The sequence below is a fragment of the Xanthomarina sp. genome (genome assembly GCF_035306705.1).
In the GTDB taxonomy this organism is placed as follows: Bacteria; Bacteroidota; Bacteroidia; order Flavobacteriales; family Flavobacteriaceae; genus Xanthomarina.
Map to the genome: position 1 here is coordinate 1 of NZ_DATGNO010000096.1, position 56,503 is coordinate 56,503.

64 protein-coding genes (1 of these 64 cut by a window edge) are annotated in these 56,503 nt (G+C 34.7%); 25 read left to right on the top strand and 39 right to left on the bottom strand.

Annotated features, from left to right (window positions below; all coding sequences use genetic code 11):
- The 10 genes from VKY47_RS08340 to trmB form a co-directional block, all read right to left on the bottom strand.
- A partial coding sequence (locus VKY47_RS08340; protein ID WP_324311961.1) for a universal stress protein occupies positions 1–637 on the bottom strand: 637 nt, incomplete at its 3' end.
- A gap of 4 nt (positions 638–641) precedes the next feature.
- Positions 642–2,123 carry a potassium/proton antiporter gene (locus VKY47_RS08345; RefSeq protein ID WP_324311962.1) on the bottom strand — a complete coding sequence of 494 codons (1,482 nt, stop codon included), beginning with the start codon at positions 2,121–2,123 and terminating at the stop codon, positions 642–644.
- Between the two features lie 233 nt (positions 2,124–2,356).
- Complete coding sequence (locus VKY47_RS08350) at positions 2,357–2,479, bottom strand: hypothetical protein (protein ID WP_324311963.1); 123 nt, start codon at positions 2,477–2,479, stop codon at positions 2,357–2,359.
- 215 nt (positions 2,480–2,694) lie between these two features.
- Complete coding sequence (locus tag VKY47_RS08355; RefSeq protein ID WP_324311964.1) at positions 2,695–3,027, bottom strand: 2Fe-2S iron-sulfur cluster-binding protein; 333 nt, start codon at positions 3,025–3,027, stop codon at positions 2,695–2,697.
- 64 nt (positions 3,028–3,091) lie between these two features.
- On the bottom strand, positions 3,092–4,153 hold the full coding sequence (locus VKY47_RS08360) for an NAD(P)/FAD-dependent oxidoreductase (protein WP_324311965.1): 1,062 nt from the start codon (positions 4,151–4,153) through the stop codon (positions 3,092–3,094).
- Positions 4,154–4,234: 81 nt separating this feature from the next.
- Positions 4,235–4,477, bottom strand: a complete 243-nt coding sequence (locus tag VKY47_RS08365) for a NifU family protein (RefSeq protein ID WP_324311966.1) — start codon at positions 4,475–4,477, stop codon at positions 4,235–4,237.
- Positions 4,478–4,558: 81 nt separating this feature from the next.
- Positions 4,559–5,692 (bottom strand): Mrp/NBP35 family ATP-binding protein, encoded by a 1,134-nt coding sequence (locus VKY47_RS08370; protein WP_324311967.1) that lies wholly within the window; start codon positions 5,690–5,692, stop codon positions 4,559–4,561.
- Positions 5,693–5,933: 241 nt separating this feature from the next.
- Positions 5,934–6,263 (bottom strand): MGMT family protein, encoded by a 330-nt coding sequence (locus VKY47_RS08375; RefSeq protein WP_324311968.1) that lies wholly within the window; start codon positions 6,261–6,263, stop codon positions 5,934–5,936.
- A gap of 5 nt (positions 6,264–6,268) precedes the next feature.
- Positions 6,269–6,901 (bottom strand): LysE family transporter, encoded by a 633-nt coding sequence (locus VKY47_RS08380; protein WP_324311969.1) that lies wholly within the window; start codon positions 6,899–6,901, stop codon positions 6,269–6,271.
- A gap of 3 nt (positions 6,902–6,904) precedes the next feature.
- Entirely contained in the window at positions 6,905–7,579 is a 675-nt protein-coding gene (gene trmB, locus VKY47_RS08385) for a tRNA (guanosine(46)-N7)-methyltransferase TrmB (RefSeq protein ID WP_324311970.1), read from the bottom strand.
- Positions 7,580–7,738: 159 nt separating this feature from the next.
- Here trmB and VKY47_RS08390 point away from each other — a divergent pair, with 159 nt between their 5' ends.
- Positions 7,739–8,815 carry a glycosyltransferase gene (locus VKY47_RS08390; protein ID WP_324311971.1) on the top strand — a complete coding sequence of 359 codons (1,077 nt, stop codon included), beginning with the start codon at positions 7,739–7,741 and terminating at the stop codon, positions 8,813–8,815.
- Here the strand turns inward: VKY47_RS08390 and VKY47_RS08395 are convergent.
- Together VKY47_RS08395 and VKY47_RS08400 are read right to left on the bottom strand one after the other, a co-directional pair.
- On the bottom strand, positions 8,789–9,826 hold the full coding sequence (locus VKY47_RS08395) for a sensor histidine kinase (RefSeq protein ID WP_324311973.1): 1,038 nt from the start codon (positions 9,824–9,826) through the stop codon (positions 8,789–8,791). The two genes, VKY47_RS08390 and VKY47_RS08395, sit on opposite strands and share 27 nt — an antisense overlap.
- Positions 9,826–10,509, bottom strand: coding sequence for a response regulator transcription factor (locus tag VKY47_RS08400; RefSeq protein ID WP_324311974.1), 684 nt, complete (start codon positions 10,507–10,509; stop codon positions 9,826–9,828). Before VKY47_RS08400 ends, VKY47_RS08395 begins: the two co-directional genes overlap by 1 nt.
- 185 nt (positions 10,510–10,694) lie before the next feature.
- Between VKY47_RS08400 and VKY47_RS08405 the strand changes: the two genes are divergently transcribed.
- From VKY47_RS08405 to VKY47_RS08420, 4 genes are all read left to right on the top strand, one after another.
- Positions 10,695–11,030 (top strand): T9SS type A sorting domain-containing protein, encoded by a 336-nt coding sequence (locus VKY47_RS08405; RefSeq protein WP_324311975.1) that lies wholly within the window; start codon positions 10,695–10,697, stop codon positions 11,028–11,030.
- 116 nt (positions 11,031–11,146) lie between these two features.
- Positions 11,147–12,862 carry a T9SS type A sorting domain-containing protein gene (locus tag VKY47_RS08410; protein WP_324311976.1) on the top strand — a complete coding sequence of 572 codons (1,716 nt, stop codon included), beginning with the start codon at positions 11,147–11,149 and terminating at the stop codon, positions 12,860–12,862.
- 104 nt (positions 12,863–12,966) lie between these two features.
- Positions 12,967–13,722, top strand: coding sequence for a T9SS type A sorting domain-containing protein (locus tag VKY47_RS08415; protein ID WP_324311978.1), 756 nt, complete (start codon positions 12,967–12,969; stop codon positions 13,720–13,722).
- Between the two features lie 87 nt (positions 13,723–13,809).
- Entirely contained in the window at positions 13,810–14,790 is a 981-nt protein-coding gene (locus tag VKY47_RS08420) for a LuxE/PaaK family acyltransferase (protein WP_324311979.1), read from the top strand.
- A gap of 56 nt (positions 14,791–14,846) precedes the next feature.
- Here VKY47_RS08420 and VKY47_RS08425 read toward each other — a convergent pair whose 3' ends face one another.
- Positions 14,847–15,293 carry a hypothetical protein gene (locus VKY47_RS08425; RefSeq protein ID WP_324311980.1) on the bottom strand — a complete coding sequence of 149 codons (447 nt, stop codon included), beginning with the start codon at positions 15,291–15,293 and terminating at the stop codon, positions 14,847–14,849.
- A 174-nt stretch (positions 15,294–15,467) separates the two neighbouring features.
- Between VKY47_RS08425 and greA the strand changes: the two genes are divergently transcribed.
- Both greA and VKY47_RS08435 read left to right on the top strand, forming a co-directional pair.
- Positions 15,468–15,941 carry a transcription elongation factor GreA gene (gene greA / locus VKY47_RS08430; RefSeq protein ID WP_324311982.1) on the top strand — a complete coding sequence of 158 codons (474 nt, stop codon included), beginning with the start codon at positions 15,468–15,470 and terminating at the stop codon, positions 15,939–15,941.
- A 100-nt stretch (positions 15,942–16,041) separates the two neighbouring features.
- Positions 16,042–16,431, top strand: coding sequence for an HIT family protein (locus tag VKY47_RS08435; protein WP_324311983.1), 390 nt, complete (start codon positions 16,042–16,044; stop codon positions 16,429–16,431).
- Here VKY47_RS08435 and VKY47_RS08440 read toward each other — a convergent pair.
- Positions 16,426–16,779, bottom strand: coding sequence for a hypothetical protein (locus tag VKY47_RS08440; protein WP_324311984.1), 354 nt, complete (start codon positions 16,777–16,779; stop codon positions 16,426–16,428). The genes VKY47_RS08435 and VKY47_RS08440 overlap by 6 nt on opposite strands.
- 3 nt (positions 16,780–16,782) lie before the next feature.
- Positions 16,783–17,949, bottom strand: a complete 1,167-nt coding sequence (locus tag VKY47_RS08445) for a sensor histidine kinase (protein WP_324311985.1) — start codon at positions 17,947–17,949, stop codon at positions 16,783–16,785.
- Positions 17,950–18,144: 195 nt separating this feature from the next.
- On the opposite strand from VKY47_RS08445, the gene VKY47_RS08450 reads away from it, so the two are divergent.
- The 3 genes from VKY47_RS08450 (at position 18,145) to aat (ending at position 20,166) form a co-directional block, all read left to right on the top strand.
- Positions 18,145–19,014: a flavin reductase family protein gene (locus VKY47_RS08450; RefSeq protein ID WP_324311987.1), complete on the top strand. Its 870-nt coding sequence runs from the start codon at positions 18,145–18,147 to the stop codon at positions 19,012–19,014.
- A 55-nt stretch (positions 19,015–19,069) separates the two neighbouring features.
- Positions 19,070–19,447, top strand: a complete 378-nt coding sequence (locus VKY47_RS08455) for a DUF3127 domain-containing protein (RefSeq protein WP_324311989.1) — start codon at positions 19,070–19,072, stop codon at positions 19,445–19,447.
- Between the two features lie 86 nt (positions 19,448–19,533).
- On the top strand, positions 19,534–20,166 hold the full coding sequence (gene aat, locus VKY47_RS08460) for a leucyl/phenylalanyl-tRNA--protein transferase (RefSeq protein WP_324311991.1): 633 nt from the start codon (positions 19,534–19,536) through the stop codon (positions 20,164–20,166).
- A gap of 36 nt (positions 20,167–20,202) precedes the next feature.
- Here the strand turns inward: aat and VKY47_RS08465 are convergent, their stop codons facing one another.
- On the bottom strand, positions 20,203–20,778 hold the full coding sequence (locus tag VKY47_RS08465; protein ID WP_324311993.1) for a DNA-3-methyladenine glycosylase I: 576 nt from the start codon (positions 20,776–20,778) through the stop codon (positions 20,203–20,205).
- A 109-nt stretch (positions 20,779–20,887) separates the two neighbouring features.
- Here VKY47_RS08465 and VKY47_RS08470 point away from each other — a divergent pair, with 109 nt between their 5' ends.
- Positions 20,888–21,490: a thioredoxin family protein gene (locus VKY47_RS08470; protein WP_324311995.1), complete on the top strand. Its 603-nt coding sequence runs from the start codon at positions 20,888–20,890 to the stop codon at positions 21,488–21,490.
- Positions 21,491–21,704: 214 nt separating this feature from the next.
- Here the strand turns inward: VKY47_RS08470 and VKY47_RS08475 are convergent, their stop codons facing one another.
- The 5 genes from VKY47_RS08475 to VKY47_RS08495 form a co-directional block, all read right to left on the bottom strand.
- Complete coding sequence (locus tag VKY47_RS08475) at positions 21,705–22,496, bottom strand: hypothetical protein (protein ID WP_324311997.1); 792 nt, start codon at positions 22,494–22,496, stop codon at positions 21,705–21,707.
- Positions 22,497–22,520: 24 nt separating this feature from the next.
- The gene (truB, locus tag VKY47_RS08480; protein ID WP_324311998.1) at positions 22,521–23,216 is read right to left on the bottom strand and encodes a tRNA pseudouridine(55) synthase TruB; all 696 of its coding nucleotides are present in this window, start codon (positions 23,214–23,216) and stop codon (positions 22,521–22,523) included.
- Positions 23,217–24,029, bottom strand: coding sequence for an undecaprenyl-diphosphate phosphatase (locus tag VKY47_RS08485; RefSeq protein WP_324312000.1), 813 nt, complete (start codon positions 24,027–24,029; stop codon positions 23,217–23,219).
- 75 nt (positions 24,030–24,104) lie between these two features.
- A complete protein-coding gene (locus VKY47_RS08490; protein WP_324312002.1) occupies positions 24,105–24,374 on the bottom strand; it encodes a DUF3098 domain-containing protein in 270 nt (89 codons plus the stop codon).
- 129 nt (positions 24,375–24,503) lie between these two features.
- Positions 24,504–25,382 (bottom strand): cell division protein FtsX, encoded by an 879-nt coding sequence (locus tag VKY47_RS08495; protein WP_324312003.1) that lies wholly within the window; start codon positions 25,380–25,382, stop codon positions 24,504–24,506.
- Between the two features lie 220 nt (positions 25,383–25,602).
- Here VKY47_RS08495 and VKY47_RS08500 point away from each other — a divergent pair, with 220 nt between their 5' ends.
- From VKY47_RS08500 to VKY47_RS08510, 3 genes are all read left to right on the top strand, one after another.
- Positions 25,603–28,623, top strand: a complete 3,021-nt coding sequence (locus VKY47_RS08500; protein ID WP_324312004.1) for a leucine--tRNA ligase — start codon at positions 25,603–25,605, stop codon at positions 28,621–28,623.
- A 241-nt stretch (positions 28,624–28,864) separates the two neighbouring features.
- Positions 28,865–29,563: a zinc metallopeptidase gene (locus VKY47_RS08505; protein WP_324312006.1), complete on the top strand. Its 699-nt coding sequence runs from the start codon at positions 28,865–28,867 to the stop codon at positions 29,561–29,563.
- Between the two features lie 91 nt (positions 29,564–29,654).
- Positions 29,655–30,380: a Bax inhibitor-1/YccA family protein gene (locus VKY47_RS08510; RefSeq protein ID WP_324312007.1), complete on the top strand. Its 726-nt coding sequence runs from the start codon at positions 29,655–29,657 to the stop codon at positions 30,378–30,380.
- A 307-nt stretch (positions 30,381–30,687) separates the two neighbouring features.
- Here VKY47_RS08510 and VKY47_RS08515 read toward each other — a convergent pair whose 3' ends face one another.
- From VKY47_RS08515 to VKY47_RS08525, 3 genes are all read right to left on the bottom strand, one after another.
- A complete protein-coding gene (locus VKY47_RS08515) occupies positions 30,688–31,212 on the bottom strand; it encodes a hypothetical protein (RefSeq protein WP_324312008.1) in 525 nt (174 codons plus the stop codon).
- Positions 31,213–31,382: 170 nt separating this feature from the next.
- The gene (locus VKY47_RS08520; RefSeq protein ID WP_324312009.1) at positions 31,383–31,853 is read right to left on the bottom strand and encodes an Lrp/AsnC family transcriptional regulator; all 471 of its coding nucleotides are present in this window, start codon (positions 31,851–31,853) and stop codon (positions 31,383–31,385) included.
- Position 31,854: 1 nt separating this feature from the next.
- Positions 31,855–33,219 (bottom strand): saccharopine dehydrogenase family protein, encoded by a 1,365-nt coding sequence (locus tag VKY47_RS08525; protein WP_324312010.1) that lies wholly within the window; start codon positions 33,217–33,219, stop codon positions 31,855–31,857.
- 79 nt (positions 33,220–33,298) lie between these two features.
- Between VKY47_RS08525 and VKY47_RS08530 the strand changes: the two genes are divergently transcribed.
- From VKY47_RS08530 to VKY47_RS08545, 4 genes are all read left to right on the top strand, one after another.
- The gene (locus VKY47_RS08530) at positions 33,299–33,694 is read left to right on the top strand and encodes a DUF423 domain-containing protein (RefSeq protein WP_324312011.1); all 396 of its coding nucleotides are present in this window, start codon (positions 33,299–33,301) and stop codon (positions 33,692–33,694) included.
- A gap of 60 nt (positions 33,695–33,754) precedes the next feature.
- A complete protein-coding gene (gene pckA / locus VKY47_RS08535; RefSeq protein ID WP_324312012.1) occupies positions 33,755–35,365 on the top strand; it encodes a phosphoenolpyruvate carboxykinase (ATP) in 1,611 nt (536 codons plus the stop codon).
- A 107-nt stretch (positions 35,366–35,472) separates the two neighbouring features.
- Positions 35,473–36,450, top strand: a complete 978-nt coding sequence (locus tag VKY47_RS08540) for a T9SS type A sorting domain-containing protein (protein WP_324312014.1) — start codon at positions 35,473–35,475, stop codon at positions 36,448–36,450.
- 388 nt (positions 36,451–36,838) lie between these two features.
- Entirely contained in the window at positions 36,839–37,828 is a 990-nt protein-coding gene (locus tag VKY47_RS08545) for a T9SS type A sorting domain-containing protein (protein ID WP_324312016.1), read from the top strand.
- 71 nt (positions 37,829–37,899) lie between these two features.
- Here VKY47_RS08545 and VKY47_RS08550 read toward each other — a convergent pair whose 3' ends face one another.
- Entirely contained in the window at positions 37,900–38,649 is a 750-nt protein-coding gene (locus tag VKY47_RS08550) for a uroporphyrinogen-III synthase (RefSeq protein WP_324312017.1), read from the bottom strand.
- Positions 38,650–38,662: 13 nt separating this feature from the next.
- Entirely contained in the window at positions 38,663–39,316 is a 654-nt protein-coding gene (locus VKY47_RS08555) for a DUF4271 domain-containing protein (RefSeq protein ID WP_324312018.1), read from the bottom strand.
- 107 nt (positions 39,317–39,423) lie between these two features.
- Here VKY47_RS08555 and VKY47_RS08560 point away from each other — a divergent pair, with 107 nt between their 5' ends.
- The 3 genes from VKY47_RS08560 to VKY47_RS08570 are packed head-to-tail and all read left to right on the top strand — an operon-like array spanning position 39,424 to position 41,953.
- On the top strand, positions 39,424–40,149 hold the full coding sequence (locus VKY47_RS08560) for a polyprenol monophosphomannose synthase (protein WP_324312020.1): 726 nt from the start codon (positions 39,424–39,426) through the stop codon (positions 40,147–40,149).
- A 2-nt stretch (positions 40,150–40,151) separates the two neighbouring features.
- Positions 40,152–41,492, top strand: coding sequence for a dihydroorotase (locus tag VKY47_RS08565; RefSeq protein ID WP_324312021.1), 1,341 nt, complete (start codon positions 40,152–40,154; stop codon positions 41,490–41,492).
- An 11-nt stretch (positions 41,493–41,503) separates the two neighbouring features.
- A complete protein-coding gene (locus VKY47_RS08570) occupies positions 41,504–41,953 on the top strand; it encodes a DUF4296 domain-containing protein (RefSeq protein WP_324312022.1) in 450 nt (149 codons plus the stop codon).
- Here VKY47_RS08570 and VKY47_RS08575 read toward each other — a convergent pair.
- Positions 41,950–42,963 (bottom strand): NAD-dependent epimerase/dehydratase family protein, encoded by a 1,014-nt coding sequence (locus VKY47_RS08575; protein WP_324312023.1) that lies wholly within the window; start codon positions 42,961–42,963, stop codon positions 41,950–41,952. The two genes, VKY47_RS08570 and VKY47_RS08575, sit on opposite strands and share 4 nt — an antisense overlap.
- An 88-nt stretch (positions 42,964–43,051) precedes the next feature.
- Here VKY47_RS08575 and tyrS point away from each other — a divergent pair, with 88 nt between their 5' ends.
- Complete coding sequence (gene tyrS, locus VKY47_RS08580) at positions 43,052–44,359, top strand: tyrosine--tRNA ligase (RefSeq protein WP_324312025.1); 1,308 nt, start codon at positions 43,052–43,054, stop codon at positions 44,357–44,359.
- A gap of 102 nt (positions 44,360–44,461) precedes the next feature.
- Here the strand turns inward: tyrS and VKY47_RS08585 are convergent, their stop codons facing one another.
- The 8 genes from VKY47_RS08585 to VKY47_RS08620 all read right to left on the bottom strand — a co-directional run bounded on the left by VKY47_RS08585 (position 44,462) and on the right by VKY47_RS08620 (position 51,838).
- Entirely contained in the window at positions 44,462–46,681 is a 2,220-nt protein-coding gene (locus tag VKY47_RS08585) for a TonB-dependent receptor (RefSeq protein WP_324312027.1), read from the bottom strand.
- 332 nt (positions 46,682–47,013) lie between these two features.
- Positions 47,014–47,421, bottom strand: a complete 408-nt coding sequence (gene arfB, locus VKY47_RS08590; protein WP_324312028.1) for an alternative ribosome rescue aminoacyl-tRNA hydrolase ArfB — start codon at positions 47,419–47,421, stop codon at positions 47,014–47,016.
- A gap of 1 nt (position 47,422) precedes the next feature.
- Entirely contained in the window at positions 47,423–48,973 is a 1,551-nt protein-coding gene (locus VKY47_RS08595) for a DUF4301 family protein (protein WP_324312030.1), read from the bottom strand.
- On the bottom strand, positions 48,974–49,537 hold the full coding sequence (locus VKY47_RS08600; protein ID WP_324312032.1) for an ATP-binding protein: 564 nt from the start codon (positions 49,535–49,537) through the stop codon (positions 48,974–48,976). It lies immediately after the preceding gene.
- Positions 49,498–50,130, bottom strand: a complete 633-nt coding sequence (gene pnuC, locus VKY47_RS08605) for a nicotinamide riboside transporter PnuC (RefSeq protein ID WP_324312033.1) — start codon at positions 50,128–50,130, stop codon at positions 49,498–49,500. The genes VKY47_RS08600 and pnuC overlap by 40 nt, the downstream gene beginning before the upstream one ends.
- Entirely contained in the window at positions 50,114–50,374 is a 261-nt protein-coding gene (locus tag VKY47_RS08610; protein WP_324312034.1) for a hypothetical protein, read from the bottom strand. Before VKY47_RS08610 ends, pnuC begins: the two co-directional genes overlap by 17 nt.
- Positions 50,375–50,429: 55 nt before the next feature.
- A complete protein-coding gene (locus VKY47_RS08615) occupies positions 50,430–51,164 on the bottom strand; it encodes a phosphoglycerol geranylgeranyltransferase (protein WP_324312036.1) in 735 nt (244 codons plus the stop codon).
- A 44-nt stretch (positions 51,165–51,208) separates the two neighbouring features.
- Complete coding sequence (locus tag VKY47_RS08620) at positions 51,209–51,838, bottom strand: 4'-phosphopantetheinyl transferase family protein (protein WP_324312037.1); 630 nt, start codon at positions 51,836–51,838, stop codon at positions 51,209–51,211.
- Positions 51,839–51,973: 135 nt separating this feature from the next.
- Between VKY47_RS08620 and ahcY the strand changes: the two genes are divergently transcribed.
- Together ahcY and VKY47_RS08630 are read left to right on the top strand one after the other, a co-directional pair.
- Positions 51,974–53,290, top strand: a complete 1,317-nt coding sequence (gene ahcY / locus VKY47_RS08625) for an adenosylhomocysteinase (RefSeq protein ID WP_324312039.1) — start codon at positions 51,974–51,976, stop codon at positions 53,288–53,290.
- A gap of 96 nt (positions 53,291–53,386) precedes the next feature.
- Complete coding sequence (locus VKY47_RS08630; RefSeq protein ID WP_324312041.1) at positions 53,387–53,857, top strand: very short patch repair endonuclease; 471 nt, start codon at positions 53,387–53,389, stop codon at positions 53,855–53,857.
- A gap of 69 nt (positions 53,858–53,926) precedes the next feature.
- Here VKY47_RS08630 and rpmA read toward each other — a convergent pair whose 3' ends face one another.
- From rpmA to VKY47_RS08645, 3 genes are all read right to left on the bottom strand, one after another.
- On the bottom strand, positions 53,927–54,187 hold the full coding sequence (gene rpmA / locus VKY47_RS08635; RefSeq protein WP_324312042.1) for a 50S ribosomal protein L27: 261 nt from the start codon (positions 54,185–54,187) through the stop codon (positions 53,927–53,929).
- A 43-nt stretch (positions 54,188–54,230) separates the two neighbouring features.
- Positions 54,231–54,917: a 50S ribosomal protein L21 gene (rplU, locus tag VKY47_RS08640; RefSeq protein ID WP_324312044.1), complete on the bottom strand. Its 687-nt coding sequence runs from the start codon at positions 54,915–54,917 to the stop codon at positions 54,231–54,233.
- A gap of 97 nt (positions 54,918–55,014) precedes the next feature.
- A complete protein-coding gene (locus tag VKY47_RS08645) occupies positions 55,015–55,470 on the bottom strand; it encodes a DUF4199 domain-containing protein (RefSeq protein WP_324312045.1) in 456 nt (151 codons plus the stop codon).
- Positions 55,471–55,725: 255 nt separating this feature from the next.
- Between VKY47_RS08645 and VKY47_RS08650 the strand changes: the two genes are divergently transcribed.
- Positions 55,726–56,286, top strand: coding sequence for a heavy-metal-associated domain-containing protein (locus VKY47_RS08650; RefSeq protein WP_324312046.1), 561 nt, complete (start codon positions 55,726–55,728; stop codon positions 56,284–56,286).
- A gap of 109 nt (positions 56,287–56,395) precedes the next feature.
- Here the strand turns inward: VKY47_RS08650 and folE are convergent, their stop codons facing one another.
- Positions 56,396–56,503, bottom strand: partial view of a GTP cyclohydrolase I FolE gene (folE, locus tag VKY47_RS08655; RefSeq protein WP_324312047.1) — the final stretch only. 573 nt of this gene lie beyond the right edge of the window; only the last 108 of its 681 coding nucleotides appear in the window; its start codon lies off the right edge, out of view; the stop codon is at positions 56,396–56,398.

A 56,503-nucleotide genomic window follows, 5' to 3' on the forward strand; every position in this document is an offset into this window, starting at 1 on the left:
CTGTTTGAAACCTATCGGCATAAGTTTCTGCCAATTCCCGAAGTTGCTTTTCTACATCGTTTGTTTTTTCATTGGGTTTGGCTAAATAGAAAAATGTGATGTGGGTATTTTTGTCTTCAACAAATTGCAAAAAGTTATTAAGTTCTACCGTATTCAAAGGTTTTTTCTCGTTGATGGCGACGAATATTTTTTCGTGCGAATACCTATCAATTTCTTTGGGCATGGCAACCACAATATTCTTGGTGTTTCTAATAACTTGAAGTGCCACGCTTCCAAGAAATATTTTTTTAAGCATGCCGGTGCCCTTCACCCCAACAAAAATCAAGTTTTCAAAGGGCTCTGCCAAGAGTTCGGATAAAGTAGATTGCAAAGGAGCTTCAGAAACAGAATAAGACACATCCATCATTGTTGGTAAACTTGTTTTTGCAAAGTCTTGTAATTTATGAAGGGCTTCGTCGTTGGTCTGTTGTGCAATTTGCTGTTTGGTTTCGCTATTTGCCAGCGCAGGAGCTAAAACCATGGTTTGATGATGCAAATGAATTCTGGCGTTGGCCTCTTTAGCCCACTCGCCGGCATAGGTTATCAGATTGCTTGAATATTCCGAAAAGTCAATTAGTAGTATGAATCGTTTTCTCATGTCTCTATGATGTTATTGTATGAATAGGATTGGATAAACAATCCGCTACTTTTACAAAATCTTCTTGGTTATCGGCCAGCACCATTAAAACATCTTCAGCTTCAATTTCTGTTGACCCACCTGGTCGGATAAATTCTCCATTGCGCTTTATCATAGCAATAAAAGCAGAACTCGGAAAATCCAAATCCACAATCCGTTTATTAACTGCAAAATAACCTGGCAATACAGCAAACTCCTGCAGCAATGATTTAGGGAGATTTAAATTGAGTTTATCAATTTCTGTTATTCTCTTTTTCTCCTCTGGCATGGCCACACGCAACCATTTTGCTACTATGGACAAGGTTGTTCCTTGAATGAGTACAGAAGTAACAGATATGAAAAACACGATATTGAAAATCATATTTGCTTTGTCAATTCCTGCTAAAAGCGGATAGGTTGCGAATACAATTGGAACGGCACCACGCAGGCCTACCCAAGAAATATAAAACCTTCGTCTGAGTTTCATTTTAAAAAACATTAGACTTAGAAACACGGCCACAGGTCTTGCAATTAAAATCAAAAATAAGGAGATGAGCAGCCCGATGCCCATGTATGGAATGATTTGGGAAGGAAACACCAGCAATCCCAAAGTTAGGAACAACACAATTTGCATGAGCCAAGCCAGACCATCGAACATCTTTAAAATGGTTTTTTTATGGATTAGATCTTGATTTCCTAAATAAACCGCACAAATATAAATAGCAAGAAACCCGTTTCCACCCATAAAATCTGTAGCGGAAAAGGTTATAAACATCAAGGAAATGACCAATACAGGATAGAGCCCTTCAAAATTAAGTTGGATTCGGTTGATGATTAATTTACTTAACTTTCCAAAACCTAGGCCTGCAATAGTTCCCACGATCATCTGTTGAAAAAACATAGGGATGATAGATATAAAGCTTTTGTCTTGGTTGACCACCAAGGTTAAAAACGCAATGGTTAGCACATAGGCCATGGGATCGTTACTCCCACTTTCCAACTCTAAGGTAGGTCTGATATTTTTTTTAAGGGCCAAACTCTTGGATCGCAAAATTGAAAATACGGCTGCAGCATCTGTGGACGACACAATGGAGCCCAGAAGCATGCTTTCATAAATGGTAAAGTCGGTAAGAAACCAAACAAAGGTTCCCAGCGTTACGGCCGTGAGCAAAACTCCTAAAGTGGATAAAACCAAACCCTCTTTAACAATGGGTTTTACGGTATCCCAATTGGTGTCAAGACCACCTGAAAATAGGATAAAGTTAAGCGAAACTATCCCGATGAATTGAGCGATTTGCGGATTGTCGAAATAAATACCACCAATACCGTCTGCACCTGCCAACATGCCTATTCCTAAAAAGAGCAGTAAGGTAGGAACACCAAATTTATAAGAAGACTTCCCAGCAATGACGCTTAAAAAAAGTAAAAGAGATCCAATTAATAATATATTTTCAATGGTTATACTCATATTTTTGGCTCTCTTAATTCAAATAAATGCTTTCGGGTATAAATCTAGTGATTTCCATTTAATCCTCATGTATTTTTATGCAGAAAACAACCTATCTACGCGCTATCCGTCTGATGAATTTTTGGTGAATTTAATGATTATTGATTCCAAATATACCTAAAAATAGTCATATATCTGGCTATCAGAAGGCCTAAAGATACAGATTTTCCCTGTTGGAAACCGCTATGAAAGCCTCAGGAAATGGCTGCAATTTCTAGAAATCTTTTCAGTTCTGAAGTTTCAGGATTAAAATCTTTAAAAACGGAGCTATTCCCTAATTGCGTTTCAGTTTCACCCGTACGTCTTTCGCCTTGCAACCTTAAAATTTTCGTTGATTAGATTTATAAGAAGTCATCCAAAATAGCATATTCTATGTCATTCAGGGTTAGAAATAAAAAAGACCTGAAAGGTTTTGAAAAGCTTTTAATTGCGTGATTAAGAAGAGACTTCTGCTATCGAAGGAATGTTGTTGACTTCGTGAAATGGAGAGGCTGTAAGTGATGATGAGATTCCTGCTTTCGCAGGAATGGAGTTAGCTTTCTGGAGCCAGTTCCACTTCCAAGCCTTCCATTTGTGGAGTCATTTGAATTTGGCAACCCAAACGAGAATTTTCTTTTACATAAAACGCTTCGCTTAACATGGCTTCTTCCTCGTCTTGCTTTTCAGGTAAAACGGTATTGCTTATTACATAGCATTGACAAGACGCACACATGGCCATCCCTCCACAGGTACCAAAAGTGCCTTCTGGAGCCAACTCGAAGCTTCTTACCACTTCCATTAAGTTCATGGCCATATCGGTAGGAGCTACAATGTTGTGGGCAACCCCATCGCGATCAATTATTTTTATGTTTACGTCTTGTTCCATGATTGAATGTTATATGAACCTTTTCGTTCCGAAGTTTCGGAATTAAAACCTAAGGTCTAAAAATTTAATTTATAGCTTTTACAACAGCTTTTGGCGCTTCTTTTCTTGAACCATCAAAACCATCTATACCACTTACCGTTGTATATTTTAAAACATACTTTTTACCCGGATTTAAAATTTGATAAGCTGCTTGGCACATCAAGGTCGCTTCATGAAAACCACACAAAATAAGTTTTAATTTTCCAGGATAGGTATTGATATCTCCAATAGCAAAAATACCTGGAATGTTGGTTTGATAATCCAGAGCATTATTCACCTTAATGGCATTCTTTTCAATTTCCAGTCCCCAATTGGCAATAGGCCCCAGTTTTGGAGAAAGTCCGAATAAGGGAATAAAATGATCGCATTCCACTTCAAACTCTCTTTCTATATGTTCCGCTTGACTTACAACCACAGCCTTAACATGACGGTCGCCTACAATTCCAGTAACTTCGGCTGGAGTAATTAAATTAATTTTTCCTAAATCTTTTAGTTCCTGAACTTTATCTACAGAATCCAAAGCGCCTCTAAATTCATTTCTTCTATGGATTAAGGTCACTTCTGAAGCAATATCTGCTAAAAAGATGCTCCAATCCAGAGCAGAGTCTCCACCTCCAGAAATTACAACCCGTTTGTTTCGATATTTTTCTGGGTTTTTAATAAAGTACTCGACGCCTTTGCCTTCAAAAGAATCAATGTTGTGAATTAAAGGTTTTCTAGGCTCAAAACTCCCTAAACCTCCCGCGATGGCAACAATTGGCGCGTGGTGTTTGGTGCCTTTATTTGTAGTTACAATAAAACTGCCATCTTCTTGTTTATCAATGGTTTCAGCACGTTCGCCAAGCGTAAATCCAGGCTCAAACTGCTTGCATTGCTCCAAGAGGTTTTGAGTTAAATCGTCCGCAAGAATTTCTGGAAAACCAGGAATATCGTAGATCGGTTTTTTTGGGTATATTTCCGAGCATTGCCCTCCGGGTTGTGGCAAGGCATCTATTAAATGACATTTTAATTTTAGGAGTCCGGCTTCAAAAACGGTAAATAAGCCAGTTGGGCCAGCTCCAATAATAAGGATATCTGTTTTAATCATGAATTTTAATTTTCAAAAGACAAAGTTATTATTTCCTTTATTAATTAAATGTGACAAAAGTCACATTTAAGCTTTTAATCTTTAAGCTTCCACATTAATAACTTGTTCAATTTGAGGAGCGAATTTTTTTATGGTCATTTCCACACCAGACTTCAGGGTCATTTGATTGACACTACAACTCACGCAAGCTCCTTCTAGCTGAACTCTCACGAGCTTATCATCTTCAATGGACAACAAGGAAATATCTCCACCATCGGCTTGTAAAAACGGACGGATTTCGTCTAGCGCCTTTTCAATATTAATTCTTAATTCTTCTGTAGTCATCTTCTAATAGTTTTCTCCCTAAGGATTTCTTGCTTCAACTTCCATTAGCTTGAGCTGAAAGAAAGTCTGGAAAGTGTTGTGTTATTTTTTAACTGCTGAACATCCAGCCATCGTTGTAATTTTAATGGCTTCGGTTGGTGGTAAATCGGTGTTTCTTCTCACGACTTCCTGCACCACATTTTGAGTTATTTTTTCAAAAGCTGCTTCTAAGGAAGTGGCTGTTTGTAAAGCTGCTGGACGACCAAAATCTCCTGCTTCGCGAATGCTTTGTATTAAAGGGATTTCACCTAAAAAAGGCACTTTTAAATCTTCAGATAAATGTTTAGCTCCTTCTTTACCAAAGATATAATATTTATTTTCCGGTAATTCTTCTGGAGTAAAATATGCCATATTTTCAATAATACCTAAAACCGGCACATTAATACTTTCCTGTTGGAACATGGCAACTCCTTTTATGGCATCTGCCAAAGCAACGTTTTGAGGCGTACTAACCACAACAGCACCAGTAATTGGTAATGCTTGCATGATACTTAAATGGATGTCTCCGGTTCCAGGAGGTAAATCGATTAGCATAAAGTCCAATTCTCCCCAATGCGCATCGAAAATCATTTGATTTAATGCTTTTGAAGCCATCGGCCCTCTCCAAACTACCGCTTGCCCTGGTTGGGTAAAGAAGCCAATAGACAAAATCTTAACGCCATAGTTTTCTACAGGTTTCATTTTAGATTTTCCGTCAATATTTACGGCTAGAGGTTTTTCGTTTTCAACTTGAAACATCATTGGAATTGAAGGCCCATAAATATCGGCATCAAGGATTCCCACTTTAAAACCCATTTTAGCTAAAGTTACCGCTAGATTAGAGGTTACTGTAGATTTCCCTACACCACCTTTTCCAGAGGCTACAGCTATAATGTTTTGAATTCCAGGAATTTGTTTCCCTTTAATTTCATTTTTGGGCTGTGTGCTAGCTTCTACTTTAACATTGACTGTAATTTTAGCTTTTTCATGCACCAAATTATGAATGGCTTTCATGATTTCCACTTCGGTTTTCTTTTTGGCCTGTAAAGCTGGGTTGTTTATAGTAATGTCTACAACGACCTCATCGGCAAAAGTAACTATGTTTGTTACAGCACCACTTTCTACCATATTTTTCCCTTCTCCAGGAGCAGAAATTGTTTCCAGTGCTTTTAATATGTCTTGTTTATTGAGTTTCATATTATTTTAAATATAAGAAGAAGACTAAAAAAAAAAATCAAATAGTTTTATATTAGACGTTTTTGTCCCATTTCATTTTAGTTTTCTCTCGGTTATTAAGAATCATTCTAAAATGCAAATATACAGCGAATTGTTTAGAATTTAAAAAAGATTAATTGAAATGATTTATGTGAAGATTTTGTTTTGGTATGGAAGGAGTCATTTATAAGTATTCGCTGATTTTCGAGAAATCAACCTCTAGCTACAAGTCCTTGGCTGGGTCCCAAAACAGCTTTTCAAAATTCTGAATTTGATTGTCCTTTACTTGAATGCCTTCGTTTTCCAGCAGTTGCTGCATCAAATTTGTCCCTTCAAAATGATGTTTGCCCGTTAGCAACCCTTTTCTATTTACCACCCGATGTGCTGGCACGTCTTTATTGTGAGATCCGTTCATGGCATAACCTACCATTCTGGCGCTTTTTGCTGCACCAAGATATTTGGCGATGGCTCCAAAACTGGTTACACGACCATAAGGAATTTGTCTAGCCACTTGATATACTCTTTCAAAAAAACTAGGGGTTTCTGGCTCCATGGCGGTTAATAATATTTTCTAAGAATACTAATCAAAGTAATAATGGATATCACTCCGGTAATCATACCAATAAGGAGGTTCATGTTTTTTTGGGAGGTATCTTTTTTCTTCTTTATTTTATCGAAAAAGAAAATATACACATACAAATTTACAAACGAGCCCATGGCTGCTCCAACCACATAGGTGGAAATTCCAGGCTTATCGAAGGTTAACCATCCAAACGAAGCAAAAGTAATGGTGACATAAGCATGAAAAGGAATGGGAAACATATTGATGCTAGACAAAAACATGCCATGGAAAAAACGGCTGCGTTTACTTTTTGTTTCTAGTTCGGCTTCTGGTTTGTTTTGTTTTTTGGCAATGACCAAAAAGTAAACGGTTATAAGTACAAAAATAACAAAAGCCACCCTTTGAAGGATATCTATAACATCTGGATGCTCACTTAAAAACCTAGCAAACACAGCTGCAATAAGTGTTTGAAACATAAACACTAACGCCGCTCCAATAGAGAACACGATGCCTCTGGCGTAGCCTTCCTTTAAACTGATTTTAGCAGCCGTCATATTCAATAAGCCAGGAGGAATTGCTGTTAAAAAAGCAACCAACATGGCAATAAAAAAGAGAGCTGTTAAGTTCAAGGTTTATTTTATTTTAAATCGAATATACGTAATTGGTTTGTTTTGTTCTAAATATTGACTTTCATAAAAGGTTTGAATGCTAGTCACCTCCTCCGGACTCCCTTCCTGTTTATACACGTTGTGGTTGGCATAAAGTACTTCATGCCCTGCACCATGCAATAAGCCAAGGGTGTAACCATGCATGAATTCGCTATCGGTTTTCAGGTTGACAACTCCTTCTGGTTTTAAAATGGTTTTGTAGCGTTCTAAAAACTCCGAATTGGTCATTCTGTGTTTGGTACGCTTATATTTAATTTGCGGATCTGGAAAGGTTATCCAAATTTCGTCTACTTCCTTATTGGCAAAAGCATGGTCTATTAATTCAATTTGTGTTCGTAAAAACCCCACGTTGGGCAAGTTTTCTTCGAGTGCCGTTTTTGCGCCTCTCCAAAATCTGGCTCCTTTTATATCGACTCCAATAAAATTCCTGTTGGGATATTTTTTTGCAAGAGCTACAGAATATTCACCCTTGCCACAACCCAATTCCAAAACCAACGGGTTCTCATTTTTGAAAAAAATCTTGTTCCACTGTCCCTTTAAATGGAATTGATTGGTTACCAGCTCATCTCTTGATGGTTGAAACACATTAGCAAAGGTTTCGTTTTCGTTAAAACGTTTTAATTTATTTTTACTTCCCACTGAATTTTTTATTATTAAAATATCATTCGGTAAAACTAAGAAAATATATGCAAGCAACATTATGCTTATCTTTGATAATCGAAAAAAATGCTTGAGACTTTCTCATGGCTACTTATTTTATTAATTTGGCCATCGTGCGTGCTAAACACTTAGGGCTTTATGGTCACGCCCAACGAACTGATGAACAAACGAATTTTAATTGCACCTTTAAATTGGGGATTGGGTCATGCCACGAGGTGTATTCCTATTATAAATGCATTGATTGAAAACCATTTCACTCCAGTGATTGCTAGCGATGGCATGGCACTTGACTTGTTAAAAAAAGAATTTCCAGAGTTAGAACATTTTGAACTTCCTGCATACCATATAAGCTATCCAAAAAACAAACAACTCTTTAAGCTAAAACTCTTACAGCAAGCCCCTAAACTGCTGCATGCCATTCAAACTGAAAAAAAACACCTGGCAGAACTGGTCGAGTCGCAACACATACAGGGTATTATTTCCGACAACAGATGGGGCGCCTATAACAAGCAAGTGCCCTCTGTTTTTATCACCCATCAATTACAGGTGTTAAGTGGAAGCACCACCTGGATGAGCAGCAAAATACATGAGACATTTATTGAAAATTTCGATGAATGTTGGGTACCCGATTTTGAGAAATCTCCTAATTTAAGTGGAAAACTAGGTCACACGACATTAAAAAACATACCCATTACATATATGGGACCTATAAGCCGGTTTTCAAGAAAAGAAACTCCCAAAAAAAACGATATTTTAGTTGTGCTTTCTGGTCCAGAACCTCAGCGAAGCTTACTTGAAAAAAAATTGTTGGAGGAATTAGAACCCTTTTCGGGACGTGTTTTATTTGTTAGAGGCGTTGTTGAAGCACATCAGACCGTTGAAAAAATAGGTTGTTTCACGATTTACAATTTCATGACTAGCCCCTTATTGGAAGCCGCTTTAAATGAAAGCAACCTCGTTATTTCCAGATCTGGCTATACCACGATTATGGATTTGGCGCAATTAGGAAAAAATGCGTTTTTTATTCCAACTCCAGGGCAATTTGAACAGGAATATCTGGCTGAAAGATTAGATAGATTGGGGCTAGTTCCTTACTGCCTTCAAGATGAATTTAGCTTAGACAAGCTAGAACACACATCGAAATATAAAGGACTGAGTGATTTTGATGGAGCAACGGACTACCAAAAGCTATTCGGCCTTTTCCAGGCTAAATGAAAACTCACTTCCTACCCCAAGTTCGCTTTCTATATATATTTTTTCGTCGTGGGCTTCGATAATATGTTTCACAATGGACAAACCCAATCCGGAACCTCCTTCTTTTCTGGAGCCACTTTTATCTATTCTATAAAAACGCTCAAAAACGCGAGGCAAATTCCCTTCTAAAATTCCTTCGCCATTATCTGTTACACGAACAATCACCTTGTTTTTAATTAGATTTTCTATGCTAATTTCTGTGGTGCCTTTTTCCCTTCCGTATTTAATGGAGTTGACTACTAAATTGGTTAACACTTGTTGAATGCGCTCCATATCTGCATTTACCAAGATGGGTTCTTTATAATCCACATCGAAGGTTAAGGTTATCTTTTTCTTGGCTGCCTTCATCTCCAACAAATCGAACACATTTTTAATGACTTCCACAATGTCGAAGGTGGATATGGTCAGTCTTAATTCGCCCACTTCCAATCTGGTAATCATGTCCAAATCCTTAACGATATAAATAAGCCGTTCCACCCCTTTATTGGCTCTTTCCAAATATTTTTCACGGATATTTTCGTCGTTTATGGCGCCATCGGTCAAGGTGAGCAAATACCCTTGAACTGTAAATAAAGGTGTTTTTAGTTCGTGGGAGACATTTCCAATAAATTCTTTTCTGTATTCTTCTATAATTTTAAGACTTTCAATTTCCAACTTCTTATCTCTGGCATACTTATCTATTTCTTTGGTAAGAGCAGCCATATCCGTCATAATAGGTCGTTTTGTTAAAGAAGTTGCTTCCAGTAAAGTTAAATCGTCGTAGATTTTTTTAACTCGGTTATAAATAAACCGTTCGGCACGATATTGAATAATAAAGAAGCTTATGGCGTAACAACCTAGAGCATATAAAATAACGTAAACGGATAAATTCCCTTTAAAAAACAAAAACACACTTAAGAGAATTGTTGTTGAAAACGTAATATACCACGCCGTTTTAACAGCGAATTTATATGTTTTTTTAATGTTTGGCATTATTCTGAAAACTTATATCCTACTCCTTTTACGGTTTTAAAAGAATGATCTCCAATTTTCTCTCGCAATTTTCTAATGTGCACATCTATGGTTCTGTCTCCAACTACAACTTCATTTCCCCAAACTTTATCTAGAATCTCTTCCCGTTTAAAGACTTTTCCGGGTTTCGACGTTAATAAAGACAACAATTCAAACTCCTTTCTAGGCAAGGTAATGTCTTGGTTATTGAAGGTTACCTTATAGGCTTCTCTATCAATAATTAAGTGTCCTATTTTTAAAATAGGCTCTTCTATTTCCTCTTCTTTTAAGCGTCTTAGCAAGGCTTTAACTTTGCTAATTAATAATTTTGGCTTAATGGGTTTGGTTATATAATCGTCTGCACCCGCATCAAATCCGGCCACTTGCGAATAATCTTCGCCTCTAGCGGTTAAAAAAGTAATGATGGTATTGTTTAGTTCTGGGATTTTCCGGATGTTCTCGCAGGCTTCAATACCATCCATTTCGGGCATCATCACATCCAAAATAATTAATTGGGGTTTTTCCTTTTTAGCTTTTTTAACAGCTTTCACACCATTGCTGGCCGTAATTATTTGGTAACCTTCCTTTGATAAATTATAAGAAACTATTTCTAAAATATCAGGCTCATCGTCTACTAAAAGAATTTTAATATTCTTTTCGTTCATAGTATGTATTTTTCCTTATTAAAGGTAAAGATAATACTATTAGCAATTATTTGGCTTCATAATAAAACTAATAACAATTAGCTAACATCGGGTTTACATTGTTTTAACATCCCAAATAGCATGTTTAACGATTTGTGGTACGTTTTTTGAATTAAATTTAGTAACTTTATTTAAATCATAAATTTATGAAAAAGCAATACTTATTTATTCTCGCCGTAGCTGTAGGTTTGTTTTTCACCTTAAATGGTTTTAGTCAAACAAACGACTTGGTGTTGAAAAGCACCTTGGAGATAGAAGAGCTTGCTATATTCCCAAATCCTGTAAGTCAGGGCAAGGTTTATATCTCGTCTAAAAACAATGCTACCAAACAAATTGAAATCTACAATGTATTAGGTAAGAATATTCTGAACGCTACTCTTTTAGAGGAAGAACTGAATGTTTCTAAACTTAAAGCAGGTGTTTATATTATAAAAATTACCGAAAACAATGTTTCTTCAACTAGAAAGCTAATTGTTAGGTAATTGTTTATAATATGTTATCATATTGTAAAATAGCTAATTAATTAGCTATTCTAATTTTTTTTAGTCAATAAATTCTTATCTTTGTTATCCTATTAATTTTATACAAACAATCAATTATGAAAAAAATTTACTTTTTATTATTTACATTTATTGGGCTTGTCTCTTATGGACAATCGCCAATTATCACCGCAATTGTTGATGGTGATTGCTCTGGAGGAAATCCAAAATTATTAGAAATTTACGCAAACGGCACTGTTGACTTTTCTTTATATAGTTTAGAAAATCAAACGAATGCTAATACCACATGGGGTAACTCGCAAGATTTATCTACTTTAGGAACTGTTACAAATGGTTTTGTTTACGTAACTACTTCTGGTAGTGCAGATGCCTTAGCTACTGAATTTCCTTCTATAGACCCAACAAACACAGTAGCTTCAAACACTATGAATTTAAATGGTGATGATAGAGTTAGAATTGTTCTAACTGCTGATGGAACAGTTATTGATCAATATGGTGTCGATTCAGTTGATGGTACTGGAGAGGCTTGGGAATACATGGATTCTTATGCAACTAGAGTTAATGGAACTGGACCTGATGCTGGTTTTGTAGCTTCTAATTGGAGCTTTGCTGGCGCAGGCGCTTTAGATGGATTAGGAACATGCCAAGGTGGTGCTGATACTTTTGAAACACTAATAGGTGGTGTTGGTGTATACTCAACAACAGGAAGTACAAATCCCTCTGTTACAATTACAAGTCCTAGTAATGGTGCAACATTAGCACCTGGAACGACAACAATAAACATTGAGTTTTCTACAGCCAACCTTTCAGGTGGTGAAAGTGTAACGCTAACTGTAAACGGAACTCCTACTACTAATGCTACAAGCCCATTTGCCGTTTCTACAGCAGATGGTCAAACTTATACAGTTACGGCCGACTTAGTAAACGGTACAGGAACGTTAGCTACAGATACTATTACATTTAGTGTAGCATCTATAACTCAAGTAGCTGACTTAACAGCTTTAAGAGCGGGTACTACTGGCGAATTATATGAATTAACTGGTGAAGTTATCATCTCCTATATGGTTACAGAAAACAATAGAAATCAGAAATATATTCAAGATAATGGAGCTGGAATTTTAATTGATGACGTTGCTGGTACATTGACCACAACTTTCAATATTGGGGACGGTTTAACTGGATTAAAAGGTCAACTTACTGAATACAATGGAATATTTCAATTTCTTCCATCTGAAAACTTAGCAACTGCTTCTTCAACAGGCAACACATTAAATCCAATTGTTATTAGTGTTTCTGAATTTTTAACAAACGGAGAAAACTACGAAAGTAGATTAATTGCTTTAAATAATGTAACTTTTCAAGACACAGGAGTGTTTGTTGATAACACAGATTATAACGTAGCAGATGGATCAGATGTTACTGTATGTAGAGCTACATTTGGAGATGAAGATTTAATTGGATCTACAATTCCTACAGTTGTTTCAAGCATTACTGGTTTAGGTGGTGAATTTAATTCAACATATCAAATTCTCCCAAGATACGCTAGTGATATTGCTGGACCATTAAGTGTGAATAGCTATAACTCTAATTCTTTTAACTTATATCCAAACCCAACATCTAATGGCTTTGTAAACATTACAAGCAAAACAAACGAGGTGATTCAAGTAGCTGTTTACGACATTCTTGGAAAACAAGTTTTAAATAATACTGTAAACAATAACAGACTTAATGTTTCTACATTAACTTCTGGAGTTTACATCATGAAAATTTCTCAAAACGGACAAACCATCTCTAAGAAATTAGTGGTTAAATAAGTTTAGAATTTTTCTAAAAATTAAAAAGACTAACATATTTGTTAGTCTTTTTTTTATGATACATTTGCTGATTATTTTAAAAAAACAACCTCAAACAATTACTTATGAAAAAACTTTACTTTTTATTATTTACTTTTTGCCTTCTCTCAAGTGGAGCATTTGCTCAAGGCACAGAAACTTTTACTAATCACAATTTGACATCTAGTTATTCTACCGGGAGTTTTGTTGGAGATAATAATGTGACTTGGAATTATACTGCGTGTAGAGATGAAAACGGTGATGCTAACGGATCTGGAATAGATGGGAAAGCCATTCTACTAAGAAGAGTAGCTGACGCTAGTGCAATATCTGCTCAATCAGGAGCAAATGGTGTTGGAGCAGTTACTATGAAATTATATAAAGGCTTTACTGGAAATGGTGACAGACAAGTTGAATTATTTGTAAATGGCACTTCTTATGGAGTATCGGAAGTTTTTAATGATTATGACGAACATATTTTTACTGTATCTGGAATTAATGTTTCAGGTGATGTTTTAATTGAAATTACAAATACTACATCGAGACAAGTTATTGTTGACACTGTTGTTTGGTCAGAATTCGGTGAAACAATTTCAGTGAACAAAAATAAAACTTTAGATTTTTCTGTATTCCCAAACCCAGTAACTAACGGTTATGTAAATATTACTAGCAAATCTAACGAAGCTATTAATGTTACTGTTTTTGATATTCTTGGAAAACAAGTATTATCTAATTCTGTAAACAACAACAGACTTAATGTTTCTAAGTTAACAGCTGGTGTTTATATTATGAACATGTCTCAAAACGGTAAAATAACAACCAAAAAGTTGGTTATTAAATAAGCCTTTTTAATAAGAAAATTTAAAAGCGTTATCAAAATTGGTAACGCTTTTTTATTTTACATACTTTTGCAAGTAGATTGAGTTTTTATGATAAATACAGCAGACATATTCAGTATAAACAGCGAAATGGAATTTGAGAAAATTGCTTTTCAAGTCTTTAAATTTCAATTTGAAAACAATACTGTGTATCGTTCTTTTTGCGATTTGCTCTATAAAAACCCAAGTGATATTACATCTTTGGAAGATATCCCTTTTCTTCCCATTGAGTTTTTTAAAAGCCATGATATTCTAAGCTCAAAAAAAAGTATTGAAAAAAAATTTTCTAGCTCCGGAACAACGGGAAGTATAACTAGTAAACACTTGATAACCGATTTAAGGGTTTACGAAGAGAGTTTTAATGAAGGATTTAAGCAGTTCTATGGCAGAGTGGAAGATTATACCATTCTAGCTTTATTACCTAGTTATTTAGAGCGTGATGGCTCTTCTTTAATTTATATGGTAGATGCTTTAATAAAGCAAACTAACAAACCGAAAAGTGGGTTTTATTTAGACAATCTTTCAGAATTAAAAGACACCTTAATCGAATTAGAAAATAAGGGTGAGAAAGTGTTATTAATTGGGGTAAGTTTTGCGCTTTTAGATTTAGTAGAGTCTCATAAATTTCAATTAAAGAACACAATTGTTATGGAAACTGGAGGCATGAAAGGAAGACGAAAAGAGCTTGTAAGAGAAGAACTTCACGCCATATTAAAAGAAGGGTTTGGTATAGAAGAAATCCATAGCGAATATGGTATGACAGAATTACTAAGTCAGGCTTATTCCAAAGGTCATGGTATTTTTGAATGCGCAAAAAGCATGAAGATTTTTACAAGAGACACCGAAGATGCTCTTAGCATATTGGAAAATAACAAAACTGGTGGGATTAATATTATTGATTTAGCCAATGTAAATTCCTGCTCGTTTATAGCTACACAAGATTTAGGTCGCGTGCATAACGATGGTTCGTTTGAAATAATTGGACGGTTTGACAACTCGGATATAAGAGGTTGTAATTTAATGGCCTTGTAATACTATAAAATCAATCACTATTATTACACAGCTCTAGGGCAAGAAAATACTTCTTTTTAATTGTTGTAAACCCGAATAATATTGCCCGCAACTTCAACATAATAACGTTTTAGGGCATAATGTCCCGTGGTTCCCGTTTGTCCAATGCCATTTAAAATTTCATAACTATTGCCATCGTCGCAGTTACAGGTAGCAACAACACCTTCCACTGTTAAGGTAGAGCACGCACTTAAAGGGTGGTTTGGATCACTTCGTTCAAAAGCACTATAATTAGAACCTCCGGCATAAAATAAAATCACCCCATTAATACCATAATTATTGTTTAAAACAACCCAGTTGTTGGCATATTTTAAATTGCTGTATTGCGGTAAATTAGTGTTTACTAGATTTCCAGTATTAAAGCCAATGTTTGGAATGTTTGGATTGTCTCTATCCCCATCATCACTCTTACTACAAGAGAAAACTATAAAAGCTACTAAGATGCTATGTAAAATGCGATTCATTTATTCGTTAAATTTTCGTTTACAATTTACAACAAAAAGTAAACACAGTTAAATATTTTGTATATTTGTATTTCAATCTCGTGAGAACGGGATTTTTTGCGTTATTCCCGAACGGTTTCTTCTAGGATGTAGGAGTGTGCTTCGGGATATTTATAATATATAAACGATGAAGTTATGAGTAAAGTATCTTATTACACCGTAGAAGGTTTAAAAAAGCTAAGAGAAGAATTAAGAATATTAAAAGATATAGAGCGTCCAAAAGCCTCTCGTGCTATTGGAGAAGCGAGGGATAAAGGCGACTTAAGTGAAAATGCCGAATACGATGCTGCCAAAGAAGCGCAAGGCATGCTTGAAATGAAAATTTCGAAACTTGAAGGAACACTTGCTGGAGCACGCTTGATAGACGAGTCGCAATTAGATCAATCTAAAATTCTAGTGCTTTCTATAGTAAAGATCAAAAACCAAACCAACGGAATGGAAATGACTTATACTTTGGTGGCAGACGGAGAAGCCGATTTGGCCTCAGGAAAAATTTCTGTAAACTCCCCTATTGGAAAAGGTTTGCTGGGAAAATCTGTTGGTGATGTAGCCGAAATACAAGTACCAAATGGGGTGTTGAAATTCGATATTTTGGAAATTTCCAGATAACCCATACTCATTTGGTCACAAAACAACTTATAAATTATTACTAAAAAGATTCCCGTAAAACAGGAATCTTTTTATATTTACCTAAACACCTTATTATATTATGGCATCTATATTTTCAAAAATTATCTCTGGAGAATTACCTGCGTATAAAATTGCTGAAACCGATGAGTTTTTAGCTTTTTTAGATATCCATCCGAATGCTAACGGACATACGCTTTGTATACCAAAAAAGGAAGTCGATAAAATTTTCGATTTAGATGAAGAGACCTATATCAGATTGATGTCCTTTTCTAGAAAAGTAGCCGTGGCCATAGGAAAAGCCATTCCATGCAAACGCGTTGGATTAACCGTTGTTGGCTTGGAAGTACCACATGTGCATGTGCACCTCATTCCGTTAAACTCTATGGAAGATATTAGATTTCTTACGAAGGCGTCTCTTACTGCAAAGGATTTTGAAGACACTGTAAAAGCTATTAAAGCCTATTTATAAAATATTAGGCACAACGGCAATTCCAATAACAAGCAGGATAAAAATTAAAACGCCGAATATGACCAACCAAGCGGCCCTTTTCAATTTAAATGAGGGCGTTTTTGGAGTAAATGCTTTTTGGTGATAATTAAAAACGCGCTCTATATCGTCCGTCCATCTTACTGGATAAATACTGGTATGACAGGTATTGCACTCCAATTGATGTGTGGTTTCTTTAGTAATGGATCTATAAAATTTAGTTTCAACAAACTTTTGTTTAAATGTTAATTGCAAGCCAGTCGTATTGTAGCACTCTGGACAATTGTTGATTAATGCCACCTCCTTAATAGTAATAAACCTCTCTTCCATAATTTAAACCGTTTTCATTGAAATTTGCATGGTTGTCCCTTTGCCAATTTCAGAATGTAATACTTTAATTTTACCATCGTGAAATTCTTCAATAATACGTTTAGCCAGCGAAAGCCCTAAACCCCAACCTCTCTTTTTGGTCGTGTAACCGGGTTCAAAGATAACATTAAATTGCTTTTTTGAAAGTCCTTTTCCAGTATCGCTCACATTTATTTTTACGTTGTTTTCCAACTGTAATATTTCAACCGTTAGCTTGCCCTTCCCTCTCATGGCATCGATAGAATTTTTCACTAAATTTTCGATGGTCCAACTAAAAAGCTGTTTGTTTAAATTTACATAAATTTCTTCAGAAACCGCAATAAGCTCAAAGTCAATCAACTTAGAACTTCTTGCTTTTAAATAATCATAAGAATCGATGGTTTCTTTTACAATATCCACTTTTTCCAAAGTAGGAAGCGAACCTATTTTACTAAAACGTTCTGTGATGGTTTGTAATCTACTAATGTCTTTTTCGATCTCTACAATATATTCCGGATTTGTGTTTTCAGATTTCAATATTTCCGCCCACCCAATAAGCGAAGATAATGGCGTTCCAATTTGATGTGCTGTTTCTTTAGCCATACCAGACCACAATTTATTTTGTGCAGCAATCTTGGAACTTCTATAAAAGAAATACGCCACAGCCCCAAATAAAAATATAATCAGCAACAAAGCCAAAGGGTAGTACTTTAGCTTATTCAAAACCACAGAGTTTCCATAATACAAGGTTCCATAAACTACCGTTTCTTTGGTTTCGCTATCTTCGTACGAAATAACAATAGGTTTGTTTTCTTGGGAAAACTGATTGATGAGCCTCTCAATGGCCCTATTGTTTTTTAGCTTGACTTCATCTATATTATTTGAAAGCAAAACACTTCCGTTATTATATACAAACATGGGGTTTGTAATTTCAGAAGTAAACACTTTATCCACTAAAGGATTGACATTTTCATCTAAAGGATTGGAATTTATTTCTTGATGAGCAGCTGCCCAAATATCCATTTTGGATTGCTCCTCGACTTTAAATTTCTGAAAAAACACATAGGTGTTCCATAAAATAAGGGAAATAATACCAAACGAAGCCACAACAATAATCCATCTGCTAAGATTTCTGTGTTTATTAAAAAGCATAAAATGTATTTTATTTTGAAATATAATCTAAAATCTATAAATATTATTGTGTAAGTAAAAACAAATAAATTTAGTATTATCCGTAAATGACCCTAAAAAATGATAAATGGGTATTAAAATGTTAGAAACTAAGCATGGTTTTTTAGGAAAATTAACTAAAAAAATGGTTAGTTTTGTGCAAACAAAAAATGATAAATGACATCTTTCGAGCCTAAAGAATTATCGGTTGCAAAATTACATGGATATTTGTTAAGTGCTGTGTCACCCAGACCAATAGCCTTTGCCAGCACTCTAGATAAGGATGGAAACCCGAACCTATCGCCATTTAGTTTTTTTAATGTATTTAGTGCAAATCCGCCAATTTTAATATTTTCGCCTGCCCGTAGGGTTAGAAATAATACTACAAAACATACCTTAGAAAATGTAAAAGCAACTATGGAGGTTGTTATTAATGTGGTGAACTACGATATGGTACATCAAGCCTCATTAAGTAGCACGGAATATCCAGAGAGTGTTAACGAATTCGATAAGGCTGGATTGACCATGTTAAAATCGGATTTGGTAAAACCATTTAGAGTGGCCGAATCTCCTGTTCAATTTGAGTGTATTGTCAAGGAAATTATAACTCTAGGTACTGAAGGAGGTGCAGGAAATTTAATAATTTGCGAAGTTGTTAAATTACATATTGATCCTGAAATTTTGGATGATGAAGGAATTATCGATCAAGAAAAAATAGATTTGGTTGCTCGTGCTGGCGGAAATTATTACAGCCGTGCCAGAAATGGTTTTTTTGAATTACCTAAACCGCTAACAAGTTTAGGGATTGGGGTGGATAACTTTCCAGAAGACATAAGAAACAGCATGATTTTAACTGGAAATGATCTAGGCATGTTGGGCAATGTAAATGCTTTACCTACAAACGAAGAGATTGAGAAGTTTTTAGAAACCGTAAGTCAGCGTTATCCAAATATTAAAACGGCCTCACATCGAGAAAAACATAAATTAGCACATAACTATCTCAGCTTTGGCGACATACAAAGTGCTTGGAAAATATTATTATCATAAAATAAAGTAGTAAATTCCTGTTTTGGGAATATTAAATGTTAAATTAAATTAAGTCATGGAAGTACAAGGAAAAATTAAATTAGTAGGAGACACACAAACCTTTGGAACTAATGGGTTTAGAAAACGTGAAGTGGTTGTAACTACAGAAGAACAATACCCACAACATATTATGATCGAGTTTGTTCAAGATAAATGCGATTTATTAAATAATTTTCAAGTGGGGCAACAAGTGAAAATTAGCATCAATTTACGTGGAAGAGAGTGGGCAAACCCTCAAGGAGAAATAAAGTATTTTAATTCCATCCAAGGTTGGAGAATTGAAGCAGCACAAGAAGGAGCTTCAGGTCAAGGAATGCCTCCAATGCCACCAGCTGATGCTTTTGAGCCAGCTAACGATTTAAATGAAGAAGATCACGACGATTTACCATTTTAGGTAATAGTTGACATTCTTAAGAATGTGAAAACTTATATATTTAGCCTCAATGTGAAAACGTTGGGGTTTTTTTATCGCACGAACATATGATATCCTACTTAACATCAAAATTGAGCTTCCCAGAAGTCCATGAAGCAGATCCTGACGGCTTGCTGGCTGTTGGTGGCGACCTTTCTGTAGAACGATTGGTTCTGGCATACAAAAGTGGTGTTTTTCCTTGGTTTGAAACTGGGCAACCCATTTTATGGTGGTCTCCAGATCCTAGATTTGTACTTTTTCCAGAGAAATTAAAAGTGTCTAAAAGCATGAAACAAGTTTTAAGGAATTGCGATTTTACAGTAACCATAAACCAAGATTTTAAAACGGTCATTACCGAATGCTCAAAAGCAAAAAGAGAAGGTCAACCAGGCACTTGGATTACCACTAGCATGATTGATGGTTATATTAAATTACATGAGCAAGGCTTGGCAAAATCTATAGAGGTTTGGCAAGACGATAATTTAGTTGCAGGTTTTTATGGGGTCGATCTAGACAATGGGGTGTTTTGTGGAGAAAGCATGTTTACAAAAGTCAGTAATGCCAGCAAAGCTGGATTTATCAGCTTCATTCAAAACACAAATTATAAATTAATAGACTGTCAGGTTTATACAAACCATTTGGCAAGTTTGGGAGCAGAGAACATGTCTAGAGCCACTTTTTTAAAACACATCAATCCTTAATTTGTCAATCAACAATCGTCAATAGTTAATAGTCAATCAATAATTATTACCAACTTCCCCATATCTAAAACATCCAACTTCATGGTCGTTTACCATGCCTGTAGCCTGCATGTGTGCATACATAACCGTGGAGCCAACAAACTTAAACCCTCGTTTTTTTAAATCCTTGCTCAACGCATCCGATTCCTTGGTGGTTGCTGGAACTTCTTTATAATTTACTACTTCATTTTTTATAGGTTTTCCATCCACAAACCTCCATACGTAATTACTAAAACTACCAAACTCTTCCTGGATTTCCATAAATAATTTGGCATTTGTAACCGCTGAGTTCACCTTCAACTTGTTTCTAATAATGCCGGCATCTTGCAAAAGGCTATCAATCTTGTCCTGCTTGTAATTAGCTATTTTCCTATAATCAAAATTATCAAAAGCCTTCTTGAAATTTTCACGTTTACGCAAAATGGTAATCCAGCTTAAACCTGCTTGAAACGTCTCAAGGATTAAAAATTCAAACAAAATGGCATCATCTTTAACTGGAACACCCCATTCTAGGTCGTGATAGGCTTCATATAAATCGTCTCCAACACACCAACCACATCTATGTTTTTCCATAAGTTTTAATAATTGTAAGTTTCTACCATAAAGATAGACATAGATATGACATAAATCATAACTCAAATAAGAGGAACCTCTTATTTTTGCAAGTATATATTTAAAAACTATGGATCAAATAATAAAAGATAGTTTGGCTAAGAGCCTATCTTACCAAGAATACCGGGAATTAATGACACAGTTGGTGGAAAACGAATCAACCACTGGAAGTGATAAAAGCCCAGACATGGTAGAATATACCAAGTTAAACGATCAACGTATGAGACGTTGGGATAAAACCCTAAAGGTATCAGACAACACCAAAGAAGACCTCAACAATTTAGACGCCAAACAAACGTGGTTGGTGCTTTCTGAAAGCTGGTGTGGCGATGCTGCCCATGTAATTCCTGTATTTAATAAAATGGCGGAATTAAACGAAAACATCAACTTTAGAGTGGTGCTTCGTGATGAAAACGAAGCTTTAATGAATAAGTTTTTAACCAATGGCGGAAAGTCTATTCCTAAGTTGATTATCATAGACGACGCCACCAAAAACGTGATTCATTCGTTTGGTCCAAGACCTGCGGAAGCCACAAAATTAGTTTCAGATTATATGGCGAAGCATAAAGAGGTTACTCCAGAGATTAAGGAGCAATTGCAACAATGGTATAATAAAGACAAAGGTCAAAGCGTGATTAGCGATTTAATGAATCTGCTCACGGTTTCAGTGTAATCAAAATTATTCCCCGAAGGCCCTACCAAAGGATTTTTAAATTACTTTGCCCTGCCCGAATGCGTTCAGGTGGGGTTTTGAGTGGTCTGGACTGTCTATTCAGATAGTTTTAGCTCAGGTGAAATTAGAAAACCAATGATTTTGTAAGACCTAAAATAATTTCACGAAGTGCTTCTATCGTTTTATCTAAAAAATAAGCTGTTGAAGATTTTCTCTATTGTTTCCCTTCAAAATAAAAGGTAATCGTACCAATTTGTGAAGGTTTTGAAGCATCCGTACTAAATCTAGCATCTTTGGCATAGTTTAAGGCATGCTCTTTTAAGCATTCATTTTTAGAAGTTGAAGAGGCAGCATTTACAATGGCATTTGTAACCAAACCAGAAGCATTTACCGTGATATTGATAATTATTTTTCCACCTTCTTCACATAAGTAAATAGGCGTGGGCAAATATTCATGCGTTCTGTTAACCAAGGAATAGTGCATGCTACTTTTTTTATTAACAGATTGGCTGCTAGCGCTTGGTTTGCTTCTGTTTAAAATCTCGTTTACGTTACTGTAAGAAGACATCACATCCTCATCAATTTCTGAGGAAGCATTTGCAGAACTAGGCTCAGAAGTTTCGTTTTCCGAAAGATTCTCTGAAGGAGTTGGCACATAATCTTGTGGCGGCGCTATAGGCTGATAGGCTTGTGCGAAGGTCTTATAATCCTGGGTTTCGTTATAAGCTTTATTAGTTTCAGAAGTTTGTTTTTCAACAGCTTCAGTCTCGGCCAATTTTTCGGCTTCAAGTTCTTCAGGAGTTTTTGGCTCTTCGGGTTCTAATAAATAATAGCTTTCCGATATTAATTCATTTTGTTTTTTAATATGAAAACTGAATAAGGTAAGCACAACAGTTCCAGCAAACAAGCAAGTAATTAAAAGCGCCTTTTGCTTGTCTGTTATGTTCAATATTTTGTCTATGATATGAGACAAATCTATTGTTGGAATTAAGTGCTTATACCTCATGTGACTAATATACGAAAAATAGCATTATTTGGTTGTTAGGCTTTCGATAAAAGCTTCTGGACTCCAGGCATTATCTACATGAAAATTGCCAATCTTTGTACGTCTTAGAGCTGATAAATGAGAGCCAGAGTTCAATACCTTCCCAAAATCGTTTGCTAAAGAACGTATATACGTGCCTTTACTACAAACCACTCTAAAATGAACTTCGTTTTTATCAATACCTGTAATTTCAAACTCTGAAATAGAAATCTTTCTTGATTTTATTTCAACATCCTCCCCTGCTCTAGCAAATTCATATAAGCGTTTTCCATCTTTTTTAATGGCTGAAAAAACTGGAGGATATTGGTCAATCTCGCCAATAAATTGCTGGGTAGCTTCGTGAATGTTTTTTTCTGTAATATGTGCTGTGGGAAACGTTTCGTTTATCTCGGTCTCCAAATCGAATGAAGGCGTCGTGCTTCCTAAAACAAGCGTTCCTGTATATTCTTTGTCTTGTCCTTGAAAGGTATCTATTTGCTTGGTCATTTTTCCCGTACAAATAATTAATAATCCTGTAGCAAGTGGATCTAAAGTACCTGCATGACCAACTTTAATTTTTTTAATGTTGAAGGCGTGACGTATTTCCCAACGAAGCTTATTCACTGCCTGAAAGGATGTCCAATTTAAGGGTTTGTCTATTAATAAAACTTGTCCGGAAAGATAGTCTTCGGCTGTGTGCATTTAAATGGTTGTTAGGCTATAAATAAAGTAATGGATAACAAATAAGGCGACACCTAACACAATTCTATAATAGCCAAAAATCTTAAATCCTTTTTTACTTAAATAATCTATAAACGATTTAATTGCAATTAAAGAAACCACAAAAGCAATCACGTTTCCAAGAATTAAATAATTAATCTGGTCGCTATTTAATTCAAATCCAGCTTGGTAATAATCGTATAGTTTTTTTGCAGTAGCGCCAAACATGGTAGGCACTGCTAGGAAAAATGAAAACTCCGCAGCTGTTTTTCTGTTTAATTTTTGAGTCATCCCTCCCACAATGGATGCCCCACTTCTAGAAGTTCCAGGAATCATGGCCAAACACTGAAAAAATCCAATTTTTAAGGCTGTGGCATAACTAATTTCTGTATGAGCCGTAGGATTTTCTTTATCTTCTATTTCATTTGAAGCAAACCAATCGTCCACTTTTAACAAGATAAAACCTCCAATAATTAAAGAAATGGCAACTGTTAACGGACTTTCCAAAAGATCGTCAATCACATCATTTAATAACAGACCAAGAATAACTGCTGGAATAAAGGCCACTAATAATTTGAAGTAAAAATCGAGACTTTGAAAAAAGCGTTTCCAATATAAAACCACAACGGCTAAAATGGCGCCTAGTTGAATGACTATGGTAAAAAGTTTGGTGAAAGGTTCGCTTGCAATATCCATAAACGACGAGGCAATTATCATGTGTCCTGTTGAAGATACTGGTAAATACTCGGTAATTCCTTCAATAATTGCGAGAATAATAGCGTCTAATAAATCCATGTATAAAAAAGTCGATAGTTAGGTAGCAAACTCTATTTTTAAAAGAATTTGATGAGATATAGTAAGTCTTTGAAATTATTGTTTTGAATTTTCGTCTTTCTTGGATTTCAATAAAATAGCATAGACTTGAATTCCAAAACCAATAAGGACCAAAGTTGGAGCCAACCTAATGCGTCTAAAACTAAAGATATCTGGGCTAAAAACATTTGGGTCGTCACTTCCTCCACCGGACATTAAAATAAAACCAACAGCTATAAACGCAAGTCCAATAAGCATGAATTTATAGTTTTTCTTTCCGAAGACAAAGGTATTTCCTACGTGTTCCTTACGTTTTTTTTCTCCCATGATTTTTAATTTAACTCCATAAAATTAGAAGCTGCAAAGTAACAGTTTTATTTAAACTTTAACGTTAACAGTTTCTAAAAATGGTTGATACTTCGTTCCCATTCGAAACTTTAATCCTTGAATTTTGAATTAATAATAAAGTTGATCTGTTTTTAAATTCAAGAAACGTTGTGTAGCAATAAACGTACTGATCCAAGTAATAACAATGCCCAATAAAAAGATTCCAACAAACAAAACACCAATTAAAACGGGACTTTGCAATAAGTTTAATTCCGGGAATGTTTCATTTAAATAATAGAGCACAATGGCTACACCAACTAAGGCTACAAAGGCTCCAACAATTCCTAAACGCACACTTTTCCACACAAAAGGTCGTCTAATAAATTGTTTTGTTGCCCCCACCATTTGCATGGTTTTAATCGTGAAACGCTTGGAGTAAACAGACAATCTGATGGAACTATTAATTAGCAGCACAGCAATTAGGGTAAAAACACCGCTTAATACCAGGACCCAAAAACTAATTTTCTTTACGTTATTGTTCATTAAAGTCACCAAGTCGTTATCATATCTAACTTCATCCACGAAATTTTTAGAAAGCGCTTCTTCTTTAATGGTTTCTAAATGTTCCGAAGTAACAAAATCGGCTTTTAAATGCACATCAATGGAATTTTGTAAGGGATTATACCCAAGAAAGTCCATAAAATCCTCTCCGTTTTCCGCCTTCATAGATTCTGCAGCCTGTTCTTTGGATACAAACTCGGTAGATTTTACATATTCTGAAAGCGCCAAGCTTTTTTCAAGCTGTTTAATCTCCACGTCTTTAGCAAGTTCTTTTAGATAAATGGTAACGACCACTTGTTCTTTAAAATGATCGGACACTTTTTTGGCATTCAAAATCAACAAGCCAAGCAAACCCAATAAAAACAAGACTAAAGCAATGCTTAATACCACCGAAAAATAAGAGGATATCAATCTGCGTTTTTGATAATTTTCAAAAGATGAACTCATAGATGTTTTGTTAATGATGTAAAAATATAAAAGAATTCTATTCTCTTGTGGTTTAAAACGTTTAAACTTTCAATATTCTTATAATAAGTTTAAATTTGCGCATTAAATTAGGCGTCTATCCAATTATTCTCGCAAAGACGCTAAGTCGCAAAGCAATTTTAAATCTATTTCTTTGCGTATTTAAGGCTTTGCGAACAAAAAATGACGTAAAAAACTGAATATGAATTACCATTTCAACGACATTGAAGCCAAGTGGCAAAAATATTGGGCAGAAAACAAAACGTTTCATGCCGAAAACAATAGCGACAAACCTAAATACTACGTACTAGATATGTTCCCTTATCCAAGTGGAGCAGGCTTGCATGTTGGGCATCCACTAGGCTATATTGCTTCCGATATTTATGCGCGCTACAAACGTCATAAAGGTTTTAATGTGTTGCATCCGCAAGGATATGATAGTTTTGGATTGCCAGCAGAACAGTATGCCATTCAAACAGGACAACATCCTGCGCTTACTACCGAAGAGAACATCAAAACCTATAGAAGACAATTAGATCAAATTGGTTTTTCTTTCGATTGGAGCCGCGAAGTACGAACCTCCGATCCTAATTATTACAAATGGACCCAATGGATATTCATTCAATTATTCGAGTCTTGGTATAACACCGATTCTAATAAAGCAGAACATATTAACACCTTAATCTCTAAGTTTTCTTCGGAAGGAAACGCCCACGTAAACGCCGTTTGCGATGATCATATTGAAGCCTTCACAGCTGAAGCTTGGAACGGTTTTTCTTCAGAACAACAACAGGAAATTCTTTTAAAATATAGATTAACCTATTTAGCAAAAACTGAAGTCAATTGGTGTCCAGCTTTAGGAACTGTTTTGGCCAACGACGAAATTGTCAATGGCGTTTCAGAACGTGGCGGTCATTCGGTAATTAGAAAAAAAATGACTCAATGGTCTATGCGAATTTCAGCCTATGCTGAAAGATTGTTGCAAGGTTTAGATACCATTGATTGGACGGATTCTTTAAAAGAAAGTCAGAGAAATTGGATTGGTAAATCGGTAGGTGCTTCCGTATCTTTTCAAGTAAATAATCACGACGAAATCATTGAAGTGTTTACAACGAGACCTGATACCATTTTTGGGGTTTCATTTATGACCTTGGCGCCTGAACACGATTTAGTTTCTAAAATAACCACTCCAGAACAAAAAGCCGAAGTAGAAGCTTATATCCAAGCCACTGCAAAACGTAGCGAACGCGATAGAATGGCCGATGTAAAAACCATTTCGGGTGTATTTACAGGGGCTTATGCCGAACATCTGTTTAGTAAAGAACCTATTCCAATTTGGATTGGCGATTACGTATTAGCTGGTTACGGAACTGGAGCTGTCATGTCTGTGCCTTGTGGTGATCAACGTGATTACGACTTTGCCAAACATTTTAATATTCCTATTCCCAATATTTTTGAAGGCGTAGATATTTCTAAAGAAGCTTTTTCAGACAAAGAAAATACGGTGATTGCCAATTCAGACTTCCTAAATGGCATGACTTATAAAGAAGCCACCAAACGTGCTATTTTTGAATTAGAAAACTTAGGGCAAGGCGAAGGCAAGACCAATTACAGATTGCGTGATGCGGTGTTTTCCAGACAGCGTTATTGGGGAGAACCATTTCCAGTCTATTACGTAAATGGTATGCCACAAATGATTGATAAAGCACATCTGCCTATTCGTTTACCAGACGTAGAAAAATATTTACCAACCGAAACTGGTGAGCCACCTTTAGGACGAGCAGATGTTTGGGCCTGGTGTACAGAAACCAATGCTGTGGTTGCTAACACGAAGATAAACAATACCACTGTATTTCCTTTAGAACTCAATACCATGCCAGGTTGGGCCGGAAGTTCTTGGTATTTCTTTAGATATATGGACGCCAATAATGACCAAGAATTTGCAAGTGAAGAAGCACTTAAATATTGGGAGAATGTCGATTTATATATTGGAGGAAGTGAACACGCTACAGGACATTTATTATACTCGCGTTTTTGGGTAAAATTCATGAAAGATAGAGGCTTTGTTCATGTTGGAGAACCTTTTAAAAAGTTGATAAACCAAGGGATGATTTTGGGAACGAGCGCTTTTGTTTATCGCTTGAGCTATATGTTTGCCCATCCGAAAGAAGATGAAAAAACATTGGGCCCAGTAATTAAAAAATTAAAAAACATCTATATTTCTCATTCAGAATTCATCTCTAAAGGAGATTTAGCTTCGAATAAAGAATACCTGATAGAGCTAAAAGGCAAACTTGCTAAAATAGCAGGATTACCAAATGCAGATAAATTAGAGAATGTAATAGTTGTACCCTTGCCAATTCATGTAAAAGTGGAATATGTTAATGCATCTGATGAATTAGACATAGATGGTTTAAAGACCGATGGAGAATTTGGAGAAGATTATAAAGACGCCATTTTTATAGGAGAGAACGGAAAGATAATTGAAGGAGAAAACGATGTATATAAAGTAGGTCGCGAAGTCGAAAAAATGTCAAAATCCAAATACAACGTGGTTAATCCGGATAGTATTTGTGAGCAATATGGCGCAGACAGTTTACGTCTCTACGAAATGTTTCTTGGACCATTAGAACAATACAAACCATGGAATACCGCTGGAATATCGGGTGTACATGGCTTTCTTAAAAAATTATGGAAATTATACCATCAAGGTGAAAACGGCAGTTTTTACGTTGCTAATTCCTCTCCTTCGGAAGACTTAGGGGAGGCTTTCAAAACACTTCATAAAACCATAAAAAAAGTAGAAGAAGACATTGAGAGTTTTTCTTTTAATACCTCAGTTTCTACCTTTATGATTGCAGTGAATGAATTAACTGCTCAAAAATGTACCAGTAAAGAAGTACTAGAACCTTTATTGATTTTATTGTCGCCTTATGCACCACATATTGCAGAGGAATTATGGCATCAATTAGGAAATAATAAGTCTATATCAACAGCTACTTTTCCAGTTTTTGATGCGAGTCATTTGGTAGAAAGCTCTAAAAACTATCCCATTTCTTTCAACGGTAAAATGCGTTTTACTTTAGAAATACCAATGGATATGAGTAAAGAGGATATTGAAAAAATGGTTATGTCCCACGAAAAAACCAAAGAACAATTACAAGGTCGTGAACCTAAAAAAGTGATTATAGTTCCTGGAAAGATTGTGAATATTGTTGGGTAGAATTCCTGCGAACGCAGGAATCCCATCATAAAAAATGACAGGTCATAATCTAGAGATGGTTCATCACAAAAAAGTTAGTCAGAAAACCTGATATTACTTGATAGTAATCATGCATCTTAAATGGCTAATTGGTTAATAAATTAAACAATGACATTTTATCTATGACAAAATTTCTTAACATACATTTGGCGTACTATTTGCAATATGTCATATAACTTTATCTTTTAAAAACAGAATAAAAATGATTGGATATTATATATTAATTGGAGCCATCGCGCTTGTAAGTTGGTTAGTGAGCAATAAATTGAAAAAGAAATTCGCCTTCTATTCTAAAGTACAATTAAGAAATGGCATGAGCGGCAAAGAAATTGCTGAGAAAATGCTTTCGGATAACGGCATTTATGATGTGGAAGTTATTTCAACTCCTGGACAACTTACGGATCATTACAATCCAAAAAACAAAACGGTTAACTTAAGTGAGTCTGTTTATAGTCAAAGAAATGCGGCTTCGGCAGCAGTGGCAGCCCACGAATGTGGTCACGCTGTGCAACATGCCCAAGCTTATAGTTGGTTAACCATGCGTTCCACGTTGGTGCCTATGGTAAGCGTAACTTCTGGCATGTCTCAATGGCTAATTATTGGGGGCTTGATTTTAGGTGGAGCTGCAGGTATCGGTTTAGGTTGGTACGTAGCTGTTTTGGGGGTTATTTTTATGGGAATGGCCACTATTTTCAGCTTTATTACACTTCCTGTAGAATACGATGCCAGCAATAGAGCTTTAGCTTGGTTAAAAGCAAAAAACATAGTAACTCCTGAAGAATATAAAGGATCGGAAGATGCCTTAAAATGGGCAGCAAGAACTTATTTAGTAGCAGCCATTGGCGCTTTAGCTTCCTTATTATATTGGGCTCTACAAGTGTTCGGCGGCAGCAGGGACTAAGTTTTAAAATACCTATTTTTAAACCGAATACTTTTTATGAAGTGTTCGGTTTATTTTTTTTATTACATTTAACAAACTAAAAACACGATTTATGGAGAATCATTCCCAAAACCCATTACCACCCACTGAAACCAGAGTTCTATTGAGTACACTTTCTGAAACGGACAGGGTTGCTTTTTACAAAAACACCTACGCGCATGTGGCAGGAGGCGTTTTGATATTTATTTTATTTGAATATCTATTGCTTCAAAGTGAAACCATTGTGAGTTTTGCGCTTTCGATGACAGAAGGTTATAGATGGCTCATCATGTTAGGAGGTTTTATGTTTATTACCAATTATGCTGAAAAAATGACGATGAAATCGCCCGATAAAAACAAACAATATCTAGCCTTTGGCCTATACATATTAGCCGAAGCTTTTATTTTTGTGCCTTTAATTTATATTGCGGCTTATTATATGGATTCTGGTCCAGAGATTTTAAATCAAGCAGCCATTGTAACCTTAGCTTTGTTTACCGGGTTATCGGCCGTCGTTTTTGTCACTAAAAAAGACTTTTCATTTTTAAGAACAGGATTGACCATTGGCTTTTTTATTGCGATTGGTTTAATTATAGCAGGAACCCTATTTGGTTTTAATTTAGGACTGTGGTTTTCTGTAGGTATGTGTTTATTGGCTGGGGGTTCTATTTTGTATCAAACCTCTAATTTGGTAAATAAATATAGTACAGAAGATTATATTCCAGCCGCTTTGGGCTTGTTTGCTTCGTTAATGCTATTGTTCTGGTATGTCTTGAGTATTTTTATGTCTAGAGATTAATAAGCTTTTCAAAATAGAAAAAACCTTCAGCATCTTGACGTTGAAGGTTTTTTTATGCGTGTTTATCACCTCTCAGCTTCTTGTTAAATCTATTCCTTCCCAATAGCTAAGTCGTGATTATACCGTCTATATATCGATTATATGCCGACTTTATATCGACATCTATTTATTTGAAACACCTATTCTAATTGGGTAGAGCCGTAACGAAAAGCAAAAAGCTTCTGAGTTTTCAGAAGCTTTTACAAGTAATTTATTTAAATGACTTCGATTTCTATAGGTTACGTATTATAGAGATGTCTTTGTAAAGTTAATCTTGATATTCCAATTCTGTAAAGGATCCCGACATGGATGTGGTATGGTTGCCATCTACAGATGCGGCAGTCATGCTAAAATTACCTGAAATTAAACGATGCCCAGGTTTTTCTGGGTGTTCTCTATTATTAGTAATTGTAACCTGACCACTTGAAGAATAATAAGAAATTGATGGTTGTTTCTGTCTAATCAAAATATAATTAGTAAAGTTATCCGAATCTATATTTCCCATCTCCTTAACAGTACCACTACCAAAACCACCAGTTCCATTTAAAAATAAAGTGACCAATTCGCCATGACTATCTGCAATATCGATGCTTAAAGTATTGCCATTTGTTCCTTTCGTAATATTATAAATTCCTACTATAAAAGCATAGTTCGAATAAGTGCCTCCATTAATTTCGGCTTGGAATGCTGCTTCTTGTGCTGGAGAATTGTCGCTGCCAGAATCGTCGTCACTATTACATGACAGGGTACTAATAGCTAATAAAAAGAGTGCAATAAAGTGTAAGTTTTTCATATTTTAAGAGTTAGGTTACGTGTGAAACACAAGTGTATTGTTTAAAAAAATACATTTGTGTTATATAAGTTGATTTGGGTTTGTTTTATGCATTCACATAAATACGAGATTTATGTAATATATATGCGTGAAATAAGTTTAATTATCGTTTTAATATGTATTATTTGTTTTTAGATTTCAATCTGTCTATCTATTTGCTGATTTAAAGAAATAAAGGTTTCCGTTCTAGAAACACCTTCAATAGATTGGATGTCCTTATTTAATAATTGCATTAAATGCTCGTTGTCTTTACAAAGTATTTTAATAAAAATGCTCCAGTTTCCTGTTGTGTAATGACATTCTAAAACTTCAGGAATCTTTTTAAGTTGTTTTACGGCTTCTGGATTGCTCATGGCCTTATCTAAATAAATACCAATAAAAGCCATGGTTGTATACCCTAATACCTTGGGGTTGATAACAAATTTAGAACCAGAAATAATTCCAGATTTTTCAAGCTTCCTCAAACGCTGATGAATGGCAGCACCAGATATTCCAACCTGTCTGGCAATTTCCAGAATAGGGGTTCTGGCATCGTTCATTAAAGCGCGAAGGATGGCTTTATCGATTCCGTCTATTTCAATATTTTGATTGACAACTTTCAACTTATAAATTTAAAGGATTATATCCTAAATAAGGAACTTTGGTTTCAGTAAAAACAATGTCGTAAGATTCCAATTCTTTCAAAATAGGTTCGTAAACTTCTTTGGTAATAGGAATTTGCACTCCTGGTGTTACTATTTTTTCATTTAAAATAGCTAAAGTAGCAATGGCTACTGGAAGGCCGACTGTTTTAGACATGGCTGTATACACTTTATCTTCGCCAACAGTAACCATCGTAGAATCTATTTGATATTTTTTGCCATCCAATTCGTAACCTAATTTATGATACATCACAATCATGTCTTTTTCATGGTCTTGCAGGGTCCAGCTGTCCTCTAATATTTTTTGAAGAACTTGTGCAGGAGTTGCTCTTTTAAGTTCAACCATTTTTTTACTGCTAAACAGGTCTAATTCCATCAGTTTATCCCAAACAATATCGTCCTGATCAATTTTTAAGGCATGTCTAAATTTAAGCTCCACAGAATCTGTAGGACTGTAAGCTAGAAAAGCATTAACAAAATCGCGATAGCTCATGTTTTCACTATCGTCAATAGTATAGCTATCATCGGTCATGCCTAATTGTACAAACATGTTCCAAGCTCTTGAAAAACCTACACGCCGTATCGTACCACGATAAAGGGTTTTTACATGATCCAATCCGTAAGCAGATTGGTATTTTAAAGAATCTCTGTTGGCATAGCCTTCAAAACGGCCATAACCCTCCACGTCTAAAAACTCAGTTCTTCTAAATAATCGGTTATAAGGAATGTATTTATAAGTGCCTTCTTGTAAGAATTTTGCAGCGCCACCTTGTCCTGCAACCACAACGTTTCTTGGGTTCCAGGTAAATTTATAGTTCCATAAATTATTGTCGCTTTCTGGAGCAACTAATCCGCCGGTAAAAGATTCGAATAAAATGATATCACCTCCTTTATCCCTAACTTTATCAATTAAGTGCATGGCACTCATATGGTCTACGCCTGGATCCACCCCTATTTCATTCATAAAAATCAGGCCTTTTTCTTTAGCAGCTCTGTCAAGATTTTGCATCTCGTCACTCACATAAGAGGCTGTAACCATGTTTTTATTAAAACGAATACAGTCTTTGGCAACTTCTATATGAAATCTTGCCGGCAACATAGAAACTACAATGTCCGCATTTTGAATGGCTTGCTCCCGAGATTGTTTGTTAAAAACATCCAGAATGATTGCTTGGGCATTTTCATGATCTCCAATGAGTTTTTTAGCATTTGGAAAATTGATATCACCAACAATAATAAGTAAGTTCTCTTCTTCTGATTTGTTTAATAGGTATTTTATAAGGTAAGATGCAGATTTTCCTGCACCAATAATTAAAATCTTTCGCATAATGAGATAAGTTGAGTATTTTTGCAGCTACGAATGTAACAAATACTGCGGGTTTTTAAAACCCATAACCTTATTTTCTATGAACAAAAAGATATTGATTACAGCAGCTCTTTTAGGAATTTTGAGCATCATTTTAGGTGCTTTTGCTGCTCATGGATTAAAAGAGTTGATATCCTTAGAAGCACAACAAACCTTTGAAACTGGCGTTAGATATCAAATGTACCATGCCATTTTATTGTTATTTGTAGGCAGTTCCACATATGTCGGTCAGAAATCTAAAAAAAGCATCTTTTATTTAGTCCTAATTGGTCTTTTGTTTTTTTCTGGATCCATCTATGGCTTGGCAACTAACGAACTTACTAGTTTTAACTTTAAAAGTATCGGTTTTATAACACCCATTGGAGGATTGTTGTTAATTATATCTTGGACGGTATTGTTAATAAGCTTTTTAAAAGTCAAGGCTGATAATTTGTAAAATAGGCGCTTACTTCAAAATAAAATTATAATTTTGCACTTTAAACAACACAATATAATTATGGTAGATCATACCCAAGCATCCAATACGATTTCTCTAGAAGCGTATGGAATTAAAAATGCGAAAGTACAATATCAATTAACTCCTAAACAACTTCACGACAGCACAATAGCTAAAGGACAAGGTGTAGAAGCATCTTCAGGAGCATTAGCTGTAAATACTGGGGAATTTACAGGCAGGTCGCCAAAAGACCGTTTTATAGTAAAAGATAGTATCACTGAAGATAAGGTTTGGTGGGGAAACATTAATATTCCTTTCGAATCGGATAAATTTCAGAAATTATACGACAGGGTAACTGCCTATTTATCTGAAAAAGAAGTTTTTGTTAGAGATAGCTTTGCTTGTGCCGACGAGAATCACAAATTAAACATTCGTGTTATTACAGAAACTCCATGGAGCAACATGTTTGCTTATAACATGTTTTTACGTCCTACCGAAGACGAATTAAAAAACTATAAGCCAGAATGGACCTTAATAAATGCACCTGGATTTATGGCAGATCCGCAATTAGATGGTACCAGACAACATAATTTTGCTGTTTTGGATTTTACTAGAAAAATAGTACTAATTGGTGGAACAGGTTATACTGGAGAAATTAAAAAAGGGATTTTCTCTGCTTTAAACTTCATCATGCCTGTAAACAAAAACACTTTACCTATGCACTGTAGTGCAAATGTAGGTGAAAAAGGCGATACGGCCATTTTCTTTGGTCTTTCGGGAACAGGAAAAACAACACTTTCTGCAGATCCATCTCGAAAATTAATTGGTGACGACGAGCATGGTTGGACAGAAGATAATAAGGTATTTAATTTTGAAGGAGGCTGTTATGCAAAGGTAATTAATTTATCTCAAGAGAACGAACCAGATATTTACAATGCGATAAAAGCTGGAGCCATCCTGGAAAATGTTATCATGGATAAAGAGGGTAACGTTCAGTTTGACGATATTTCTATCACCCAAAACACCCGTGTAAGTTATCCAATAGATCATATCAATAACATACAAGTGCCTTCTATAGGAGAAAACCCTAAAAACATTTTCTTCCTAACAGCCGATGCTTTTGGAGTTCTGCCTCCAATTTCAAAATTAACGCCCGGACAAGCCGCTTATCATTTTATTTCTGGTTATACAGCTAAAGTAGCGGGAACAGAAGCAGGAATAGACGAGCCTTTACCAAGTTTTTCAGCTTGTTTTGGAGCGCCTTTCATGCCTTTGCATCCAACCAAATACGCCGAAATGCTAAGTGCCAAAATGAAGGAAACCGGAGTTAACGTCTGGTTAATAAACACAGGATGGACAGGTGGTCCTTATGGTGTTGGAAATAGAATTAAATTGAAATACACCAGAGCAATGATTGCTGCAGCTCTTAATGGCGATTTAGACGAAGTTACTCCTGAAACATACAGAACACACTCGGTTTTTGGTTTAAAACAACCTAAATCATGTCCTGGAGTTCCAGACGACGTATTAAGCTCTAGATTAACTTGGAACAACGATGAAGGCTATTATAAAGCAGCCTATAAGTTATCGGAATCCTTTAGAGAAAACTTTAAGAAATTTGAAGAATTTGCCAACGATGAGATTATGGCAGGAGCTCCAAATGTAAAATAAGACATTTAGACATACTACATGAAAGTCAGCTATATAGCTGACTTTTTTTTTGGTGCTGACCTATAATTATGTTTATTTTATCTCATTAATAGATATCAATTATTACAATGAAAAAAACCACTTATTTAATGGCTCTTTGTTTTGCCATTTACTCTTTTAGCTACGCTCAATATACGGCCGTCCCAGACACTAATTTTGAACAACAGTTAATAAATGCAGGAATTGACACCAATCCCATTTTAGATGGACAAGTATTAACAGCTGCCGCTAACGCACATTCTGTAACCTTGAATATTAGCAATAAGGGAATTACTGATTTAACAGGCATTGAAGCCTTTACAAATATTCCTGGGCTTATTATTAGTTGGAATACGGGGATTACAAGTTTAGATTTATCTAATTGTACCGCTTTACAAGTAGTAAGGGGAATTGGCTGTTCAGGTTTGACCTCAATAAACGTTTCAGATCTAATAAATTTAACGGAAATTAATTTTAGAAACAGTGCCCTAACTTCTTTAGATGTGTCCTCCAATGCTGCTCTAGAAACTTTAATTATTAGAAATAACTATATTTCTAGTTTAGACTTAAGTCAAAATTCCGCATTAACATTTGTTGATGTTAAAACAAATCATCTAACATTTTTGGATATGCGCAATGGAAACAATGCCAACGTTATTCCCGTGGGAACTGACCCTGCGATACCTGGGTTCAATTCCGATTTTAATCCCGGATTAGAATGTATACTTATCGACGATATTAATACTCCTGTTATATCCTCATGGATTATTGCTAGCAATAGTTGTTTTTGCGAAGATCTAGGAGTCTGTTTAACAATTTCCGTCGCCGAGGTTAAAAACCTATCGTATAACATGTATCCAAACCCAACAAATGATTATTTATATATATCTTCTAAAACAAACAACTCTTCGATCAACATCTATAATATTACTGGGAAAATGGTTCTATCCAAAACCTTAGCCCAAGGAGAAAACATTATAAATGTCTCCAATCTGGCATCGGGCATTTACCTAACTAGATTTGCCTCCAACAATCAAGTGGACACTAAAAAATTAATTATTCAATAAGTTTATCATTATAGTCAAGTTGAAAAAAGATGCTATCCAATGAATATAGCATCTTTTTCATATACAGTTCTAGTTTTAAAAAGGACGGTCAAAACAGCAGTAAACAATTTGGTTATCTAAGGTAGATTTAATCTGAAAAAGTTTAAGGCTTAAAAATCTTAAGGAGTGTGGCATCTTATTCCTGATAAATTCCTGAACACCTACCTAAAGAACAGTAATTTAATTTACAAAAAAACCTTACAAGGATCTTTTCATTTATAAAAAACGGATAAAAGTGTACAATTGTCTGCTACATAACAAAGTATATTTTTTGTTGTGATTTCATAATACAGTAAATTTATATATAGAAATATTAATTAATATATAAACACATATAAGATCCAATATTATGAAAAAAACTATGTACTTACTGGTAATTTGTATTGCCTTTAACTCCTTGGCACATGCACAATATACCGCAGTACCAGACGCGAACTTCGAACTAGCCTTAATAAATTTTGGAATTGATACAGGTCCAATAGATGGGCAGATTTTAACTTCAGTTGCTAATAATCTTACTGGAAACTTAAATGTTATAAACAAGGGAATAACTGATTTAACAGGTATTGAAGCCTTCACAAGTATATCAGGACTTAACTTTAGTTATAATACAGGAATGAGCGGTGTTGATCTAACTAGTTGTGCTTCGTTAGAAATTGTTGATGGTACGGGGTGTTCTAATTTGACGTCAGTGAACGTGACTGGCTTAGCTAATATTACTAAATTGAAATTTACTTTTTGCAACCTACTCTATTTAGATGTAACTACTAATATAGCACTGAAAAATTTAAATGTTCGAGGCAATCAAATTGCTAGTTTAGATTTAACCCAAAATGTAGTTATAGATCATATTGATGTTAAAACCAATCCTCTTACCTTTATAGATTTACGAAATGGAAACTGTGCAAATATGGTTTTCTACGTTGGTGATTACACGCCCTGTTTAAAGTGCTTGTATGTTGACGACTCCTCTGACCCTCACTTATGGGACCATGCCTATTGGATTTTTGACGATATAACACTACCTGCTTCAAATGAGGCTGAATGTGCTACCCTGCCAGAGATCCCTGAATCGTATTGCCCGTCGTTGGCAATAGAAGAGCTGAATAAAGTAACATTTAACATGTATCCAAATCCTGTAAATGGCCTATTGCATATTACGACTAAAGCCAATCACGCGATTGTAAACGTATACAGTATGACTGGAAAGCTTATTTTAGCTAAAAACTTGGACCAAAGAGAAAATTTAATGGATGTTTCTGGGCTAGCAACAGGAATTTATTTAGCCAGATTTGTATCGGAATATGGGGTTGATACTAAAAAACTAATTGTTAAGTAGTTCTAAAATTAAGTTTACAAAAAAAAGAGCAATTCTAAGAATTGCTCTTTTTTTTGTAAACTTATAACAAGTTATTTCTTTTTGTTAGCTTCATTAATATACTTTTCCAGAGCCATAGTCATAGAAGGTGTATCTGGAGATGGAGCTGCAATATCGACTCTTAAGCCTCTATCTTCAGCAGCCTTAACGGTTGTATTTCCAAATACAGCAATACGCGTTTTATTTTGTTTGAAATCTGGAAAATTATGAAATAAAGAATCAATTCCAGAAGGACTAAAAAACACTAAAATATCGTAATACACATCAGCTAGATCAGATAAATCGCTAATTACGGTTTTGTAAAACACGGCCATTTTCCAATCGATGCCTAATTCATTTAAAATTTCTGGAACCTCAGATTTCAACTTGTCGGTTGTTGGCAATAAAAAAGTTTCATCCTTATATTTCTTTATTAAAGGAGATAGTTCGGCAAAATTACGTTTTCCAACATATATTTTACGTTTTCTATAAACCACATACTTTTGAAGGTAGTAAGCTACAGCTTCCGACTGGCAAAAATACTTCATGGTATCCGGCACTTTAAAGCGCATTTCGTCTGCAACTCTAAAAAAATGATCCACGGCATTCCTACTGGTTAAAACTATGGCTGAGTAATTTTTTAAATCGACTTTCTGAATTCTTATATCCTTTGCATCAACTCCTTCCACATGAATAAAAGGTCTAAAGTCTATTTTAACTTTTTGCTTTTCCTGAAGATCAAAGTAAGGCGAATTTTCGATTTTAGGTTCTGGTTGAGACACTAAAATTGTTTTCACTTTCATAGGCTAGTATGTATTAAACTTTGGTTTCTATAAGAACCTTATATAAAATCACATAAGGCCCAATTTCAAGTGCGCAAAGATATAAAATAAAATAGAAAAAATCTCTTTTAATTAAATTAAGATTCGACTTGTACGAAGTAAGTAAACCTATAATGTTTATAAGCAATAACAAGGTAATAGCGGTTATTATAATGGATTTATTTGGATTAATCCCATACAATAAAATAACATTAACAGGAATTAACATAAGTCCCAAGAAATTTTTGTAGCTGGTTTTTTGAAACAAATACCTGTCTATTAAATTATCTATACTAAAGAGACTTCCTAAAACCCTTTCTAGCAGCACTTTAATTAGAATGAATGCTCCAATCACAAAACAAAGCTTTAAAATAAAAGGAGTTGTAATTTCCAGAGGTTCAAAGAGAACAGAATAACTAATAAAACTGAAAATTGCGGTCGAGAAAAGCAAATTAACAAATAATAGACTGTCAAATAAATCTATAAATCGTTGGTCCTTAGAATAGATCTTTAAGTAACTTGAATTAATTAAAATAGTCACAAAATGATTGAACCTCTTCTCAAATAACAATTTGGTAATAGCTACAAATACAAGGCTCACTATAATTATTATAGTGAAAAAATCGTATGAGAAAGCAGGACGTAACATTTGGTAAAATTATTATAAAAATTCATACTTATTTCAAGTTTTTAAGAAATATTTAAAAACCTATCTCTTTTAAATAGTTTACATTTGTTGAAATTATATACTATTTAATGAGCGACGCCATTGTCATTATTCCAACCTATAATGAAATCGAGAATATAGAAGCGATTATAAAAGCCGTATTCTCTCAAAACAAGCCATTTAACATCTTGGTAGTAGACGATAATTCACCTGATTTAACTGCCCTAAAAGTAAAGGAATTAAAACTAGAATTTAAAGATAGACTATTCCTTTTAGAGAGAGAAAAGAAAACAGGATTAGGAACCGCTTATATTGCTGGATTCAAATGGTGTTTAAAAAAGGATTATAAATATATTTTTGAAATGGACGCCGATTTTTCGCATGATCCAAGCGATTTAATCAAACTTTATAACGCTTGCCATATAGATCAAGCAGATGTAGCCATTGGTTCTAGGTATATAAAAGGAGTTAATGTGGTTAATTGGCCTATGAGCCGAATCTTGCTTTCGTATTTTGCTTCAAAATATGTGAGATTTATAACCCGAATGAAAATTGAAGATACCACAGCAGGTTTTGTATGTTACAAAAGACAGGTTTTAGAAACCATTAACCTGGATAAGATTGAGTTTATTGGCTATGCCTTTCAAATAGAAATGAAGTTTAAGGCCTATTTAAAAAAGTTTCAAATTGTAGAAGTGCCTGTGATTTTCACCGATAGGCGCAAAGGAAAATCTAAAATGAGTGGCAGTATTATTTCCGAAGCAATTTTTGGAGTTATTAAAATGAAGTTAAAAAGTATTTTCAATCCGAAATAAATATGAAAACTATACTGATTAAGAATGCAAGAATAGTTAATGAAGGACAGATTTTTGAAGGAGATATTCTTGTTGAAAACGATATAATAAAGGAAATCTCCAATTCCATTAGTGCCAAATCTTCTGATGTAAAGATAATTGATGCCGAAGGAAACTATGTAATTCCAGGAGTTATCGACGATCAAGTACATTTTAGAGAACCAGGCCTAACCCAAAAAGCAACCATTGAAACCGAATCGAAAGCGGCCATTGCGGGAGGTATTACTTCCTATATAGAAATGCCAAATACCAATCCGCAAACAACCACTATAGAAGCCCTGGACGAGAAGTTTAAAATTGCTTCAGAAACCTCGTATGCCAACTATTCGTTTATGTTTGGTGGCACCAACGACAATCTGGAAGAAATATTAAAAGTAAACCCTAAAGAAGTAGCGGGTTTAAAATTGTTTCTAGGTTCATCAACAGGAAATATGTTGGTGGATAATCCAGTGGTTTTGGAAAAAATATTTTCCAGTACAGACATGATTATTTCTGTGCATTGTGAAGATGAAGCAACCATCCAAGCAAATTTGGAGATTTATAAGAAAGAATATGGAGACGATATTCCAATGAAGCTTCACCCTCATATTAGAAGTGATAAAGCTTGTTATATTTCGTCATCGAAAGCTATTGAATTAGCCAAGAAAACAGGAGCTAGATTGCATGTTTTTCATGTGTCGACCGCACTGGAAACAAAACTTTTCTCCAAGAAAATTCCTCTAAAAGATAAAAAAATTACAGCTGAAGTTTGTGTACATCATTTGTGGTTTAGCGAAGAAGATTACGAAACCAAAGGCACTTTAATTAAGTGGAATCCAGCCGTTAAATCAACCAAGGACAGAGAGGCGCTTTGGAAAGCGTTATTAGATGGCAGAATAGATGTACTTGCTACAGACCACGCTCCTCATACTTTTGAGGAAAAAAACCAAGTTTATACTAAAGCACCTTCGGGCGGCCCATTAGTACAACATGCTTTGGTTGCCATTTTGGAGGCGCACCATAAAGGTAAAATTTCATTAGAAAAAATAGTGGAAAAAATGTGTCATAATCCAGCCATATTATTTCAAATTGAAAAGCGCGGATTTATTAAAGAAGGTTATTTTGCAGATCTTGTTATTGTTAATCTAAACCAACCTTGGACCGTAAACAAACAAAATATATTGTACAAATGTGGTTGGTCTCCTTTTGAAGGAACAAGCTTTAAATCTAGAGTAACACATACCATCTTAAATGGAGAATTGGTCTATGAAAATTCAAAAGTCAGTGCCTCCAAACAAGGAAGAAGACTAACGTTTAACAGATAAAGGTTTACAAAATGAAAAAAATCATATTTGCATTAACATTAGTTACTTTAATAATCTCTTGCTCTAATCCGGGAAAACCAAAAAAGCCAAAGGATTTAATATCTAAAGATAAAATGGTAAATATTTTATTGGATGTGTCTTTAGTGAACTCGGCTAAAGGCGTTAACAAAACCATTATGGAAAATAATGGACTTGTTCCAGATCAATATATTTATAAAAAGTATCAAATAGATAGTGTTCAGTTTATGTCGAGCAATATGTATTATACTTATAATCTAAAAGAGTATGAAGACATTATTAAGAAAGTTAACGACAGTTTAAAAAAGCTTAAAACCAAGTACAATATTCTTGTAGAGAAAGAAAAAACAGAAGAGAGAAAAGCAGATTCCATAAAAAAATCCAAGCTTCCAAAAAAAGAAATTTCAGAAACGATATTTCTTAACGAAAAGTCCAACAATTAAACTCCCTGTTCTTTTAAAAACAGTTTAGATACGGCTTTTATACTTTGGTTGAGAGGTTTAAACTGATAATTTAAATGACTTGTAATTTTATTGCTATTATAAAAAGAATTGGTAACCAACGTGTTTGCCATTTGCTTACTTAAACTTCGTCTTTTTCCATTCAATTTATGATTTAGCCAATCTAATCTCCAAGCGATGTTTAAAAGAAAAGGGGTTGCTTTTTTAGTTGGTTCTTTTACCTGTAAAGCCGTTGCAATCTCAGTCAAAAAATCCTTATACGACCAATTCTCTGCCACCAAAACAAAACGCTCATTTTTTACAGAACTTTCCATGAGCTTCATCATACAATTAACCACATCAAAAACATCTACATATCCAGTTGTACCTTCTGTATAATAGGATAAACCTTTATAAACCCGTTTAAAAATATTTCCTGTACCATACTTCCAAATTCCTGGTCCAATAATAACTCCGGGATTGACTATTACAGCATCTAAACCTTCCTGGGTGCCTCTCCAGACCTCCATTTCAGCACCATACTTTGTAATGCCATACAGGCTGTTATCTGCATCCGGATTCCAAAGGGTATTTTCATCTATTTCTGTGTTATTTGGAGTTTTCCCTAGAGTTGAAATAGAGCTTACATAACAAAGTTTTTCAATTTTATTGGCAATACAAAAGTTAACAATATTGGCAGTTCCTTCAATATTAATTTTTCGTAATTCGTGGTATTTATCGGGTTCAAAAGACACAAAAGCAGCACAATGGTACACATGGCTCACGTTTTTAAAGGCTTCCGTTAACAATGGAATATCCAATAAGTCAGCTTGAATCCATTCAATTTTGTTGAAATATTCATCAGAATTTTCACTGTAATACGAAAATACTTTTTTTACTACAGCTAGTTTTTCTTCATTTCTATAAATAGCCTTTACAGATTCATTTTTCAGTGTTAATTCGTACAATAAGTGCGATCCAACCAAACCCGTGCCTCCAGTAACTAATATCATAAAACTAAAGTAAAGAATTATTCCTTAAAGAGGCTATAATTATTCATTGATTTTTATCTTTACCACTTAAAATTAAAACCTAGAAATAATGACCAATAAATTTGTTGAAGATCTACGCTGGAGAGGAATGGTTCACGACATCATGCCGGGAACCGAAGAACAATTAAGTAAGGAAAGTACGACAGCATATATTGGTTTCGATCCAACTTCAGATTCTCTACATATTGGTAGTTTGGTGCCTATTATTTTATTGGTTCATCTAGAAAAAGCAGGTCACAAACCTATGGCTTTGGTGGGTGGTGCTACAGGAATGATTGGAGATCCATCTGGAAAAAGCGATGAGCGAAACTTGTTAAATGAAGAATCCTTAAATAAAAATGTGGAAGGTATTAAACGTGTACTTTCCCGTTTTTTAAACTTCGATTCTAAAGCTAAAAACGCACCTGTTTTAGTGAATAATTACGATTGGATGAAGGATTTCTCATTCATCGATTTTGCTAGAGATGTTGGAAAACGAATTACGGTAAACTACATGATGTCCAAAGACTCTGTTAAAAAGCGTTTTTCTGGGGAAGAAGGCAGTGTGGGTATGTCTTTTACTGAATTTACTTATCAACTGATTCAAGGTTACGATTTTTACTACTTACACAAAAACTACAATTGCCTGTTACAAATGGGAGGTAGCGATCAATGGGGAAATATAACTACCGGAACCGAATTGGTAAGACGAATGAATGTGGGTGAAGAAGCCAAGGCCTTTGCCATGACTTGTCCATTAATTACCAAAGCAGATGGCTCTAAATTTGGAAAAAGTGAAGGCGGAAATATTTGGCTAGACACCGATAAAACCTCGGTATACAAATTTTACCAGTTTTGGCTAAATACCAGCGATGAAGATGCTGAAAAGTATATAAAAATATTTACTTTTTTAGATAAAGAAACTATTGAAGCTTTAATTGAAGAACATAAACAAATGCCACATGTGCGTTTGCTTCAAAAACGATTGGCAGAAGAAGTAACCACCTTTGTTCATTCTAAAACAGATTTTGAAAATGCTGAAAAAGCTTCGAACATTCTTTTTAGCGACTCGTTTAAAGAAGACATTAAAACCTTGGATGAAGTTACTTTTTTAGATCTTTTTGAAGGTGTGCCACAAGCTGAAATTTCTAAAGCAGACATCAACGACGGCTTGGATATGATTGCTGCTTTGGCTGCAAAAACCAACTTTTTAGCATCGAATAGTGAAGCTAGGAGAGCTTTAAAAGAAAATGCTGTTTCTGTAAACAAGGAAAAAGTGGACGAAAATTATCAATTAACTTCCGAAGACTTAATCAATAATAAATATATCATTCTTAATAAAGGAAAGAAAAACACCTATATTATTAAAGTAGTTTAATAACAAACCGCCCGATTTTAAAATCGGGCGGTTTTGTTTTTATAAGTTCTTGTAGGGAATTGAAGGATGTCCTTTCCATTTTACAAATTCTCCAAAAATCTATTAGAACTTCAAGGTTACTCCCAATAAAAAGTTAGTAGTTGCTTGTGGATAATATCCAGCACCTTCAATAGTTGTTATTTGATTCGGATCGGACCAATCGTCATCGTAGGTGTAATAAAACCCATTTGAACTATACTTCTCTCCAAAAAGATTATTTACCAAGCCTGAGATTACAATAGCTTTAAAAATAGATTTGGTTTTAATTTCGTACATCACATTAAAATCGTTTACAAAATAACTATCAAGCTTAGAGGCTTCCGTATCTGTGTTTCCCATGTATTGCTCGCCTACAAACTTGCTTAATAAAGACATTTGCAAACCTTGCATCGGTCTAAACACAAAAGCATTTCCGGCTACAATGTTTGGAGAAAACGAAATGTTTGTGGAGCCAAGATCTACCAGTTCACCATTTAAAGGAACCACTGTTTCTTTCGTTTTATTCGTGCTTAATGCCACATTTGGTTGGATGCTAAATTTATCCGACAATTTAAAAACAGCATCAACCTCCAATCCCAATCGATAGCTTTCTCCTGAGTTATCTCTTAAAGGATTTCCGCTATCGTTTATAGCTCCAGTCAACACCAATTGCTCATTATATAACATATAGTATAAATTGGTGTTTAGGATAAAAGCATCAGACTTATGTCTCCAACCCAATTCAAAATCGTTTAACTGCTCTGGCTTAACATCAGGATTGCTTTCAAAATCGTCTCTATTTGGCTCTCTATTCGCTCTGGCATAGGAGAAATAAACATTATTATTATCGTTTAAGCTATATGTAATTCCTGCTTTTGGATTAAAGAAATTAAAATGTTTATCTACAATAAATGGTGCCACATCGGAATTGGTTCCAGTTGTTTTATAATTAACATATCGCGATTGCAAGTCTAGGTATAAACTAAACTGATCATTTAATCTGTATTGAGCTTTTGCAAATGCACTCAAATCTATTTTCTTACCATTTCCGTCGTAGTAACGATCTCTTATCATCATATTGCTCGCGTATTGTGCCCAGATAATTTCACCAAAATGATCTCCGGAATACGAACTTAAAGAAGTTCCAAAAATGACATCTAACTGAGCATTTTTATAGTTGGCATTCGCATTAAAAACATAAAATTGATTGTCCAGCCATCTACGTCTTATCAAATCTGTTCTAGTAATAGTTTCTGTGCCAATTTCTACATCTTCAAACCCATAATTTGAAAATTTCTGATCTTCCTTATATTGCTCAAAATAGCCTTTTCCTTGGGTATAATTTAAAGCTAAATTGGTGGACCATTTGTTGTTGATACGTTCATTCCAATGAAACTGATAATGATCTTGTTGGTAATTATCAATTTCATTGTCGTAAAACTGAATATTTCCATTCTCATCCGTATACATTCCTGCAGAATTAAAGGTTCTATCATGCTCTAGAATATAAGGATCTTCGATACCATTCCACGACTGATAGGTTTTTTCCTTTCCACTAAAAGTAATGGCTTTTATCATGGTATTATCGTCGATATAAGTAGCTTGAAGAAAATAGGACTTTATATCCGCAGAGGCTCTATCTACATATCCATCGGATTTAATTTGCGATAAACGTCCTGCAATTTCTATACGGTCATTGAGCAAGCCTGTACTAAATTTTACAGTATGTTTCCACGTATTAAAACTTCCAAAACTATTGGCTATTTCACCAAAAGCTTCTTGCGAAACAGCATCAGTTAGCACGTTAACACTTGCTCCAAAAGCACCAGATCCATTGGTTGATGTTCCCACACCACGTTGAAGTTGCAGGCTTTCTACAGAAGATGCAAAGTCGCCTAAATTCACCCAAAAAGTCCCTAAAGATTCGCTATCATTATAAGGGATTCCATTAATGGTTACGTTGGTAGACTGTGCATTTATTCCACGCACACGAATACCTGTATAACCCAAACCAGCTCCTGCGTCTGAAGTCGTTACTACCGAAGGTAAATAATTTAATAAAATGGGTAAATCTTGCCCGAGATTCCGTTCTTGCAGCTGTTCCTTGGTTACATTAGAATGTGTAATGGGCGATGTAGCGTTAACACGTACGGCTTTAACCAATACTTCGTCCAAGGTTTCCAACTTTGTAGAATCTTGTTGTTTTTCTTGTGAATAAGTAGAAAAAGAGACCAATAAAAAAAGTAAAAAAATTTGAGAATTCTGCCTTGTTTTGAATGACAGGTTGTTGAATAAAAGTTTCATTCGATAAATAAATTTATACGAATAAAAAGAGGTTATTATTCTTTGTTAGTAAATGATTATTTTATGAATGTCTAAAATATGATAAGCTAAAGGCAGCACATATTTTTAACATTCGATTCCCTAAACAGCATTACCTGTTCTAGGTTCATTGGGTATGATCTCAGCCTAAAAGATTTTAGATTTTTGATTTTGGACTTTTAATTTTTGAATGTTTTAAATTCATCAAATTGAAATCGGCAACCTAAAATCGGCAATCAAAAAAGCACCCCTTTTTGAGAACGCTGCAAAGATAGTTATCAGTTAAGAATTTCCAACAAAGAATGAGAAAATATTTAGTTTATATCCGGAGGCCTCCTATTGGCTTTCTTATCAGCTTGTTGCTTCTTTTTAGATAAGCGTTTTAATTTAACAGCTCTTGGAACTTTAGTTGGTTTACGTTTTTTAGGACGTTTTAAGCTGTGTCTAATTAGCTCTAAAAAGCGTTTTATTACCAATTCTTTATTTTTATGCTGACTCCTACTCTCATCACTTTGTAAAATAAGCACTCCCTCTGTGGTCAATCTGTTTGCTAAGTTTTTAAACAATAAAGCACGTTGTTCTTCAGAAAAAACCTGAGAGTTCGTTAAATCGAAATTCAAAACCACTTTAGACGACACTTTATTAACATGCTGCCCGCCAGCTCCAGAACTTCTAATGGCTTTGAAGTTTAATTCAGAAATAAGTAAAGCTGCATCAAACATGTTATTTTACTTGATGTGTTGGTTTTAATAAGTCTGTAACTGTTTTAACCGGATTAAAAGTTATCAATGGCACTTCTACAAAAATGGTGTTCCAATATGCCATACTTCCATTCCAAAGCCCTGGTAATTCAAGCGCTTTCAGATCTTTTCCCGTTTTGGTTTTCATGGTTATAAATGCTGTTTTATGGTCCACAAACTGCTCTAAGTCAAAACGGTTGCCTTTGTAGTCTTTAGTACCACAAACCAAGTCTACAGGATTAAAATGAGTGGCATTTTTTAAAATCTCTTTTTGCTTTTTATCTTTTTTACTAATTTGGGCAGATTCTACAATTTGTAAAGAAACTTGACCACTTTCGTCTTTTACCCAAAAAGGACCACCTCCAGGTTCTCCTTCGTTTTTAACCATCCCACAAACCCGAATAGGTCTATTTAGCTTTTCTGTTAAATATTTTATCTGATATTCGTTGGCATATTTCTCAAATTCCGAAGAAATAACCACATTCATCTTATTTGTTAAAAACTTGGCAATCTCTACTAAATCAGCTTGGGATATGTCTTGGGATTCCAGTTTTTTTAGATATCTAAAAGCTTTGTCTTGAAGTTGAATTAAGATTCCAGCTAACATCTTTTTGTATTCGCTAACTTCATCTTCATATTTAAAAACCACCACATTATCAATGTTTTTAATAAAGATGATGTCTGCATCCAAATCGCCTAAATTTGAAAGTAAGGCGCCATGGCCAGAAGGTCTAAACAACAAACTATTATCTTCTGCTCTAAATGGCTCATTGTATTCTGTTACGGCAATAGTATCGGTAGCTTCCTTTTGATAAGAGAAGGATATCTCGAATTTGGTATTTGTTTTCCGCTCTACAATGGTTTGGATTTTTTTAAATTCGTCGTCAAAAATATCTTTATATTTTTCGGAAATGGTATAATGTAAAACAGCCTTATTATTGGCTGAAGCGTATAATGCAGCTTCAAACAAATGCTCTTCAAAAGCTGTTGCCGTATGCTCTTTATATAAATGAAATGGCAATAGGCCTTTTGGAAAAAACCCATAATTTAACTTATCTTCATCCAACATGGTTTTTACAAACATATACCGCTGTTTATCTGTTGAAGAGCTATGGTATTCTGGGTAAATTTTTTCAATTTTATCTAAAACAATTCTGTAAAAAGGCAATTTTTCCAAACCAACAAAAAACACAGCCAGTAAGGCTTCTTTGGTCCTATTTATATATGCATTTACAGTTTCTTGATCGGGGTTATAATCTTCTATAAAACTAAAAAACGATTTAAACATTCTAGTTGCTGCACCAGAAGCTGGTACAAATTTTAGAATGGAATATTCGTTTCTTTTAGCATCAAACAATTGAATGAATGCTTCTTTCTCTTCATCTGAAAGTTTTAAAATTCCATGGTTAATAGTTGCAGCAGATTGCAAATTTACAAAAGGCAAGCCCGTTTTAAATAGCTCGATTTGAGAACTTACTTTTTCAACAGTTAGTCCCTTTTGTTTAATTTGATTGATGTCTTTATCTGAAAACATTCAGTTGTTTTTTATTAATTTATCTATATGTTTTATAGCGATTTCCAACCTATTTGGCAAACTACCCTTCAATAACACATAGGGAATGTTGTTTTTAATTAAAGTTGATTGAAACGCATTAAACATGTTTTTTCGCTCGTTGGGTCTATCTCGAATTCCATCATCCTCCCAAGGAATATCAATATTAGTTAAAAAATAAAGATTATAGTTATTTTCCTTGGCGTATTTGTTTAAGATTTCAGGAGAATAACCGTTATAATATGCTTCGCTATACACCTTAGTTTCCAGTAGATTAGTATCGCATATCAATAAGCTTTCAACTTGTTTTGCCAAGGAGTTCTCCAAAGCCATTTGCCCAATAGCAATTGGCAAAACGTCGTCTTTGGTTAGAACTTCATTGTGTTTTGATTTTTCCTCAGCATAACTTCTTGAGAATTCGGGCACCCAAAGTGTATTATAATGTGCAGCTAATTGCTTGGCCAAAATAGTTTTTCCAGTAGATTCCGGTCCAAATAAAACTACTTTCAGGCAGTTGCTGTCTTGTTGTTTAAGTGTTTCTTCCATGCTAGATATCCAAATATTGCAATTACTGTAAATCCTAAATATTGTAAACTGGTAAAGGTAAACCCTTTATAGAAATATAAGGGAATTGAAATTAAATCGCCTATAATCCAAAAAATCCAATTTTCCACTTTTTTCCTTGCCATAAGCCACATCCCTACAAAGAAAATGGCCGTTGTTAAAGTATCTACATAAGCCACCCAACTTGTCCACATATTAAAGACGTTGTAGACAATAAATACAAATAATAAGGTTGCGAAGAAAATCCAAACACTAACTATTCTTTCCTTTTTAGTTGTAAATGAAATAGGTGTAACATGTGTGGCATCCACTTTTCTAGTCCAAATATACCACCCATAAATACTCATAATAAAATAATAGGCGTTAATCATCATATCGCCTAATAATCCCCATTTTAAAAGTAGATACACGAAAATACTTGTGCTAATAAGCCCAGTTGGGAAGACTAAAATATTGTTTTGCTTAGAAAACCAAACTGAGAGAAACCCAAAAATAACGGCAATAACCTCTAAAGTAATATCGATGGTTTGATACCTTGCGTATTGCTCGAAAAAAAAATTAAAAATTTGGTTCATAGTCGCTTCTATCTGTTTTTACAACCTTCATGGTTAAAACACATATTGTTTGTTCCTCGAACGATTTGTGGATTTGAGCTGTTAAAAAAGGCATCAATTCATGATAATCTCCAAATATTTGAGTGCTTAACGGGTTTTCCAAAACTGTGAATTTGGAATCTCTCAAGGCTTTTATAAAGTTTATAACATGAATCTCATAATCGTCTTGTAAAGGCGATAAGGTTAAGTCTACTGATATTCTCATAATATATTTATATTCCCTCAATTGCCCACACAGACAGGAAGAAGGGTGTTTTATTTTATTTCATTAGCTCCTCAAAAAAGCTATCATCATCTTCAAAAGCAGTTCCAATAACTACTAAATCGGCTCCTGAATGATAGGCTTCCTCTAATTGCTTTTTTGTTCTAATTCCTCCTCCAACAATTAGAGGAATATCTAAATCTATTTTTGTTTTTATTATAATTTCAGAAGCAATAGGTTGTAAAGCACCACTCCCAGCTTCCAGATATATTAATTTCATTCCTAAGAATTCGCCAGCTTTTGCTGTGTCAACAATTTCCTGAATATTACTTTTAGACATCGGTTTTGTATCTGTTACCTTTTGAACAGCTGTTTCTTTGCCATTTTCAATTAATAGGTATCCCGTTGGAATAACTTCCAATTCAGTCTTTCTTAATTTTGAAACAGAAGCTACCTGCTTCCCAATGAGGTACTCCGGATTTCTACCCGAAATTAAAGATAAAAACAACAAAGCATCTGCCTGATCCGTAATTTGAGATACATCTCCTGGAAAAATAACGATTGGTAAAGAGGTTTGTTTTTTAATTTCTAAAACCAGTTTTTCTGTGGCAAACTCGTCCACAGTACTTCCTCCCACAAAAATATGAGTAGCAGTGGATTTATTAACTTTAATAAAAAAATGGGTTAAGCTTTCAGGCTTCATTTTGTCGGGGTCGATTAAAACAGCTAAAAGTTTTTCACCTTTAGAAATGGATCTTAAAATGCTTTGATATATTGTTTTCTTTTTAGCCACGAATGCACGAATATCTTTTTATACGTTTTCTCTAGTCCTATTTATTAAGAAGGTAGAGCGTAAGCACAGGTAAACCCTTCAAATTCGAAAAACTCTGTATTAAACCTGTATTTTTTATCTTGATAATCAATCCAAGCCACTGTTGACGCTTCCTCTATAGTAAATGGAATAACTAAAGTGTGTTGTAAAAAACTCAAGCCAGGAGTAGCAAATAGCTTATAAAGCGATTCTTTAACGCACCAAATAACTGTTAGTTTATTAATGTAATCTGCTTCCTCTTTTTTTAAATATTGAAACTCATATTCCATGAATTTATGAGCAATCACACCAATTTTATCTCGTTGCTTTTCAATGTCAATCCCCACTTTAAAATCGCTAACAATAACCCCAGAAAACGTAAAAGAATGTGTAATAGAGATGAATTTTCCGTCCTTTAAATGAGGTTTCCCATTTTCATCATAGTACAAATCGGCATCTGTATAACCAAATTCTGCCAATAAATGTCTTACACTTAAAAATCCTCTTTGGTGCAATTCGCTTTTCATCCTTAAAACACGTTCCAAGTTTTCAGGTTTAAGCGTAACTGCTTGTAATAAATGCTCATACGATTCTGTAATCTTCCAGATTTTAACAGTAGTTTGAGGATTAGGACTTAAGGTTTTATAAAGAGGCATTTAATTTTCTAAAAGTTATTAGTTATCTTTGCACTTCCAAAGGCGAAATTAATGTTTTTGATATAGCGAATTTAGCGAATTTAAGTGCTAAACCAAAAATGTTGACTTTAATAAAACAAAAGAAACTAAGAAAGAATGAATACAAAAACTGTTGCTTACGTACCAAATAAGGTAAAAGATATCTCACTTGCAGAATGGGGAAGAAAAGAAATGGAATTAGCTGAAGCAGAAATGCCAGGTTTAATGAGTCTTCGTGAAGAATACAAGAATTCTCAACCTCTTAAAGGGGCTAGAATTGCGGGATGTTTACACATGACTATTCAAACTGCTGTTTTAATTGAAACGCTACAAGCTTTAGGCGCTGAAGTTACTTGGAGTTCTTGTAATATTTTCTCTACTCAGGATCAAGCTGCTGCTGCAATTGCCGCAACTGGAACTGCTGTTTACGCATGGAAAGACATGACAGAAGAAGAGTTTGATTGGTGTATTGAACAAACCCTGTTTTTTGGAGAAGACAGAAAACCATTGAACATGATTCTGGATGATGGTGGCGATTTAACCAACATGGTTCTAGATAAATATCCAGAACTTGCTGCGGGAATTAATGGCCTTTCTGAAGAAACCACAACTGGAGTTCACAGACTTTACGAACGTGTAAAAGCAGGAACCTTACCAATGCCAGCAATTAATGTAAACGATAGTGTTACAAAATCCAAATTCGATAACAAATACGGATGTCGCGAGAGCGCTGTTGATGCGGTTCGTCGTGCAACAGACATTATGATGGCTGGAAAACGCGTAGTTGTTTGTGGATATGGAGATGTTGGTAAAGGAACAGCTGCCTCATTTAAAGGAGCCGGAAGTATTGTAACTGTTACAGAAATCGATCCAATTTGTGCATTACAAGCGGCTATGGATGGTTTTGAAGTTAAAAAACTAGAAACTGTTGTTGCCAATGCTGATATAATAATTACTACAACTGGAAATAAAGATATTGTTCAAGGGCATCATTTTGAAGCTATGAAAGACAAGACCATTGTTTGTAACATTGGACATTTCGATAATGAAATTGACATGGCTTGGTTGAATAAAACCCATGGACATACTAAAAACACGATTAAACCACAGGTAGATAAATATACAATTGATGGGAAAGACGTGATTATTTTAGCTCAAGGGCGATTAGTTAATTTAGGTTGTGCTACTGGGCATCCAAGTTTTGTAATGAGCAACTCGTTTACAAATCAAACCTTGGCTCAAATAGAACTTTGGACCAACAAAGATGCTTACGAGAATGACGTGTATATGTTACCAAAGCATTTAGATGAAAAAGTAGCTCAATTACACTTAGCGAAAATTGGTGTAGAATTAACAGAGCTTCGTGAAGATCAAGCTAAATATATTGGCGTAGAAGTTGAAGGTCCTTTTAAACCTGAGTACTATAGATACTAAAAAATTCCTGTTTACATAGGAATCTCTTAATATGAAAATCCCAAACTTGACGGTTTGGGATTTTTTATTTAAAATTCTTTATATTACAGTTACTCTATGATATATAAAGAAGAGAAAATAAAAGTCCTGCGATTTAATGAAGCTTCTGGATTTTATACAACCAAAAAGCGTTCTAAAATAATGAGCAACATTCACGGCAAGAACACAAAGCCCGAATTATTGTTTAGAAAAGCCTTGTGGCAACATGGGGTTAGATATCGACTACACAACAAAAAGCTTCCCGAAAAACCAGATATATCCATTCAAAAATACAAATTGGCCATATTTATTGATGGAGAATTTTGGCATGGATATGATTGGGAGGAAAGAAAGCAATCCCTAAAAAGTAACCGGGATTTTTGGATACCCAAAATAGAGAGAAATATGCAACGTGACAAAGAAGTCGGCCAACAACTTTATGATATGGATTATATGGTATTTAGGTTTTGGGAAAAAGAAATAAAAACCGACTTACAAAGATGCATCAAGGATGTATTAGTTTTTCTAGACACAGCAACAAACCCATAGATTATTTTAAAAACAAAAACCCTCTCTGTTTCCAGAAAGGGTTTTTAAATTGAGTAAAGAAATAGTTTCTTAAGCCTCAAAAGGCTCTACAGAAACATAAGATTTATTATCTTTTTTCTTTGTAAATTTCACTAAGCCATCTACTTTAGCATGTAAAGTATGGTCTTTTCCAGCATACACATTATCACCTGGTTTATGTGCAGTACCTCTTTGTCTAACGATAATGTTACCAGCTATTGCAGCTTGGCCACCAAATATCTTTACACCTAAACGATTCGATTCTGAATCTCTACCGTTTTTAGAACTTCCGACTCCTTTTTTATGTGCCATTGTCTTAAGGTTTTATATAATTAATATTTAAATGAAATGAAAATTACTTTTCAATTCCACCGTCTAATTTGTCTTGTAATTCTTTTAGTTCATCCCACTTACCATCGGCAGCTAATTGAGCTTGTTTTGGCCAAGTTTCTGTAACTATATGAGCTAATCTTGAGCTAGCGTCAGTTAAAACAGTGCTTAATTCTTCAGGAGTTGCCTTTGCTACTTTAGCGAAAGTTTCATATCCTGCATTTACCAAAGCCTCAGCAGCTTTTGGTCCAGCACCTTCAATTTTCTTTAAATCGTCCGCCTTTGCAGTTGATTTTTTTGGAGCAGCCTTTTTAACTTCTGCTTTTGGAGCATCAGCTTTTGGCGCTACTTCTTTAGCTGGAGCAGCTTTCTTTTCAGCTTTAGCAGCTGGTTTAGCTCCTGAAGCTACAATGCTTTCAATAAGAATTTCAGTTAAAGATTGTCTGTGTCCGTTTTTTACACGGTAACCTTTACGTCTTTTCTTTTTGAAAACGATTACTTTATCACCTTTAAGGTGCTTTAAAACTTTGGCTCCTACTTGAGCTCCGTTTATAGCCGGGGCGCCTACAGTTACTTTGTCTCCATCAGCTAAAAGAAGTACATTGTCAAAAGACACTTGTTTACCTTCTTCTGTTGCTAAACGATTAACAAAGACTCTTTGGTCTTTTTCAACTTTGAATTGATGCCCTGCTATCTCTACAATTGCGTACATAGCGTAACGTTTATTAATTAATTTGTTTAAAATATATGTGCTCGCCTAATGGAAAGCGGGTGCAAATATACTGCTAATTAATTAAATTACAAACGTTTTATTTCTTTTGAGGAACATTTTTACTAATTTTAAAAATCTGCATAAAAGTCAAGGTTAGAATGGTTGAAGAAGATAACCCTTCAATTAAGATGATAAAAATCAAAATACCTCCTCCATGGCTATAGTCTTTAAACCATTCTTTTAATAAGGTATTCATAAATTCAACATCTAAATGAAACATATAAATAGCCATAAACAAAGCAAACACAAAGGTAGCCAAAAAACCAGTCATCAAGCCGGTTTTAAAACCATTGGTATAGGTAAAATCATCACCCAAAATTAATTTATACTGCTTTATAACCATATAAATACCAAAGGCCATGAAAAGCCCATTCGATAGCCTTAACCAAGGATTGTAATGCAATCCCATTAATCTTAATATTAAAAAATAGGCAATAAGCAAGCCAGCAGTAATCAATCCATATTTAATAGAAATTTTAGATGATATTTTCATTTTTAATGCTTTTGGGTTTATTTCAATAAATCTCGTGATTATTTTACTAAAAGCATAATTTTTAATAAATTATATTACATTTAACACAATTAAATGCCTTTTATCTCAACTTAAAATCAATAAGCACTTCTGTTTTTTTAGATATTTCTTAGGTATTAACTTATTGTCTGATGTTCTACACATAAATTTCTCATTTTTAATATGATAAATATTATTTATTCTTATTTTTGTAATCAAAATAATTTTTAAATAAAAATGACAACATTAAAAAATATTATCGGCTTAGTGCTTTTAACGGTTTTTGTATCAGCTTGTAAAAACGAAACAGCTCCAGAAATTAAAACAGTTGAAGTTGAAACAGCAACTGAAGAAGCAGCTACTTTAGATCCAAATGCTACTTATGCCAAAGCAGAATTCACTATCGAAGGAATGACTTGTGCTATGGGTTGTGCAAAAAGCATTGAAAAGAAAATGGCTAAAATGGAAGGTGTAAAATCGGCAACTGTAGATTTTGACAAAAAACTAGCTATGGTAGAATACGATGAAGCTAAAGTTACACCAACTTCGTTAGAAGAAGTAGTTAAAAAGGCTGGCGACATGTATTCTGTAACAGACATGCATGCTGTAGATGCTTTTGGTGAAATAAAAACTTGCGACCAAGCTTGTTGCGAAGGTAAAACAGCTGAAGAAAAAGCAAATTGCCAAAAAGAATGCTGTGCTAAAAAAGCAGATGCAAGTGATGCTTCAGCCGACAAAAAAATGGCATGTAAAGAAGATTGCAAAATGGCTTGTTGCGCCGATAAAGGAAAAGCATAGTTTTTCTTTTAACTCTTAAAAAAAACATCTCCTCCAGACATTTTGGACGAGATGTTTTTTTTGCACCTATTTGATTGTTTCCTATAAACAAAATATTTTTAAAAACCCATTAGTTAAAATCGAATAACACCGACATAACTTGCCCGTCTTCCTTTATAAACCCTGAAACTGCAGAGGTTATCGTAGCACTACCTTTATGATTAACACCTCGACAGGA

Excerpts from the sequence above, each read along its gene's own strand:
- VKY47_RS08570 (WP_324312022.1), top strand. The coding sequence starts at position 41,504 with ATGAAAAAAATCATATTTGCATTAACATTAGTTACTTTAATAATCTCT.
- VKY47_RS08415 (WP_324311978.1), top strand. The coding sequence starts at position 12,967 with ATGAAAAAACTTTACTTTTTATTATTTACTTTTTGCCTTCTCTCAAGT.
- VKY47_RS08565 (WP_324312021.1), top strand. The coding sequence starts at position 40,152 with ATGAAAACTATACTGATTAAGAATGCAAGAATAGTTAATGAAGGACAG.
- VKY47_RS08390 (WP_324311971.1), top strand. The coding sequence starts at position 7,739 with ATGGTCACGCCCAACGAACTGATGAACAAACGAATTTTAATTGCACCT.
- VKY47_RS08485 (WP_324312000.1), bottom strand. The coding sequence starts at position 24,029 with ATGGATTTATTAGACGCTATTATTCTCGCAATTATTGAAGGAATTACC.
- tyrS (WP_324312025.1), top strand. The coding sequence starts at position 43,052 with ATGACCAATAAATTTGTTGAAGATCTACGCTGGAGAGGAATGGTTCAC.
- aat (WP_324311991.1), top strand. The coding sequence starts at position 19,534 with ATGATATCCTACTTAACATCAAAATTGAGCTTCCCAGAAGTCCATGAA.
- truB (WP_324311998.1), bottom strand. The coding sequence starts at position 23,216 with ATGCACACAGCCGAAGACTATCTTTCCGGACAAGTTTTATTAATAGAC.
- VKY47_RS08515 (WP_324312008.1), bottom strand. The coding sequence starts at position 31,212 with ATGAAAAACTTACACTTTATTGCACTCTTTTTATTAGCTATTAGTACC.
- VKY47_RS08505 (WP_324312006.1), top strand. The coding sequence starts at position 28,865 with ATGATTGGATATTATATATTAATTGGAGCCATCGCGCTTGTAAGTTGG.
- VKY47_RS08545 (WP_324312016.1), top strand. The coding sequence starts at position 36,839 with ATGAAAAAAACTATGTACTTACTGGTAATTTGTATTGCCTTTAACTCC.
- VKY47_RS08595 (WP_324312030.1), bottom strand. The coding sequence starts at position 48,973 with ATGTTTTCAGATAAAGACATCAATCAAATTAAACAAAAGGGACTAACT.
- VKY47_RS08410 (WP_324311976.1), top strand. The coding sequence starts at position 11,147 with ATGAAAAAAATTTACTTTTTATTATTTACATTTATTGGGCTTGTCTCT.
- VKY47_RS08455 (WP_324311989.1), top strand. The coding sequence starts at position 19,070 with ATGGAAGTACAAGGAAAAATTAAATTAGTAGGAGACACACAAACCTTT.
- pckA (WP_324312012.1), top strand. The coding sequence starts at position 33,755 with ATGGTAGATCATACCCAAGCATCCAATACGATTTCTCTAGAAGCGTAT.
- VKY47_RS08650 (WP_324312046.1), top strand. The coding sequence starts at position 55,726 with ATGACAACATTAAAAAATATTATCGGCTTAGTGCTTTTAACGGTTTTT.
- rplU (WP_324312044.1), bottom strand. The coding sequence starts at position 54,917 with ATGTACGCAATTGTAGAGATAGCAGGGCATCAATTCAAAGTTGAAAAA.
- VKY47_RS08600 (WP_324312032.1), bottom strand. The coding sequence starts at position 49,537 with ATGGAAGAAACACTTAAACAACAAGACAGCAACTGCCTGAAAGTAGTT.
- rpmA (WP_324312042.1), bottom strand. The coding sequence starts at position 54,187 with ATGGCACATAAAAAAGGAGTCGGAAGTTCTAAAAACGGTAGAGATTCA.
- VKY47_RS08450 (WP_324311987.1), top strand. The coding sequence starts at position 18,145 with ATGACATCTTTCGAGCCTAAAGAATTATCGGTTGCAAAATTACATGGA.
- VKY47_RS08510 (WP_324312007.1), top strand. The coding sequence starts at position 29,655 with ATGGAGAATCATTCCCAAAACCCATTACCACCCACTGAAACCAGAGTT.
- greA (WP_324311982.1), top strand. The coding sequence starts at position 15,468 with ATGAGTAAAGTATCTTATTACACCGTAGAAGGTTTAAAAAAGCTAAGA.
- VKY47_RS08440 (WP_324311984.1), bottom strand. The coding sequence starts at position 16,779 with ATGGAAGAGAGGTTTATTACTATTAAGGAGGTGGCATTAATCAACAAT.
- VKY47_RS08525 (WP_324312010.1), bottom strand. The coding sequence starts at position 33,219 with ATGCGAAAGATTTTAATTATTGGTGCAGGAAAATCTGCATCTTACCTT.
- VKY47_RS08475 (WP_324311997.1), bottom strand. The coding sequence starts at position 22,496 with ATGAGGTATAAGCACTTAATTCCAACAATAGATTTGTCTCATATCATA.
- VKY47_RS08420 (WP_324311979.1), top strand. The coding sequence starts at position 13,810 with ATGATAAATACAGCAGACATATTCAGTATAAACAGCGAAATGGAATTT.
- VKY47_RS08490 (WP_324312002.1), bottom strand. The coding sequence starts at position 24,374 with ATGGGAGAAAAAAAACGTAAGGAACACGTAGGAAATACCTTTGTCTTC.
- VKY47_RS08540 (WP_324312014.1), top strand. The coding sequence starts at position 35,473 with ATGAAAAAAACCACTTATTTAATGGCTCTTTGTTTTGCCATTTACTCT.
- ahcY (WP_324312039.1), top strand. The coding sequence starts at position 51,974 with ATGAATACAAAAACTGTTGCTTACGTACCAAATAAGGTAAAAGATATC.
- VKY47_RS08345 (WP_324311962.1), bottom strand. The coding sequence starts at position 2,123 with ATGAGTATAACCATTGAAAATATATTATTAATTGGATCTCTTTTACTT.
- pnuC (WP_324312033.1), bottom strand. The coding sequence starts at position 50,130 with ATGAACCAAATTTTTAATTTTTTTTTCGAGCAATACGCAAGGTATCAA.
- VKY47_RS08435 (WP_324311983.1), top strand. The coding sequence starts at position 16,042 with ATGGCATCTATATTTTCAAAAATTATCTCTGGAGAATTACCTGCGTAT.
- VKY47_RS08425 (WP_324311980.1), bottom strand. The coding sequence starts at position 15,293 with ATGAATCGCATTTTACATAGCATCTTAGTAGCTTTTATAGTTTTCTCT.
- VKY47_RS08355 (WP_324311964.1), bottom strand. The coding sequence starts at position 3,027 with ATGGAACAAGACGTAAACATAAAAATAATTGATCGCGATGGGGTTGCC.
- VKY47_RS08495 (WP_324312003.1), bottom strand. The coding sequence starts at position 25,382 with ATGAGTTCATCTTTTGAAAATTATCAAAAACGCAGATTGATATCCTCT.
- VKY47_RS08575 (WP_324312023.1), bottom strand. The coding sequence starts at position 42,963 with ATGATATTAGTTACTGGAGGCACGGGTTTGGTTGGATCGCACTTATTG.
- VKY47_RS08370 (WP_324311967.1), bottom strand. The coding sequence starts at position 5,692 with ATGAAACTCAATAAACAAGACATATTAAAAGCACTGGAAACAATTTCT.
- VKY47_RS08645 (WP_324312045.1), bottom strand. The coding sequence starts at position 55,470 with ATGAAAATATCATCTAAAATTTCTATTAAATATGGATTGATTACTGCT.
- VKY47_RS08470 (WP_324311995.1), top strand. The coding sequence starts at position 20,888 with ATGGATCAAATAATAAAAGATAGTTTGGCTAAGAGCCTATCTTACCAA.
- VKY47_RS08620 (WP_324312037.1), bottom strand. The coding sequence starts at position 51,838 with ATGCCTCTTTATAAAACCTTAAGTCCTAATCCTCAAACTACTGTTAAA.
- VKY47_RS08405 (WP_324311975.1), top strand. The coding sequence starts at position 10,695 with ATGAAAAAGCAATACTTATTTATTCTCGCCGTAGCTGTAGGTTTGTTT.
- VKY47_RS08375 (WP_324311968.1), bottom strand. The coding sequence starts at position 6,263 with ATGGAGCCAGAAACCCCTAGTTTTTTTGAAAGAGTATATCAAGTGGCT.
- VKY47_RS08465 (WP_324311993.1), bottom strand. The coding sequence starts at position 20,778 with ATGGAAAAACATAGATGTGGTTGGTGTGTTGGAGACGATTTATATGAA.
- VKY47_RS08365 (WP_324311966.1), bottom strand. The coding sequence starts at position 4,477 with ATGACTACAGAAGAATTAAGAATTAATATTGAAAAGGCGCTAGACGAA.
- VKY47_RS08445 (WP_324311985.1), bottom strand. The coding sequence starts at position 17,949 with ATGCTTTTTAATAAACACAGAAATCTTAGCAGATGGATTATTGTTGTG.
- VKY47_RS08395 (WP_324311973.1), bottom strand. The coding sequence starts at position 9,826 with ATGCCAAACATTAAAAAAACATATAAATTCGCTGTTAAAACGGCGTGG.
- VKY47_RS08585 (WP_324312027.1), bottom strand. The coding sequence starts at position 46,681 with ATGAAACTTTTATTCAACAACCTGTCATTCAAAACAAGGCAGAATTCT.
- VKY47_RS08560 (WP_324312020.1), top strand. The coding sequence starts at position 39,424 with ATGAGCGACGCCATTGTCATTATTCCAACCTATAATGAAATCGAGAAT.
- VKY47_RS08500 (WP_324312004.1), top strand. The coding sequence starts at position 25,603 with ATGAATTACCATTTCAACGACATTGAAGCCAAGTGGCAAAAATATTGG.
- VKY47_RS08400 (WP_324311974.1), bottom strand. The coding sequence starts at position 10,509 with ATGAACGAAAAGAATATTAAAATTCTTTTAGTAGACGATGAGCCTGAT.
- VKY47_RS08530 (WP_324312011.1), top strand. The coding sequence starts at position 33,299 with ATGAACAAAAAGATATTGATTACAGCAGCTCTTTTAGGAATTTTGAGC.
- VKY47_RS08550 (WP_324312017.1), bottom strand. The coding sequence starts at position 38,649 with ATGAAAGTGAAAACAATTTTAGTGTCTCAACCAGAACCTAAAATCGAA.
- VKY47_RS08610 (WP_324312034.1), bottom strand. The coding sequence starts at position 50,374 with ATGAGAATATCAGTAGACTTAACCTTATCGCCTTTACAAGACGATTAT.
- VKY47_RS08630 (WP_324312041.1), top strand. The coding sequence starts at position 53,387 with ATGATATATAAAGAAGAGAAAATAAAAGTCCTGCGATTTAATGAAGCT.
- VKY47_RS08555 (WP_324312018.1), bottom strand. The coding sequence starts at position 39,316 with ATGTTACGTCCTGCTTTCTCATACGATTTTTTCACTATAATAATTATA.
- VKY47_RS08360 (WP_324311965.1), bottom strand. The coding sequence starts at position 4,153 with ATGATTAAAACAGATATCCTTATTATTGGAGCTGGCCCAACTGGCTTA.
- arfB (WP_324312028.1), bottom strand. The coding sequence starts at position 47,421 with ATGTTTGATGCAGCTTTACTTATTTCTGAATTAAACTTCAAAGCCATT.